Origin of the sequence: Ensifer sp. Root558, assembly GCF_001427045.1 — a bacterium.
GTDB classification, from domain to species: Bacteria; Pseudomonadota; Alphaproteobacteria; order Rhizobiales; family Rhizobiaceae; genus Ensifer; species Ensifer adhaerens.
On sequence record NZ_LMGC01000005.1, the window covers coordinates 55,942 to 111,209 of the forward strand.

Genomic DNA, 55,268 nt, shown 5'->3' on the forward strand with positions numbered 1-55,268 from the left:
CGCGCGGTGTCCTTGAAGCTGCGCGCGCCCGCCACATGATCACCGCCTTCAATCCGTCTCCCTTGCGTCCCTATTTCAGCACCCTGTGGCCCTTGGTTGACATTGCTTTCCTCAACCAGGGTGAGGCGCAGGCAATGACCGGTACCAGCGGCGAAGAGGCTGCCCGCAAGCTGCTTGCGGCCGGCGTTCGCGAAGTCGTCCTGACCTTCGGCGGCGACGGAGCCATGCTCGTCACCGCCGAAAGCAGTGTCCGGATCGGCGCCGTCGAATGCGACGTCGTCGACACGACAGGCGCCGGCGACACGTTCATGGCGGTGGCGCTCGCATCCGCCGCACTTCGTGGCACTCGCCTCGATCGCACCGCGATCGAACATGCAACGCGCGCCGCCGCCATCACTGTCAGCCGTCCCGGAACCCGTTCGGCGTTTCCGTCGATCGAGCAGTTGCAAGCGATCCTGAGCGCGCGCTGAGGCTCTCCTCAGCGCGCGCTCCTCGCTGCGGTTAGCGCTCCGTTGCCGTCATCCACCCAAGGATGTTCTTCCAGAGGCGGCCGTAGCCCTCCCACTCGCAGAATGCCGGCGACAGCCAGTGGGGGCCGATATCGGACGTCCAGGCGGCGGTGCGCCCCTTGCCGAAACCGCCAAGGACGAGCAGCGGGTGTCCGCCCTGATCTTCGGGAAGCCGGGCGACGACCTCGGCTCCATCGCGAACCTCCACTTCATTGACGCCGAGAAGCAACGGCCAACTGCCCGAAAGCCCCGCCATGGTCGGATGGTCCGGCTTGACGACGTCGGCAACCGCGCCCTCGGGAATCTCGACGCGGTCGTCATAGGGAAGGCACGTCACCGGAAGCGTGTCTTCGACAGCCGTGCGGCGCCAGCGCGCCTTACCGTCGATACCCTGGAAGGAGAAGTAGCCGCCGACCATCAACAGCGCTCCGCCCTTTTCGACCCAAGCCTTGATGAGCTTCAACCGGTTCGGAACGGTGCGCGAGTGCAGCCATACGGCCGGCGGCAGCAACAGCGAGTTGGCGCCGATATCCGACAGGATGATCGCATCGTACTGGTCGAGGCCTGCCATTTCATAGGGGAACTGGTCCACGGCGTCGTGTGCGGTCATGTAGGTCAGCTCGAACTCGCTGTCCTTGAGCACCTTGACGAGCGGTTCCGCGCCCAGATGGAAGGTCACGCTGCCGAACTGGTCGAAACCCTTGTAGTGGGTGGCGGAGCTTACCCAGCTCTCGCCGACGAGAAGCACTTTCTTTGTCATGGTCTATCCGTCTGTCTTGAATTGCGTTGGGAGCCGATATCAGGCCCCGGTTTGGAATACCGAGCGGGGGTTGTCCCGCATCATTCTGTCGAGCGCGCCGTCCTCCAGCCCGTGTCGTTTGAGACGCGGCAGGAAGTGGCGCAGGACGTAGGCATAGCCGTTGCCTCCGTAGTGGCTGAGCATCATCTTCAGGAACACATCGTGCGAGAGCAGGATGCGGTCCATGTGGCCAGCGTCCACCAGCCTGGCGATCGCTCGTGCTGCCTCTTCGTCGCTCGGGCACTGTACCTGTTGATCGGCATAGAAGAAGTCCATGCCGATCATGTCGTATTCGATGAACGCACCGCGTTCGGCGAGCTCGCTTTGATAGGCGAAATCGTCGTGGGACGGGTTCATGTGACAAAGCACGGTGTGGCGCAGATCCGCCCCTTCCTCGGCGACGACATCGAGCACCCGATGGCCGAGCCGGAACCAGCCCGGCAGGTGCACCATCAGCGGCAAACCGGTCCGGACCTGCGCCCGGGCGGCCCCACGCAGGGACTTCTCCTCGGCCGGAGTGAAATCGGAGGAGACGCCGATCTCGCCGATCAGTCCGATTTTCACGCCCGTGCCGTCGACACCGTCGATGGCCTCGCGGACGATGCCGTCGGCGATCTGGTCGACGCTCATGTCGGCGACCTCGGCCGGATGCGAGGAGGCAAGATAGTATCCGGCCCCCATCACGATATTGAGACCCGTCGCCTTGGAGATCCGCCGTAAGGCGCGCGGGTTTCGACCGATGCCATTGCAGGTAGGTTCGACGACTGTACGGCCGCCTGCGGTCGCGAAAGCCTGCAATTCGGCGATAGCCAAGGGTTCGTCGTCGAGCGTAATGTTGTGCTTGTTAACGAAGGGGTCCTGGCGCAGTTCGCCGAGGATCTCCATGCAGACGAAGCCTTCGGCGAGATACTGACGCTCCTTCGTTTGCGGTGCGTTCCACCAGCAGCGGCAATCGTTGAGGATATGCTCGTGCATCAGTGTGATGCCGAGTTGATTCGCGTCGATCGCGCCGTTCACCGTCATCACCTTGCCGGACCGCACATGTCCTTCTGACAGTTCCTTGCTCATGACGGTCATCTCTTGCCGCCGAAGCGAAAGTTGGCGGTGAAGATCCGGGTGTTGAGCCAGATCGCAACGAGAATGATCGCGCCGGTAACAATCTGCGTGAAGAACGGCGAGATATGCATGAGGATCAGGCCGTTGCCGATGACCGCAATCGTCATCGTGCCGAGCACGGTCCCGAGGATCGTGCCGCGCCCCCCCATCAGCGATGTCCCGCCCAGCACTACGGCGGCGATAACCTGAAGCTCGAAGCCGACGGCCGCATTCGAAGAGCCGGAGCCGAGGCGCGCGGCGATCAATAGGCCAGCAAGGGCGCAGGCAACGCCGGCGATCATATAGACCGAGGCGATCACCCATTTCGCCGGCATGCCGACGCGGCGAGCCGCTTCCATGTTGGACCCGACGGCGACGACCTGGCGGCCGTATTTGGTGGAGGATATGACGACATAACCGGCGACCGCGACCGCAACCGCGATAAGCGCAGGCATCGGAACGCCCAGCAATTCGCCGCGGCCGAGCATGAAGAAACCGGGAGCGTCCTTGATCGGGATCGAGTACCCTTGCGTCAGATAGAGCGCCAAGCCGCGCAGGATCGACAGGCCGGCAAGTGTGACAATGAAGGCCGGAATACCCTGATAGGCGGTGAACCATCCCTGCACGAAGCCGAGAAAGGCGCCGAAGAAGAGCATCGCGACGACGACGAGAGGCCAGGGATAGCCCATCGCTAAGACAATGGCCGCAACCGCATTGACCAGGGCGACCTGCGAGCCGACAGAGAGGTCGATGCCGCCGGTGATGATGACGAGCGTCATCGCAACGGCGACGATGAGAATCGGCGCTGCCTGGCGGATGACGTTCAGAATGTTGCCGAGCGTCATGAAGGTATCGGTCGTGGCCGCGAAAAAGACGACGCAGGCCAGGAAGAAAAAGGCGATCGACAGGACCTGGGCGTTTTCCGAAAGGAAGTCTGCCGCCGGCGAGCCTTTCGCACGTTCGGTATAGGCCGTCATTGCTTGGCTCCTTCCCCGACGATCAGCTTGACGAGGTCTTCCAGGTTGGTCTTGCCGATTTCGCGCTCGGCGACCTTGGTGCCTTCGTACATCACGGCAATGCGGTCGCAGACACGGAACAGGTCCTGGAGACGGTGGGTGATCAGGATGACCGAGACGCCCTTTGCCTTGACGCGGTTGATCAGCGCGAGCACGGCTTCGACCTCCGCCACGGCGAGCGCCGAGGTGGGCTCGTCCATGATCAGGACTTTCGGATTGAACGAAGCGGCGCGCGCGATCGCGATCGCCTGACGCTGTCCGCCCGAGAGCTGAGCGACCTTGCCGGTCAGACGCGGAATGCGGATTTCCAGCGCATCGAGCATCTTGCGTGCTTCCTCGAGCATGGTCCTCGTATCGAGGAATGGCCCTTTGCTGATTTCTCGACCGAGGAAAAGATTGCCGACCACATCGATGTGGTCGCAAAGGCTCAGGTCCTGAAAGACCATTTCGATATTGCGGTTACGGGCGTCCGCAGGTCCTGAGAACCGAACCTCTTCGCCTTCCAGCGTAATGGTCCCGCCATCGGGAATGTAGGTGCCCGAGATGACCTTGGTCAGCGTCGATTTGCCGGCGGCGTTGTCGCCGACGAGGCCAAGGCACTCGCCGGGATAGATGTCGAGGTCGACGCCACGCAGCGCCTGGTGCGATCCGAACGTCTTGACGATCCCTTTGAGGGACACGCGGGGGCTGACACCGGTGCGGGAGGGCAAAGCCCCCCCGACACCAGCGACAGCGGGAGGATGCTGTCTTTCAGTCGTCATCATTTGAAGATCGCCCGATATGGCTCGACGTTGTCCTTGGTGACGATCGTTACCGGCACGGCGATGGTCTTTTCGACGCTGCCGCCGTCGGAGACCTTCTTCAAGGCGTCGACGGCAGCGGCACCCATGGCAGCCGGATCCTGCTGGATCACGGCGGTGACGTAGCCGGCGTCGATGCCGGCGATCGCCTGGGCCGTCAGGTCCCAACCGAAGACCTTCACGCTATCCTGCTTGCTCTGGCTTTCGACCGCGGCGATGGCACCCATCAGGGCCGGCTCGCCGGTCGCGTAGATTGCGGTCAGGTCGGGATTGCCGGTAATCAGGTTCTCGGCGGCAGCGAGCGCGTTGTCCTGCACGTTCTGTCCATCGACGACGCCGGCCGAGCTGATACCGTCGACATCCTTGATGGTCTTTTCAAATCCCTCCTGCCGAACGTTCTGAATGAAGGAGTTCAGCGCGCCGACGACACCGATCTTGGCTTTGCCATCGGCGTTGGCCTTGATGTAGTCGAGGAAGAACTTGCCCATGTCGGCGCCGGCCGTGGCGTTGTCGACGCCGATCTGCGCCTTCTGCGGGCCTTCCGGAAGGATCGCATCGATGGCAACGACGGGGATCCCGGCTTCGGCTGCCTGGTTGACCGCCGGCATGATGCCGTTGACGTCGATTGCGACGACGGCGATGCCATCGACCTTCTGCTGAATGTAGGTTTCGATCGCACTGTTCTGCGCGGCCGGGTCGTTGTTGGCATTGAAGATGACGAGCTTCGCGCCGGCAGCGTCAGCCGCCTTCTGCGCGCCTTCGTTCATCTGATTGAAGAAAAGCGCCTGCTGGTTGATTTGCACGAGCGCAAAGGTCTTTTCGGCGGCAAGGGCCGGCGAGAGAGCAGCGCCGAGGGTCGTCAATGCCGTGAAACCAAGCGTGGCGACTAAAGTCCTGCGTTTCAAATTCCAGTTCATGTTCTCATCCTCTGTTGGTTCTCCATTGCGTGATTTATCGTTTCGCAGGCGGAGCAACGGATTTCCGCACGACGATTTCGACTGGCAGGAGCTCTTCGACGAGAGCCTGTTTGCCCTGCCAGTTTGTTTCGAGAAGAAGGGAGAGGGCACGCCCGCCGATCGCGCGGACCGGCTGGCGAATGGCGGTCATAGGCGGACCGAAAAGATGGAGCGGGCCGACGTCGTCAAAGCCGATGACCGAAACATCGTCCGGGATCGAAACCCCCTGGTCCCGGAAGACCTCGATCATGCCGATGGCGATTTCGTCCGAGCTGGCGAAGATCGCCGTTGCCGGGCGACCTTCCTCGATGAAGCGCTTCGCCGCCTGCCGACCGAAGGCCACGGTGTAGTCACCGGCGTATTTTGAAAGACGGATATCCTCGCCGAACGCGTCGCGCAGCGTCCGCTCAAGACCGTTGGAGCGCCGACGCGAACTGATCATCGCTTGCGGGCCGCCGACGAACAGCACATCCCTGTGCCCGAATTCCGCCAGATGCCGGCCTGCGAGCGCTCCGCCCAGCTCGTTATCGCAGAAGAGCTTGGGCGCCTGCGCGCCGGGAACGTCTTCGTCGGCGATCACGACTTTGCCGGTGCGGTTTATCAACGTGGCGAGTTGACCGTCGTCCGGGTGGTTGGTGACGAAGATCAGGCCATCGACGTGATTGCGTTCGATCAGCTGGAGATAGGCGACCTCGCGACCGGCCCGGTTCAGGGTGGCGTAAAGCGAGACGGCAAGCCCGCGGGTATCCGCCTCTTCTTCGACAGCTGCCACGAGCGTCGCGAAGAAGGGGTTGGCGATATCGGGAACGACAAGACCGATCGTATCGGAACGACCGCGGCTGAGCCGGCGGGCATGCGGGTTGGGCTGGTAATTGAGGTCGCGGATCGCATCCGAGATCCGCTTCTTCGTTTCGAAAGGCAGGTCGAGCGATCCGTTCAGCAGGCGCGAGACCGTTGTCACGGAAACACCGGCAGCTCGGGCTACATCCTTCAGACCTGTGACGCGTCGTGTGGTCACCTTGGCTCCATCCCCTGCCGTTGTAAACCGATTTACTAAAACGCTTTACAATAAGATTTCGACTTTCGTGTTCTGTCAAGAGACTTTCTCTGACACGAGGTCGGTGCGCCTATGGGGCCACGGATCGAGGCTCGGCCTGGGGCCGATTGGCGGCGGCGAAAAAAGCCGCAAGGTCAATGCCGTTTGCACCTGAGAAAGCAGCATCTTGGCGCCGCGAGGCGGGAACAAATCAGGGGCTGATCGATTGAGAGATCATGAAAAACAAGGTTCCATTGGCGGCGCTGATGCTGCTATCCCTCGCCGCGCTGGCCAATGCCCAGACGCTTCAGCCAGACGCCATCGACGGTGCATCGATTACACCCACATTGTTGGAACGGACGACCGAGACCTCGGACAAGCCAGACCCCGCCATCGTCCGGCTCCAGGTGCTTCTCGATCGGGCGGGGGCGTCGCCCGGTGTGATCGACGGTTTCGCCGGTGAGAATGTCGCCAAGGCGATCGCCGCCTTCGAGACCATGCAAGGCCTGTCCGCTGACGGAACATTGGACGCCGACGTCATCGGGCGACTGCCGGAGCAGACGACGGTGGTCGAGCCCTACGTCATCTCCGAGGACGATGCTCAAGGATTGGTCGCTGAGATCCCCGAAGACTACTCCGAGCAGGCGAAGATGGGTCAGCTCGGATACACGAGCGTCGCCGAGAAGCTGGCGGAGCGCTTCCACATGGATATCGATCTTCTCAAGGCGCTCAATCAGACTTCGGCGTTCTCGGTCGGTGACACGGTTTCCGTTGTGAACCCAGGTCCATCGACGCAGGGAACGGTCAAGCGCATTGAAGCGCACCGGCGCACCGGTCAAATCGTGGCACTTGGCGCCGACGATACGCTGATCGCAGCCTATCCGGCAACGATCGGCAGCCGGGAGACGCCATCTCCTTCGGGAACGCACAAGGTCAAAGGCGTCGCCCGAATGCCGCCCTATGTCTACAATCCCAAGATCAACTTCAAGCAGGGCGACAACCGAAAGATCTTGACCTTGCCGGGCGGTCCGAACGGTCCGGTCGGCACGGTCTGGATCGATCTCTCGAAGCCCACCTACGGAATTCACGGCACGCCGGAGCCGTCGATGATCGACAAGTCGGGATCGCACGGATGCGTTCGCCTGACCAACTGGGATGCGGAGGAGTTGGCGGGGATGGTCAAGCCTGGCGTGATTGTCGAGTTCGTCGACTAAGGTAGCGAAGACGTTTAGGAATTTCTGAACGGGCAAGAAGTCGAAACCGGCCACCGATCACGCGGTGACCGCTCGCGCAATTCCCATGTCGAAGCTTCAGCGGATACGCGTCTGAACGCGCACGATGTTCATCTGGAGCTCGTGGCTGGTTGCCTGTCTACCGAGCATCTTGATCAGGCGCTGCTCTTCGGTTTTGTGAATACCGGTCCGCCGGCAATAATCCGCGACGTCCCAGATATGTCTGATCTGGGAGTTGGCGACTGTTCGAACATCCGCGTGTTTCATTCCGTGCCTCCCCTAACCCAATACAACGTTTGGAGGCTGGTTTGGTTCCGCCAGGATGCGTTCCTGGCGGCTGTGGGTGCGTTCGTACCGATCCGTCGTGTATGGGCGCCAGCTACAAGGTGCAAAGCGATCGCGACGTCGGGGTCAGCCGAGAAACCTCGATCCTTCGCCAGCACTGGCTATCCATTCGAGGAAAGACCTCACTGGTCCATCTGACGTCCTTGTTCAGTTGCTCCCGATGCCGTGAAAGGCCGTCGTCGTCCTCATGCATTTCAAACCAGATAAACACCGTTTCGCCCTCACGGACGGGGAGCCTCGGGAAGGCGTTTGCGCTGCGTTCGGTAACGAACACCGCGTCGATGCGAGCACCGGCGTCTTCGAGGATCGGCAGTGCCTCGGCGATGAAGAATGCAGCGAAACGGTCCTCCGTGCCGGGCGCCAGCGAGCAGAGGTTCACGGTGACGACACCTCTGGTCGATTGTACATCTTGCTCCCTTGCAAGGTTGTGAGGAAACGGCTGCGTGCCAGCGACAGGCTTGACCAGCAACACATTGTCCGAGTTGAGCATCGTCTCGTTGGCGCGAGACCCATGGTCCTTCCAAACCGGGCCCGAATAAAAGGCCGCCAACGCGTCGGTTCGCGTTTGCATATCGGCAAAGGAACGTACCCAGACGAAGGCGTCGGGATCGTCGCAGTCGCGGAATTCGCCTTCAAGACGCATTCCGAGCGCTTCCTGCGGTTCAACGAATTCGCGGTCAAACAAGTCGATCAGGCGATCCCTTCCGCCGGGATGAAGTCGGTAGCGGCGAAGTTCGTAAACGGCGTGCGGTTCCATGAATCCTCCAAAACAGGTCAATTGTCCTGTTTCTAATAACAGGTTGATCGACCTGTTTTGTCAAGGCACTATGGCGAACGATTTTTCAGGCGGCGGTCATGAGCGAACACAAAAGAACCAACGATCCTCAAGCGGTGCGCCGCAGGATCGTCGATGCGGCCTACCAGGCCTTTGTCACCCAAGGATATCTCGCGACGGGAATGCAGGAATTGCGCGCGAAGGCATCCGTCTCGGGGGGCGCTATGGCCCATCACTTTCCGGCCAAACGGGAACTTGGATTGGCGGTTATCCGCGACCGCGTCGCCGAAGCGGTGCGGCAAACGTGGATCGACCCGCTGCGTATCTCGAGCGATACGCCCACAGCGATCGATCAGATCTTCACCGAGATCATCAGCGAGCTCTCCGAAAACGGCTCCGTCTCCGGCTGCCCGCTGAACAATATGGCGATCGAAGTCTCCAGGCATGATGACGAGATGCAGCAGGCGCTGGGTGCAATTTTTGAGGCTTGGGAAGAAGCGCTCGCAGCGCGATTCCAGGAAGACATCCGCCTGAAGCGCGTCGCAGGCATTCAACCCGGCAGCCTCGCCACCCTGATCATCGCCGCCTATTCCGGCGCGATGGCGATGGCAAAAGCCAATCAGCACACACGTCCGCTCGTGAACTGTCAGGCGGAGATCGCAGCACTTCTCGCGTCGAAATACGTCTAGGCTGGGTCCGCTCGGCTCCCTCGTGGGGAGGCCGCTGCTCCGGACTATCCGCAAATGTTGGGGGTGTGGGCGACAGCTTGAGATGCTAGAGGTGCTCATCGGGAAGGGGCACTCCAGTAAACAGGAGACTTCTCGATGAGCAGAACTGCCATGAACGCCCTCGGACAACCGCTCCATTATAGCGGAAGTTCGACCGCATGGTTTTCCGCAACCGGATCCGGGTCCACGCTCTACGGAACTCCCGGCAACGATTCGATCTGGGGCGACGGTTCCGTCGATGTGACCATGTTCGGCGGCACGGGCGACGACGTCTACTATCTCTATTCATCGACGAACCGGGCCGAAGAGGCACCCGGCGAAGGGATAGACACGATCGATACCTGGATGAGCTACAGCTTACCGGAGAACTTCGAAAACCTGACCGTCACCGGTGACGGTCGACACGCCTTCGGCAACAGCGCCGACAACATCATCACCGGTGGCTCCGGCAGCCAGACCATCGACGGACGCGCAGGCAATGACGTGCTGGTCGGTTCCGGAGGCGCTGATACCTTCGTGTTCGAGCACGGCAACGGCAGCGACCTTGTCACCGACTTCAGCTCCAACGATACCATTCGCCTCGACGGATACGGGATTACCTCGTTCGAAGATGTGCTGGCGAATGCAGGCCAGCAGGGAGACGATCTCCGCCTCCATCTCGGCGATGGTGAAAGCCTGGTCCTGGCCGATACGACAGCCGACCAACTGCAGGAGGGCCAGTTCCAGTTGAGCCTGGACCGATCCGCCCTGACGCAGACCTTCTCGGACGATTTCGACACGCTTCAGCTCACCGACGGTATGGGCGGCATCTGGGATGCCAAATACTGGTGGGCGCCGGAAGAGGGGGCGACGCTCTCGGAAAACGGTGAACTGCAATGGTACGTCAATCCGAGTTACGGGCCGACCGCATCGGCTAACCCGTTTTCGGTCGAGGATGGTGTACTGACGATCACCGCAGAGCGTGCACCGGACGCAATCCAGTCCGAGATCGGTGGCTATGACTACACGTCCGGGATGTTGACGACCTATTCGTCCTTTGCACAGACCTACGGCTACTTCGAGATGCGGGCCGACATGCCGGACGATCAAGGTGCCTGGCCCGCTTTCTGGCTGCTGCCCGCCGACGGCTCCTGGCCGCCGGAGCTCGACGTCGTCGAAATGCGCGGGCAGGACACCAATACCGTCATCACCACCGCCCATTCCAGTGAAAGCGGCGAGCACACGATCGTCAGAGACGGCGCGCAAGTCGCCGATACCGACGGGTTCCACGATTACGGCGTGCTTTGGACGGAAGACGAGATCGTCTGGTACTTCGACGATACCGAGATCGCCCGCGCCGATACCCCCGCGGACATGCACGAGCCGATGTACATGCTCGTCAATCTCGCGGTCGGCGGAATGGCCGGCACACCCGATGGCGATTTTGACGACGGGTCGCAAATGAAGATCGATTCCATCGAGGCCTATGCGCTGGACGCCGACTGGCTGATCTAGGCGGAGAAGCACGAAGGGGGCCGGCAGAGTCCGGGCTGCTGGTCCCGGCCTGTCGAAGCTGGAACGTTCGCCGTTCCAGCTCCGCAACAGGGCTAGTCCGCGATATGCGTGAGCCAATGGCGCGGCTTGTTGTCGGCGAGCTGAGCGACCTTATCGATCTTGTTGCTCATCACCCAAGCCATTGGCTGTTGGTGCAGCGGCAGCATGATGATCTCGTCCTTGACCATCTGCAGTGCCTTGGTCTGCAGATCGAGCCGCTTGGTCCGATCCATTTCGGTCGATGCCTGGATGATCAGCTTGTCGATATCAGGATAGCTCCAGCCGCCCCAGTTGAAGACGCCCGCCTTGTCGCTCCTCGTCTCGATCATCTGAAGCAGGATCGAGTAGCTGTCGAGCATTGGCTCGTTTGCCCAGCCGATGATGTAGACATCCGACAGACCGCCCGTGCGCTTGGGCGCCTGTGCCGCCGTCGGGCCGATGTCGAGTTGCGGCTTGAAGCCGGCGCGGCTCAGCATGTTGACAATGCTCTGGCAAAGCTCCTCTTCATTGACATAGGCCTCGTTCGTGCAGACGAGCGTGAAGGGGAGATCGCTTGCGCCGGCCTCGGCGAGCAGCTTTTTCGACAGTTCGGGATCGTACGGCACGACCTTGTCCAGTGCTTCGACATATCCCGGGATTTCCGGCGCAACGATCGCACCCGCTGTCCTCGACTTGCCGCGCATGACCCGCTTCTGGATGAGTTCTGTGTCGAGCGCATGGGCGACGGCCTGGCGGACACGCAGGTCGTTGAACTTGTTGTCGACGCCGTCGGCCAGTTTCGGTTTGCGGTTGAAGCCCATCATGATGGTGCGAAGGTCGGTGCGCTCCATGACCTTCAGGTCCGGCTGCGCGACAAGGCGCGGAAGATCCTGCGCTGGCGCATTCTCAGTGAAGTCGATCTCGCCTGACAACAGTGCCGCCACGCGTGTCGCGGCTGAGACAATCGGCGTAAACTCGATGCGATCGATGTTGGACTTCGCCGGGTCCCACCACTCGCCGTTCTTGACCAGAACGGTCTTGCTGTCGGGCGTGCGGCTCTCGAGCTTGAACGGACCCGTGCCGTTGGTGTGGTAGGTAGCGTAGCCTTCTATCTTCTTGCCGACATCCGTCGGCTTCAGCGAATTGTTGTCGGCGAGCCACGTGGCGTCGAAAATGTGGATGTTCGTCAGGTCGTTCAAGAGCAGCGGATAGGGGCCGGTCAGTTCGATATCGACAGTGCGGTCGTCGACCTTCTTCGCCGACTTGTATGCCGGGAGGTTGCCCCGCAGCGGAGATGCCGGATCGCTGACCCGCGTCAGCGAGGCGATCACGTCATCGGCCGTGAAATCAGCGCCATTGTGGAACTTGACGTCCTCGCGCAGATGGAACCGCCAGACCGTGTCCGATACCGTTTCCCAGGAGGTCGCCAGTGCCGGCTCGATCTTCAGGTCGGCGTCAAAGCGCACGAGCCCTTCATAGACGTGATTGAGAAAAGACAGCGTGTAGCTGTCGCCATACGAATAAGGGTCGAGCGAGTAGATATCGCGCGAGGAGCCCCATTTGAGCGTCTCCGCGTGAGCAGCCGCGGAAAGCGCCGTCGACATGGCGGCTGCGAGGATCAGTTTCTTGAGCATTCTGCTGTTCTCCTTTGTTGAGGTCACCGGCCCCCTTGAACGGGAAGCTTCTTTTTAAGAGGCAAGGACGGCTCACAGGCCGTCCATCTCGCCGCCCGACAGGGGCGGCCAGTGGCGTGATCTGCTGTTGCGCGGCATGACCTTCTCGGTCGTGTCGATCACCGCAAAGACCTTCGGCGGCCTATGCGGGAATCTTGATCAACTGGCGTTCTTGGACGGCGATGCACCCAAACGAAAGCCTCCTGGCGATGCTTGAAGCACCAAGTCCCGTTGTCGATCGGCGGTCATTCGATGGCCAACGCCAAGCATCAACTCGAACAGGGGCATACCTCTCCGCCGCTTCATGGAGGCGGTTCAGAAACCCGAGTCCAGTGTTGGACGCCGCAATGGCGATCGAATGAGGAGATGTCAGGCGAGCCGGCCCGGCGGTGCGGGCTCGTGCGTGCGGCATTGCGAAAAGTCGTGCGAGTACGCGGTCTTCTGGAGCCCTTGCATCAACCTGCTCCTCCCTAGCTCGTTGCTGCTAAGCGGCACCATCGCACGCCAAAAGTATTTGTCAACGCCTTTGTCGACAATCTTGAATACGCTTATGGCGACAATCCAAATGACCGATTGATCGGCTCAGGCGCGAGCAACATTCCGGGCAATGGAGAGGACGCCTTAGCCCAAGGTACGCTACGGCCAGCTCGATAGGGAAAGTCACAAGCGGTCAACCTGTCACTTCGCCACGGAGGCCTGCTCGCTGCCGCCGCAAAGACTGTCGATGCGGGCGCGAACCCGGGCGACGCCCTCGGCAATGCTTGTGCTTGGAATGGACGAATATCCCATGCGGAAGTAGCGGCAGGGCTGGTCGCTTCTGGGGAAGAAGGGCGAGCCGGATTCGACCAGCACGCCGTCCTGCCGCAATTCGCTGACCAGCCGGTCGGCATCGAGCCCTTCCGGTCCCTCCATCCAGAAGGACGTGCCGCCGAAGGTCGAGGAGCCTGCGACTTTCAGGTTCGCCCTACGCAGTGACTCGGCCATGATTACGTGGCGCTTGTGATATTCGGTCCGCATCCGGTGGAGCACGGCGTCATAATGGCCGAGCGCCAGGAAATAGGCTGCGGTGCGCTGAAGGTGTCCGGGCGGGTGGCGCAACATCAGCGAGCGAAGCGCACGCGCCTCGCGAATGAAGGGGGCTGGCGCCACGAGGTAGCCGAGCCGAAGCCCGGGAAAAAGCGATTTCGAGAAGCTGCCGATGTAGAGCACCCGGCCTGACGGATCGAGCGCCTTCAGCGCCGGGGAAGGCGGAGCGAGGTAGCTGATCTCGAACTCGTAATCGTCCTCGACGATCACGAAATCTCTTTCTTCCGCAGCCTGCAGCAGTTGCGTTCGCCGATCCACCGGCATAGTCGCGCCGGTCGGCGAGTGGTGGCTCGGGGTCACGAAGACGGCATCGACGTTTTCCGGCAAGGCATCCGGTGACAGGCCCTCGACATCGACATCGACGGTGGTGACGTCGGCGCCGCTCAACAGCAGCGAGGCGCTGATATCGGGATGGCAGGGGTTTTCGCAGACGGCGGCGGAGCCCTTCTCCAGGATCAGACGGGTCACGATCCAGAGCGCATTCTGCGCCCCGACGGTGACGAGGATTTCGTCCGGCGTGGCGTGGATGCCCCGGCGCGGCAGTGTGCGCGAGCAGATGTAGTTGACCAGCCGCACATCGTCGGCCGCGGCAAAGTCGCTCGCCATCAGCACGAAATCCTCTCGCGCCAATGCCCGCCGGGCGCAGTCGCGCCAGGCATTGAGATCGAACAGTGTCGGGTCCATCTGGCCATAGAGGAAGGGGAATGGATAGCGCCGCCAGTCCAGCGGCTTGGCGACCTGGCGCACGACGCCAAAGCTCATCTTGATCTTGCGGCTCCAGTCGATCGGATTGGAGCCGGCGGATGGGCGCTCCCCTTCCACATCCATGCCCGGCGGATTGCCGGAGATGCGATAGGAGCTGCGGTTAACCGCCTCGACATAGCCCTGATTGATCAGTTCCTGATAGGCGAGTGTCACCGTGATGCGCGATATGCGCAGATAGTCGGCGAGCTTGCGGCTGGATGGCAGATGCGCGCGCGGCTGCACCCTTCCGGCGAGCACTGCCGAAACGACCGTCTCGCGCAACTGCGCCTGCAAGCCGATCCCACTGTCGCGATCGATAAAAAAAATGGTTTCGGAAACGTTCATCTGCACGACGCCTGCTCCCCCGACGGCGTTAAACTGGATCTATTCAACTTCCAGACTGGATATAACGCAAGCCGGATCTCGGCCTTATCGTCATCAGCAAGACCGGAGAAACGGTCAGCGAATAAACAAAGAGGAGGAAGACAAATGCTACATGGACATTTCAGACGACTGGCCGCAGCCGCCAGCATTGTCGCGAGCCTGGCCGCATCCGGCGTCGCTTATGCCGAAACGAAACTCGTCGTCGGCTATCAGCAGATCGTCGGCCCGTTCGTGGCTGCGATCGCCGATGGCCGTTTCGATGCAGCCGCCAAGGAGGCCGGCTATTCGATAGACTGGCGCCAGTTCAGCTCGGCCGGCGACATCACTACGGCGCTTGCCTCCGGTGACGTGCCGATCGGCGTTCTCGGTTCGACCGGTACTGCGGCTGCCGCGACGCGCGGCGTCGAACTGCAGCTCTTCTGGATCCTCGACAATATCGGCCAGTCGGAAGCGCTGGTCGCCCGCGAGGGCTCGGGCATCGAGACGCCGGCCGATCTCAAGGGCAAGAAGGTCGCCGTGCCTTTCGTCTCGACGTCGCATTTTCACTTGCTGGTCGGTATGAACAAGGTCTGGAACGTCGATCCGCGCGAGGTGGAAATCCTCAACCTGAAGCCGCCGCAGATCGTTGCCGCCTGGCAGCGTGGCGATATCGACGCCGCCTATGTCTGGCCGCCGGCGCTCTCGGAAATCCAGAAGACCGGCAAGACGATCTCGGATTCCGAGGTGATTGGCGCGGCTAGCGTGCCGACCTTCGACGGGCTGGTGGTCGACAAGGCCTGGGCCTCGGAGAATCCGAAGCTGATGGAAGCCTTCACCAAGGTTCTGGCGGACGCTTATGCCGACTACAACGCCAACAAGGCGGCGTGGACGGAGGAGTCGCCACAAGTGGAAGGCATCGTCAAGCTGATCGGCGGCGATGGCCCGAGCACCGTCGAAGCCTTGCGCCTGCTTTCGTTCCCGAATGCGGATGAGCAGGCCTCCGAGGTCTGGCTCGGCGGCGGCGCCACGCGTGCACTGACCGAAAGCGCCAAGTTCCTCGTCGAGCAGAAGCAGATCAGCCAGTCGCTCGACGACTACGCGCCTTATGTGAACGCCGACTTTGCCAAGGCGGCCGCACAATAGGCTAATCTGTCGATTGCCCGGCCGTTGAGGAGCGGCCGGCGCACCACCATAGACCGTGACCGAGGTGCAGGGAGGCATTTCTCATGGAAACATTGAGCGTCAGAAACATCAGTCTGACCTACCCGGGCCTCTATTCGGACCAGGCAATCATCGCCTTGAAAGGCGTCAACCTTACCATCAACAGCGGAGACTTCGTCGTTGCGCTGGGCGCATCGGGCTGCGGAAAGACGACGCTGCTCAACCTGATGGCGGGCTTCATGGCCCCGTCGGAAGGCGACATCACCCTTGGCAACCACCAGGTCAACGGACCTGGCGCCGAGCGCGGCGTTGTCTTCCAGAAGCACGCGCTTCTGCCGTGGCTGAACGTCATCGAGAATACCGAGTTCGGCCTCAAGCTGCGCGGCGTCGACAAGGCGACCCGGCGGGATCTTGCCACCAAGAACCTAGCTCTGGTCGGCCTTCAGGACTTCCACCGCCACATGATCTATCACCTCTCAGGCGGCATGCAGCAACGTGTTGGCATCGCAAGGGCGCTGACCTGCGATCCCGCGATGCTCCTGATGGACGAACCGATGGCAGCACTCGACGCGCTGACACGCGAGACCATCCAGGAGCTGCTGCTCAAGGTCTGGCAGCTCACCAACAAGATGTTCTTCTTCATCACCCACAGTGTGGAAGAAGCGTTGTTCCTCGGCTCGCGGCTGATCGTCATGTCGCCGCGCCCGGGCCGCATCACCCACACCTACGAGCTCAATTTCAACAAGCGGTTCCTCGCCGAGGGCAATGCGCGCGCAATCAAATCCAGCCCGGAATTCATCCGCATGCGCGAAGAAGTGCTCGGCATCATTTATGGCGACGAACGTGCGTCCGGCAACCCGGAGGTGGCCCATGCTTGACAGAGTGACACGCGCCAAGCCCGTAAAGGCCGGCAAGATCTTCGGCGCGCCCGGTGAAGGCAGCAGCGGCCTCATCAGCTTTTCGACGACGGTCGTCATCGTCGCTCTCTGGTTCCTCGTGACCGAAGGCGGCTGGGTCAAGCCGCTGTTCCTGCCGTCGCCGCTGGCGGTCTGGGACAAGTTCATGCTGGCGATGACCGACGGTGTTTCGAACTCGACGCTGATGCAGCACACGCTTGCCAGTATCGGCCGCGTGTTCGGCGCTTTCCTGCTGGCGCTGCTGACCGCCGTGCCGATTGGCGTGCTCATGGGCGTCAATCGCTTCGTGCGCGGCCTGTTCGATCCGATCATCGAATTCTACCGGCCGTTGCCGCCGCTCGCCTACCTGCCGCTCGTCATCATCTGGCTCGGCATCGGTGAGTTCCCGAAGGTGTTCCTGATCTATCTGGCGATCTTTGCGCCGATGGCAATTGCCGCAAGGGCAGGGGTGCGTTCGGTCTCGACGGAACAGATCCACGCTGCCTATGCGATGGGCGCCACCCGCGGGCAGGTCATCAGTCAGGTGATCATGAAGGCCGCCTTGCCGGAGATCTTCACCGGCATGCGCATCGGCATCGGCGTCGGCTGGACCACCCTGGTTGCCGCCGAAATGGTGGCGGCCAACCGAGGCCTCGGCTTCATGGTTTTGAATGCCGCCGAAAACCTCGAAAGCGACACGGTGATCATGGGCATCTTCATCATCGGCATCTTCGCCTTCGCCTTCGATCTTCTGATCCGCTACCTCGAAAAGGCGCTGATCCCCTGGAAGGGCCGCCTCTAACCGGCGGCTACCTCCGACACTTCAACTGAATACGGCCTGGCGGCCTTTTGAAGACGGCCTTTCCCGTCTCCGGCGAAGCCATGCCTTACGACCAAGACAAAGGACAGGACCATGACACTGACGGCAACCGATCTCAAAACCTTGTTCGATGCCTTCAACCGGCATGACATCGACGGGGTCATGCACTTCTTCGCCGAAGATTGCGTATTCAACGCCGTCGGCGGCCCGGAGGTCTACGGCAACCGTTTCGTCGGCACCGGTCCGATCGCAGATGCCTTCAGCGGGGTCTGGAAATCGATGCCGGACGCCGAATGGGGCGACCACAGCCACTTCGTCGAAGGCGATCGCGGCGTGTCCGAGTGGACCTTCTCCGGCACGGCTGCCGACGGCAGCCGCATCGAGGCAGAAGGCTGCGACCTCTTCACCTTCCGCAACGGCAAGATCGTGCGCAAGCAGGCGTTCCGCAAGAACCGCCCGGTCCTGCAACCCCGCTACTGATGGCCTGGAGCTAGAGCCATGCAACTGCGCGCCACACCCTTGAAGCCAGAAAGAGAGCCGTTTGACCCGGCCTATGACCCCAACCATGCCCGCAGCCCCGGCACGGGCAAGGACTATGCGCCGACCTACTGGATCGGCACTGCCGGTCCCGAACCGGAGGACGACGGTCCGATCACGGGCGATATCGATGTCGATGTTGCGATCATCGGGTCCGGCTATACCGGTCTCTCCTGCGCCATTCATCTGGCGCGCGAGCACGGCATCAAGGCAACGGTTCTGGAGGCCAATGGCGTCGCCTGGGGCTGCAGCACCCGCAACGGCGGGCAGGCACAGATTTCTGCCGGCCGCCTGAAGCGCTCGCAATGGATCGCCCGCTGGGGCGTGGACGTTGCCCGCAAGATGCATGCGGAGATTTCCGAGGGATTCGACCTCTTTCGCTCTCTCGTCCGCGAGCCCGAAATCGACTGCGATCCGCAGGATGGCGGCCATCTCTATATCGCCCACCGCGACAAGATGCTGCCGGCGTTGCAAAGCGAGGTCCGCGTCCTCAACGATACCTTCAGCTATCGCGCCCGCATGGTCTCGCGCGACGAGATCCACCGCGATTTCGTTCGCGACGAGGAAGCCCGCGGGGCGATGTATGAGCCCGATGGCATGGGCATCCATGCCGCCAAGCTCGCCTTCGGTTACCTCAGGCTTGCCCGCAAGCTGGGGGCAAAGGTGCATACGTCGAGCCCGGTACTTGATTGCACCGCCAAGGGCGGCATGCATTACCTGACGACGCCTGGCGGAACGGTGCGGGCGCGTGCCGTCTGCATTGCGACGGCCGGCTACACGTCACCCGGCATGAACGCGCTCACCCGCCACCGACTGATGCCGATCCTGTCGAACTCGATCGTCACTCGGCCGCTGACGGAAAGCGAGCAGAAGGCGCTGAACTTCAAGGCGCGCATCCCGCTCACTGATACGCGGACGCTGCGTCACTACTATCGCATGCTGCCGGATGGCCGGGTGCAGATCGGCAGCCGCAGCGCCATCACCGGACGCGACGCGAGCAATCCGAAGCATCTCGAGCTTCTGCTTGCCGGTCTCTACCGCAAGTTCCCGGCACTCCGCGGCATCGACATCGACTACTCCTGGTGGGGGTGGGTGGATGTCAGCCACGACATGATGCCGCGCATCTTCCAGCCGGACCGGAGCCAGAGGCTGTTCTACGCCATGGGCTATGGCGGCAACGGCGTGATGTATTCCGCCCAGGCCGGCCGTCGCATGGCCCAGATGGTCGCCGGCAAAGGCGGCGGCCTCGACCTTCCCATCTTCACTTCGCCTCTGCCGGGCCACGGGCTTCTGACGCCGTTCCGACGGCTCGGCCAATGGGGAATGTACCGCTGGTACTACCTCCGTGACGAGATCCTCTAACTCTCTGAAATAATACCAGGAAAGGAACCACCCCATGAAAATGACCACCGAGGAAGCCTTCGTCAAAGTTCTTCAGATGCATGGCCTCGAACATGCCTTCGGCATCATCGGCTCGGCCATGATGCCGGTGTCGGACCTGTTCCCGAAGGCCGGCATCAAATTCTGGGACTGCGCCCATGAGACCAATGCCGGCATGATGGCCGACGGCTTCAGCCGCGCCACGGGCACGATGTCGGTCGCGATCGGCCAGAACGGCCCCGGCGTCACCGGCTTCATCACCGCGATCAAGACCGCCTACTGGAACCACACGCCGCTTCTGATGGTCACGCCGCAGGCGGCCAACAAGACGATCGGGCAGGGCGGTTTCCAGGAAGTCGACCAGATGGCGATGTTCGAGGAGATGGTCTGCTACCAGGAAGAAGTACGCGATCCCTCGCGTATCCCTGAAGTCCTCAACCGGGTGATCGAAAAGGCCTGGCGCGGCTGTGCGCCGGCGCAGATCAACATTCCGCGCGACTACTGGACGCAGGTGATTGACGTCGACTTGCCGGCGATCGTTCGCTTCGAGCGCCCGGCTGGTGGCCCGCAGGCGATTGCCGAAGCGGCCAAGCTTTTGTCCGAGGCAAAATTCCCGGTCATTCTCAACGGCGCCGGCGTCGTCATCGGCAATGCCATCTCCGATTCCATGAAGCTCGCCGAGCGTCTCGACGCGCCAGTCTGCTGCGGCTACCAGCACAATGACGCCTTCCCGGGGAGCCATCGCCTGTCGGTCGGCCCGCTCGGCTACAACGGCTCGAAGGCTGCGATGGAGCTGATCTCCAAGGCCGATGTTGTCTTGGCGCTCGGCACGAGGCTCAATCCGTTCTCGACGCTTCCGGGCTACGGCATCGACTACTGGCCGAAGAACGCCTCGATCATCCAGGTCGACATCAACGCCGACCGGATCGGGCTTACCAAGAAGGTGTCGGTCGGCATCTGCGGCGATGCCAAGCAGGTCGCCCGCCAGATCCTGGAGCTGCTCTCGCCGTCTGCCGGCGATGCCGGCCGCGAGGAGCGCAAGGCCGCGATCCACCAGACCCGCTCGGCCTGGCAGCAGCAACTCTCCTCGATGGATCACGAGGACGATGATCCGGGCACGGAATGGAACGAAAGCGCACGCTCGCGCGAGCCGAACCGCATGTCACCGCGCCAGGCCTGGCGTGCGATCCAGGCGGCCCTGCCGAAGGAAGCGATCATCTCCACCGACATCGGCAACAACTGCGCGATCGGCAATGCCTATCCGACCTTCGAAGCGGGCCGCAAATATCTGGCGCCGGGCATGTTCGGCCCCTGCGGCTACGGTTTCCCGTCGATCGTCGGCGCCAAGATCGGTTGCCCTGATGTGCCAGTGGTCGGTTTTGCCGGTGACGGTGCCTTCGGCATCTCGATGAACGAGATGGGCTCGATCGGCCGCGAGGGATGGCCGGCGATAACGATGGTGATCTTCCGCAACTACCAATGGGGTGCCGAAAAGCGCAACACGACGCTCTGGTACGCCAACAACTTCGTCGGCACGGAGCTCAACCCCAACCTCTCCTACGCCAAGGTGGCTGAAGGCTGCGGCCTGAAGGGTGTTGCCGTTAATACGACGGCGGCGCTGACTGAGGCGCTGTCTACTGCGATCGCCGACCAGAAGAAGGGCGTGACAACCTTCATCGAAGTCATCCTCAACCAGGAGCTCGGCGAACCCTTCCGCCGCGACGCGATGAAGAAGCCGGTGCCCGTTGCCGGTATCGATCGCGCCGACATGCGCCCCCAGAAGCGGGCCTGATCCTCGATTACGTCAAGCCCCGCCCGGTACCCCGGGCGGGGCGAAGCCACCCGCAGATGACCGGAACAGAACCATGACCTTCGTCGCCTCCGTCCACGAACGCTTCCGAAGCGTACCCTCCGGCTTTGCGGCCTACTGGCCTGGCTTTGCCGTTACCGCGGCGGTAGCCGTCGCTGCCCAATTCCTTTCCGACCACTACGGCGCGCCGGCCATGCTCATGGCGCTCCTGCTCGGCATCGCCTTTCACTTTCTGTCCGAGGAAGGGCGTTGCGTCGCCGGCATCGATTTCTGTGCCAAGAAAGTGCTGCGCATCGGTGTGGCGCTGCTCGGCATGCGCATCAGCGTCGACCTCCTCATCGGGCTTGGCGCAAGCACGATCCTGCTCCTCATCTCAGCCATCGCCGCGACCATCGGCTTCGGCCTGCTTGCCGCAAAGCTTCTCGGGCGTGGCTGGCGGCTAGCGCTTATCACCAGCGGTTCGGTCGCAATCTGCGGAGCGTCTGCAGCGATGGCGATCGCAGCCGTTCTTCCAAAGAACGAATTTTCCGAGCGCAACCTGATCTTCACCGTGCTTTCGGTCACCGTGCTCTCGACACTTGCGATGATTGCCTATCCGATCCTCGCCCAGACCATGGGGCTCGACGCGCGCGCCACGGGCATCTTCTTCGGTGGCACCATCCATGACGTCGCGCAGGTCGTCGGCGCAGGCTTCTCGGTCTCGCCGGAGGCGGGCGAAACGGCGACGCTCGTCAAGCTGATCCGCGTCACCATGCTGGCGCCGGTCGTGCTCATCTTTTCGCTGTCACTGCGCAAAGTACCGCAGCCTGAGGGAGAGACCGGTAAGCGCCCGCCGCTCTTGCCCGGCTTCGTCGTCGCCTTCCTGATCTTTGCAGCGCTGAATTCCTTCGGTTTCGTGCCGGAACTGGTGGCCAAGGCCGGCATGGAAACGTCGCGCTGGGCGCTGCTTGCCGGCATCGTCGCCGTCGGCATGCGCACGTCGCTTCGCCGCGTGCTCGATGTCGGTGGCGACGCCGTCGCGCTGATCGTCGCCGAAACCGTCTTTATCGCTCTCTTCATCCTCGTCGGCATTCACTATCTGGGGCACGCCTGATGAAACCGCTCGATCGCATTATCGAGGCCGCTAAAGCCGCCCCGCGCCATATCGTGCTCGCCGAGGGCGAAGACCCACGCATCGTCGAAGGCGCCTTGCGCGCCGTGCGCGCCGGTATCGCCAAGATCACGCTCGTCGGCGACAGGAAAATCGTCGCGGAGGAGTTGCACGCCGCCGGCGGCGCACCAGACGAAATCCGCATCGAGGATCCGACTTCGTCTGCGCTGACTGAGCACCTTGCCGTTGCCTACCACGATCTCCGTCGTAGCAAAGGTGTCGACGAAGCGGCCGCGGCAGCAGCCGTACGCTCGCCTCTTGTCTTTGCGGCCATGATGGTCCGCGAGGATCAGGCAGACGGAACGGTCGGGGGCGCTGTCGCCACCACCGCCGATACCGTGCGCGCCGCACTCCAGACCATCGGCCGGGCACCGGATGTCGGACTGGTGTCGAGCTTCTTCCTGATGATGCTCTGCGCGCCGCACCACGAAAAGAAGGGCGCCTTCGTTTTCGCCGATTGCGGGTTGGTTGTGGATCCTGACGCCACCGGCCTTGCCGATATCGCCGTGACCTCGGCACGCTCCTACGAGGCGCTCTCCGGCAAACCGGCGAAGGTGGCGATGCTCTCGTTCTCGACGGCCGGCAGTGCCGCGCATGAGCGCGTTTCGAAGGTGGTGGAGGCGACGCGCCTGGCCCATGCCTCAGCGCCGGGATTGGTGATCGACGGGGAATTGCAATTCGACACCGCTTTTGTCGAGGCCGTCAGCGCGGCAAAGGCGCCGCAATCGGCGCTGCATGGCGAGGCCAATGTCTTTGTCTTCCCCAACCTCGACGCGGCAAACATCGGCTACAAGATCGCCCAGCGCATCGGCGGCGCCACCGCCATCGGCCCGATCCTGCAGGGGCTTGCGAAGCCTGCCAACGATCTCTCGCGCGGCTGCAACGCCGACGACGTCTTCCACATGATCGCCGTCACAGTCGTTCAGGCGTCGGACAGGAAGTCGGCCGGCTAAGTAGCGCAAGTGACAGCGAACCGCCTTGCCGGTTGAGCCTTGCAAAGCTATCACCTTTGGGTCGAATTGGACCATCGGCGGTCCATCGACTGTCGACCTAAAGGAGAGACCGAACAATGACTTGGGCGTCAAGGATCATCGTCTTTCTTACCATGGCCTTCGTATCGTCGGGTATGGCAACAGCAGAGGAGGCCGCGTCGCCTGACGATGATCTCACGATCCTATTGAGGGCGGATAAGGGCGCGCTCACGCTCGAATACCGCAAGCCAGGCCAACGTCTCGTAGATGATCCCACCGTCCAATGCGCCGTTGGCGCTCGGTTCACGCTTCCCGCCGGCGCGGTGGTGAACCTCGAACTCGTCTCGACGGACATCGTCTATAGCTTCGAAGTACCGGGCTATGTCGAGCAGGTAGATCTCGTGCCCGGCCTCGTGAATTATCGGCAGATCGAGACGCCTGCCGAAACCGGCCAGGCCGACGGCGTGCTTCAAGTGCACCCTGATGGTTTGAAGAAGGCCATCGCAGTGCGCTTCAACAAAGAGCAAAGCGCTTTCGACGCCCGAATGCTGTGCGCCAACTAGGAGCACGATCTTCTCGCAGCGAAACCTTCGTGTTCGCGGCGGAGCAAAGCTCGGTTGCCGCGCAGGCTGTCGGTCACGACGTCATGATGAAGGGCCGGCATGTCTCCGGCGGCAGGCCATCAAGTACAAGTTTTCGGAACGCAGCGTCGACTTCCCGGGGAGGCATTTCCGGTCGCTCCTCCAGCCACCAGCGCAGAACGGCGTTGAACGTGGAGACCATGTGACGGATCACGAGGTCACGCGGAAGAGCGGCATGCATCGTGGCGGGGAGCGACTGGCGAAGGACCTCCGCAAGCACCCCGTCAACCGCATCGCGAACGATGCCGCCTCCGCGTCCGCCGGCAAGTGCGACCTGGATGTCCGCGTGTTCGGCGACATGCTCGAACAAGGCGCGGCTGGGATCCCACGCCTCTTCTCGCTCCCGCTCGCGTGGCGATGAGATCGTCTTGTCTTTTGCAGTCACCAGCAGATCGCGCAGACGCTCCAGACTGCGTTTCAGAAGGTCGTCTTTCGACGTGAAGTGCGCATAGAACGTCGACCGCCCGATATTCGCCTCGGTCAGGATGTCTTCGACGGTGATCAGTTCGTAGTGCTTGCGGCGTATCAAGGCGAGAAGAGCTTCACAGAGCGCCGTGCGCGTTCGGGCCACGCGTCGATCGATCGGCAAGTTTGTTCTCCTTTTTCCGAACGAGCGCGCGTTGCAGTCCCATTCGGTACACGAGGCGCCCTTCTGTTTCGCAACTTCCGAACACCGTGTTCCGGATCGTGCTAGCCGAATGTCGTCTAGTCAACATCGAGGAACAGCCATGGTTGCGCTTTCTGCAACGTCCCCTCTCTCTTCCCCATTTCGAAAAGCGGGTGCCTGCGCGCTTTTCCTGCTCACCCTGACGAGCGTGCATCACGCCTATGGCGCCTACATCTATAAAACACCGTGGCGTCTCCATATCGTCCAGTTGGCCGTGCCGGCGGCAATAGTCATTGTGGCCGCCCTGTTCGTTGGCCGGTCGAGGAGCGGGACCACAGCTGGACGTGTCGCGACCTGGCTGGCCGCCCTTGTCGTGCTCGCCTTTCCGGTCGCAATGATCGGCATCTACGAGGGAGGCTGGAACCATGTGGTCAAGAACGCCGCCTATTTCGGCTTCGGAACAGATGCAGCACGGTCCCTGTTTCCCGAGCCCGTGTACCGGTTGCCGGATAATTTGCTTTTTGAATTGACGGGGATCGCCCAATTCCCGCTCGCCGTCATCACCGCGCTGAATACGCTCGCCCTGTTGCGGCGTCCCGTCCGGTGATCGGATTTAGGTGCCGGCGGCCGCGCCGGTCGTTCGGATAAGGCAACGCTGCGAACAAGCGCCGTCAGGCGATTGTTCGTGCGCTATCCGTCATCAGCTTCAGCCCGAGTGCGCCCACCACGGCGCCGGCGGCGCGGTCGATCCAGGTCTTGGAGCGCAGGTAGACGACCCGCGGGCCGTGGGAGGAAAAGCCGAGGGCGACGATTGCGTACCACGCGAACTCGTTGATGAAGAGCAGCGGGGGCAGGGCGAGAAGCATCCAGGTAGGCGCCGGCGACGGCAACAGCGCGGCGAACATCGAGGCGTAGAAGATCGCCGTCTTCGGGTTGGAGATCTGAACGAAGAGCCCCCGCAGCAGGGATTTCCAGAGCGTGCTCGGCTGGTCGGCGGGTGTCTCGGCAATCATTATCTTCTGCGGTGCGGCCCGCCAGATGCTTATGCCGATCCAGGCGAGATAGGCGCCACCGGCGAGCCTCAGGAGGATGTTGAGCCATTCAACCTGAAGAAGGATCGCCGTCAGGCCGGCGACCGCAATACAGGCGAAGAAAAAGCCGCCAATGCCCATGCCGACCGCTGCCATCAATCCATCGGCGCGGGACCGTGCGATCGCGATCCGCGACACCACGATGAAGCTCGGCCCGGGGCTCATGGCTCCAAGCAGGAAGACGCCCAGGATGGAGGCAAGAATTGCAAGTTCATGCATGTCACTATCCTCTCTTTAGAACGCTGCTGCCGTCGACGCAGGGCGAGTATGAAACGCGTTGCGTCATCCCACAATCGGGCATGTCCGCTCCCGCTCTCTCCGTGGAGAGAGTGGGAGACGTTCGTCAAGAATGACCTTCCTCGATCTTCGGGAGGAACCACGCGAGAAGCCCCGCAAGCGGAAGGAACGAGCAGATATAATAGACCGTTTCGACGCCGTAACTATCGGCCAGTATCCCGAGAAGCGCTGCCGCAATGCCGCCGAGACCGAAGTTCAAGCCGTAGAACAGCCCGCCGATAAGCCCGATGCGGTTCGGCAACAGCTCGATGGCGTAGATCAGGATCGATGCGAAGGCGCTTGCCATGATCAGGTTGATCATCACCGTCAGCACGCCGGTCCAGAACAGATCGGCATGTGGCAGGATCAGCGTCAGGGGAAGCGGCCCCAGAACCGAGATCCAGATGATCCGGTAGCGCCCGATGCGATCGCCGACAATCCCTCCGATCAGTGCGCCTGCGGCCGAGGCGAGCAGGAAGATGAACAACATCATCTGTGCGGAAGGGATGGAGAGGCCGAACTTCTCCATGAGGTAGAAGGTGTAGAACGAGCGGAAACTTTCGCCATAGGCGTTCTTGGTGAACATCAGCAGCGTCAGGACCACCAGAGCGGCGCCAATCGTCGCCGGCGCGTGGCGGATGCTGCCCGCCCTCTTGCTGTCCGCCCGCAGCGCCATGAATGCGGCGCTGATCTCCCGCTGCTTGCCGCCGATCCACGCGAGAAGCACCATCGCCAGCAACGCCAGGGCGGCGAACCAGGCGAGGCTCGGCTGCCCCCAGGGAACGATGATCACCGCGGCAAAAACCGGACCGAGTGCGCCGCCTGCCTGGCCGCCGACCTGAAACAGTCCCTGCGCCAATCCCTGCCGGCCGCCGGCGGCATAGCGCGCCATGCGCGTGGCTTCCGGGTGGAAAATGGACGACCCGATGCCGATCAGCGCGACAGAGACAAGGATCATGGCATAGCTATCGGCAAGGGCGAGGCTGACCAGGCCCGAGAGCGTGAACATCATCCCGACGACTGGCGAATAGGGGGCGGGGTGTTTGTCCGTGACCATGCCGATCGCCGGCTGCAGCAGAGACCCGGCAATCTGGAAGGTCATGGTGATCATGCCGATCTGCACGAAGTCGAGCGCATAGGCGTCCTTCAGGATCGGATAGGCGGCCGGGATCAGCGACTGCATGAGGTCGTTGAGGAGATGGGTGACCCCGAGAACGACCAGGACGGCCAGATGCGTCTTCGGGCGTGTCACGGCAGGGATGGCGACTGTCATGGTTGATTTCTTGACTCCAGGATGCCGTGAAACGGCCTGCGGCGATGCCGCGCGGCGGGGAGCTTATGCATCCTCCGATAGGCGGGCAACCACCGGATGACGCTGCGCGCGAAAAAATGAGCTGTCGGGGCGGGAGGTTAGGCTCGCACGGGCACTTTCTTGGCCAACCTTCCTCTGAGGACGCCCCGGAGCTTGCCGGCAAGGCGCGGTTCTTGCTCCGCCGCCTCGTTCGCCCCGACTCAGGCCTCCCCCCGCGAGACAGGTCTCACGGCGCTGTCGGCTTTCGGGTGGCAAGGTCCGCGATCGCGAGGAAAACACCGATCGCGAGGAATACGGCAAGGACCAGCGCCGCTCCAGTTGCACCCGTCACGTCGAGCTGCATCGCAGCAAGCGGCAGCACGGCCAGGATCGTCAGGTTGTTGAGGCTTTCCGAAAGCGAAAGCACCTGACCTTTTTCCTCTCCGGCGAGGCTCGCAAGAATGGCGGTGCTCGTCGGTGCGGCGAGCCCCAAGGCAAAGCCCCATGCCGTCAGGAAAACGAGGTCTCCCGTGAACGACAGGGGGTTGAGCATGAAGCCGCCGACCGCCGCACTCAGGAGGAACAGCGCAACGATCAGCGTGCGATTGTCACCGCGAAACAGCCGTGCGGCTCGGCCGACGCCGAGGTTGCCAAGCAAGAGTCCCAGACCGAAAGCCGAGATGGAGACGCCGGTGGCCCCAACGCCGAAGTCATAACGAAGCCGCAGGACCTCGCCGGCAAGAAGGAAACCGCCGACAGCCGTTCCGTTCCAAAGGCCTTTCGCGGCCAGGGGGCGGATCAAATTGCCACGGCCGAGCCAGACAGGACGCCCCATCTTCGGCACTGGGGGATTTCCCGCCCGGGCGGGAATCGCACTCCGGGCTATGGCAACTGTCGAGGCAGCCGGCGGCAGTCACCAGGAAAGGCGCACGCCAATCGAATGCCTCCGTCAGGACGCCGGCGATGACCGGCCCCGAGACGATGCCTGATGTCATGCCTATCATCGCGGCGGATTGTCGGTGCGCGGGGATGATGTCTGCCACCAGGGCAAAGGCCGTCGGAATCAGAGCCGCCGACGCCAGGCCGCCGAAGACCCGCAGGACGATCGCTGCCCCGAAGCTCGGCGCGATCGTCAGCGCGAGGCCGTCAATCGAGAACAGAACCAGCGACACGAGCAGAAGTCGGCGACGGTCTATGCGATCGGAAAGGTAGCCGAAGATCGGCGCGGCCACGGCATAGGAAAGCGCGTAGCTGCTGACGAGCCATGCGGCGTGCGCCGGCGTCGTCTCGAAGGCCACGGCCAGGGGCGAAAGCATCGCCGACAGCATGAACTCGGTCGCGCCGACAAAGAAAACGGCAAGCGCGAGGGTGGGCAAAATGAAGCGTGAGGGCACGGATTATCGTCCTTGAGCTTGAGAAGCAGGAGAGAACCGGCGCGCGAAGACGTCTAGCCCGTTCGTGGCGCCGGAAGGATCGAAGCGTTTTTTTTGGGGGGGGAGAGTGTCGGCGCTGCGGACCCCGATGGTTCGGGTCATGGCGATGCGAATGAATGCTCGCCTAAGCTGAATACGACAAGGAACCTCTAGCAAAGAGGTTTAGGGAACACAACAGTTCTTCCCGATCGGTATCCGAAACGAACCGCTGGGTGGCCAGCCGCGCTATCGCGCGACCGGCCCATTCAGGCGCTCGTGGTCAAGGCAGACCCTGGCCTCACATGATCTGCGGTGGAACGCTCAGACCTGCCGGTCAATCGGCCGGTCCAGCGCCCAGCGTCCGATCCCATGGGCGCTGAGATAGGCAAAGACGCCGATCCATACCGTCGAAAGCTGAAAGCCCGTGCCGCGTGGGATCATCACCACAACCAGAATGACGATCATCTGGATGAAGAGCATGAAGGCGAGGGGGCGGGTCAGAAGCCCGAGCGCAATTGCGATACCGCCGAAAAGCTCCAAGGCGATAGTCAGATAGGCGAGCGGCCGGATCGAGGCCCCGACTCTGGAAAAGCTCGATGTCACGGGGCATGTCGCCGTTGAAGAGCTTTTCCCAGCCGAACCAGCTCATGACTTCACCCGTCGTGATCCTCAGCATCAAGTAATGCGACAAAGGCCGCGGTGAGGTTGAAGATCAGATAAAGTCCGGTGCTGCTCCCAGATCCGGCAGAACCATGGCATGCGTGGTAGCCTGTGTCACGGGAAGTTCCTTCCATGAATGAGCATTCGTTGTGAGGAGATGCGTGCGGCTCAGCACATGCCGCCGTTTGCCCGGATGACCTGGCCATTGATCCACGCGCCTTCCGGTCCGGCGAGGAACGAGACGACACGGGCGATATCCTCGGGGTCAGCGAGCCGTTCGAGGGGGTTCATCTTTGCCATGCGCTCCAGCAGTTCAGGGCTCTTTCCGCTCAGGAACAGCTCCGTCGCGACAGGCCCGGGGGCGATCGCGTTCACGCGAATTCCGCGGCCACGCATCTCTTGCGCCAGCACCTGGGTCAGTCCTTCGACCGCCGCCTTGGTGGCAATGTAGATGCCATAGGTCGGCAGGCGCATTCCAATCACGCTCGACGAGACGTTGATGATCCGGCCGTCGTTGCGCAGTCGTTTCGCCGCCTCGCGGCAGACGTTGAACGCGCCCTTCAGGTTTATCGCGATGGTATCGTCGACGACGTCGTCGGTGACGTCGGCAATCGGTGCAAGCTTCATGATGCCGGCGCTGTTGACGACGACGTCCACCCCGCCGAAGGCTTGCGTGGCCGTGTCGAACATCGCGGCAACCGCGCCGGCGTCGCTGACATCCGCTTGAATGACGCGTGCGTCGCCACCGCCGCCGATGATTTCGTCCGCGACCGCCTTGGCCGCCTCAGTGCGTCCCGCATAGTTCACGACAATCTTGAAGCCGTCACCGGCGAGGCGCCTGGCGATTTCCGCCCCAATGCCCCGCGACGCTCCGGTAACCAGCGCGACCTTGTTGCTGTTGCTCATGTGCCAAGCCTTTCAGGTGTTCCGTCTATTGATCGCGAGGAGGATACGCCTAGCATGAGAGAAGAAAAAATGCATAATTTGCAGGAGATAAATTACTGAAAGTATGAGTTGTCATGACGTTTGATGCGCGCTTGCTCAGCGGGATCGGAGTGCTTTCAGCAGTCGTCGAGGCCGGCAGCTTTGCACGGGCCGGTGAAGCAATGGGGTTGACTCAGCCTGCGGTCAGCCGCGCAGTGGCCCGATTGGAGGAGCGCGTCGGCATACGTATTTTCAATCGAAGCGCCCGGGCAATCTCGCTGACGGACGAGGGGCGGCGCTTTTATGAACTCGTCGCGCCACTTCTTTCGGCAATCGAGGAGGCCGCGATCATGGCCGGCGGCACCAAAACGCACGTGCGTGGCAAGCTGCGGATCAATGTCGATGGGACCTTCGGGCACTTCGTGCTCGCCCCGAGGATCAATGACTTTCTCGAACGCTATCCGGAACTGTCGGTCGAGATCTTCGTGCGTGACTCGATCGGCGATTTTGTCGGCGAGGGGACGGACGTTGCCGTACGCTTCGGCGAGCCTGGCGCCCATTCGATGCATACGGAGCTGCTGCTGGAAACGCGTGTGTTCACCTGCGCGTCGGCGCAATACCTAAAGAAATATGGCAGGCCGCAAGTGCCAGCCGATCTTTCGCACGGGCACCAATGCGTCCTCATCCGCGACCCGGCGACCGGGCGCCCCTTCGCCTGGGAGTTTCAGAGCCGTGGCGAAGCCATACCGTTCGCGGCGACCGGCCGGGTCATGGTCAATGACACGGGCTCACTGATTGCCGCCTGCCGCAGCGGCGCGGGGATCGCGCAATTGCTCGAGATCTATGTCAGGGACGAATTGTCGGACGGCGATCTGATCCAGATCCTGCCGGACTGGTCAGAAGAAACCTTTCCGCTCCATGCCTATTATCGCCGCTCGGACCTGATGCCTGCAAAACTCCGCGCCTTTCTCGACTTCGTACGCGAGATCGTCGCTTAGCCGCTTCGGATCGCTCTATCCCGCGTTGGGCCGCCACCGCACATGCTCGATGAGCGCGCGCAGCTTCGGCGCAAGGTTCCGTCGATTGGGAAAGTAGAGATAAAAGCCCGCGAACGGCGGGAAATAGTCCTCGAGAAGCGGCACCAGCTGTCCCGCAGAAACATAGGGTCTGAAGGTTTCCTCCATGCCGAAGGTGATGCCGCCTCCGGCGCAGGCGGTCCGGATCATCAGCGACATGTCGTTGGTGGTGATCTGCGGGTTCACCGCCACGTCGAACTCGCGCCCATCCTTGCCGAACTCCCAGCGATAAGGTGCAGTTTGAGGCGCCGGACGCCAGCCGATGCATCGGTGCTGGGCGAGGTCCGACGGTTGCATGGGCTTGCCGAAGCGTTCGATATAGGATGGCGCCGCGACAGCGGTCTGGCGTTGCTCGGCCGATACCGGGACTGCGATCATGTCCTGCTCGATGACTTCGCCGAGCCGCACCCCGGCATCATAGCCTTGGGCCACGATGTCGAACTCCTCGTCCGTGACGGTCACATCGATCTGGATCGTGGGGTAGGCCTCGGCAAAGCTTGCGAGCAGCGCCCCTGATATAAACCTTTCGGCGATCGAGGACACCGCCAGCCGCAACAGCCCGGTTGGGGCCATGTCCCGGTCGGCTGTGGCGTCCAGGGCCAGGCCGACCTCCGCGAGGGCTGGGGCAACGCGCAAGTAAAGTTGCGCGCCAGCCTCCGTAAGGCTGACGCTGCGTGTCGTCCGCTGCACGAGTGCAACGCCGAGCCGATCTTCCAGCCGCCGCAGAGACTGGCTTACGGCCGATCGGGTAACGCCCAGATGCTCGGCAGCCGCGCGAAAACTCCGCGCCTCGGCGACGGCCATGAAGACGGAGATGGCATTAAGATCGACGGCCATTGGACGGCTCAACTTACCAGTGTCGGTGTGATTGGGCAGAGTGATGATGCAATCTTGGCCCGCCGATCGACAACCTTCAAGGCATCAAAGAATGTCGCCGCGAGTTCTACCGCGCCTGTGATCGCCTCCAGAAGGCCTGCCGCGATCGCAAGAGCCCGGCAGAGCCTTCACTTCTTCCCCACCTCCCGCGCGAGAAACGGCGCAATGGACATGCGGCCGCAGAGGCGGGGCGGGAGACACGCGGCAACCATCATTGGCACCAAAGGATCGGGGCGATCCCGGTAACGACGGTCTTCACGTGCTCCCCTTCCGCAATCACCTTTCGCGGTAAAACACCATGCCGCCATGGTGCAGCACGTCATCGATGAACTCGCCATCGGCCGTGAAGCCGGTGTCATCCCAGTAGTCGATCTGGTTGCCGGTCACTTCGTAGCGCCCCTGATAGGCGCTCTTTCGGTTTCCGCGCGCCTCGTCATAACGGCCGTTCGGCAACAGTTCCTGGCGGATCCGCCCGTCCTCGGTCACCCACATGCCGACATAGGGATGATCTGCTTGCTTGCTTTGAGCCTCGCTGCTCATGACGTCCTCCGCGACGGCTTGACGGGAGATCGGCGCGTCGGCAGATGCCAGACCGGCAACAAGGGTGGCGGCGGCAAGCTTGGGGAGATTGTTCATGGCTGCTCTCCCGCAGACTTGTCCTTGCCCGCTTCGGCCCGTTCGGCAAAGAGCTGCGACAAGGATTGCGAGGCAGCAATGGCGCGGGGAAATCCGGCCGGAACGGTTACCATGTAGATGATTTCCTTGAGTTCATCCTCGGAAACACCGATGTTGAGCGCGTATCCGGCATGGACATTCATCAGCTCCGTCAGGCCCATCGCAGCGAAGGCGGCGACCGCTGCCAGTTGCCGCGTCCGGTTGTCGAGACCCGGGCGAGCCCAGACGTCGCCAAGGGCATAGGCCTCGGTCGCATCGGCAAGGAAGGGAAACTCCTGCCGCATCCGTTCCAGGTTGGGCTGCGTCACGCCATTGTTGAGGGTCCGGATGACGGCGGCGCCGCGTTCGCGACGCTCCTCCAGGGATTGGGCGAAGGCGACCTCCGGCGAAAGGCCCAGGAAAACCGCCGTACCTGCGGCTGCGAATTGCGATTGAATGCGATCAAGCACGTTTCTCTCCTCGATAGATTGTCTGTTGGGACATCCGACGATCGCGAACGTCGCCGTTCCTCCGGCTATTCGATGCCGGGGAGGGCGCGACAAGCGCGCGTCCTATCCGCGTCTGCTGAATTTGGGGGAGGCGCTGTCATTCGGAGCGCCGAAAGTCAGCGGGCCCTGTCCAGTTCCTCCTCCGTCTTGCGTTGCAGTGTCGACGCAAAAGGTAGGCGGGGAAGATTGGAACGATAAGACGCCGATTTCGATCCATACTGGTAAATCTGACTAACCAGTCGGAATACTGTTCGGTGGCACGCTCATCGCGACCATGTCAGTTATGACAGGCCAATTTTGTTCTCTCGGGTACGGGCCCTTGGCGTGATTGCGGCGGCACCACCGTTTGACTTCGAAATCACTTACAAGAACGCGCCAGCCTCGCGGCTCAGCGTGTCGATCAGCAGGCAGACACCGGGCAGCATGCCGCGGCTCGCAGGATGTATCAGCGAAATATCCAGTCCGGGGCCGGCTCAGCCAGGCAATATCTGTATGGCGGTTCCCTCGGCGACCATCCTGCGGCCGATGACGGTTGGCAGGCGGCCGATGCCGATCCCGGCCTCGATAGCCTCCGAGATGGCGCGGACGCTGTTGGCACACATGCGCGGCTTGAACTCAACCTTCACCGGGTCTTGCGCCGCATGGTGGAGTGTCCAGGTCTGGCTTTCGCCCGGTGCGATCTGCTCGCCGATCAACGGATAGGTTGTTAGGTCGGAAGGCAGCAGTGACATGCCGTGCGCCGCGATCAGCGCCGGTGCTGCAAAGATAGACGCTTCGGTGCGTCCGATCTTGCGGGCGATCAGGGACGAATCCTCGAGATTGCCGATCCTCGGGAACGTTCCGCCTCTCGACCTCGGCATGGACAATCTCCAGATGATCCGCAACGCCCAATTCCCGCCGGCGCTATCGCCGCCGGCCGTGCAGCCACAGGAACGCTTCATCGCGGGCGGCGAGGGAAATCCGAAGCTGCGGGCCGTCGTTCTCGATCCGGCGCCGGAGCGCCCGAACAAGCCGGCAATCCTGCATCTGCACGGTGGTGGACTGGTCGTTGGCAAGCCCGAAGTCGCCGTTCCCGAACTGCAGCAATTGTCCGCGGAACTGGGCGCGCTTATCGTTTCGATCGACTACCGCCTTGCACCCGAGCATCCGTTCCCGGCTGGGTTCGAGGACGCATACGCGGCGCTCGGCTGGCTGCATCAGGCTGCGGTCGAGCTTGGCGTTGATAGGAAGCGGATCGCCGTGATGGGCGAGAGTGCCGGCGCCGGACTTGCCGCTGCCGTCTCGCTCCGGGCACGTGACCGCGGCGAGTGGCCGATCCGCTTCCAGTTGTTGCGTTATCCAATGCTCGACGACCGCACTGTGTTGCGCTTGCCACCGGCTCACGTCGGAACCTTCATCTGGAACGCGCAGTCGAATGCTTTTGGCTGGACTTCCCTGCTCGGTCGCAAGCCGCTGACGGCGGAACCACCGGCGGAGGCGGTTCCGGCACGCGCCGTCGATCTTGCCGGCCTGCCATCCACCTGGATCGGCGTTGGCACACTCGACCTGTTCGCACAGGAATCGATACATTTCGCATCCCGTTTCGTTGTGGCCGGCGTGCCGGTCGAAATGTCCGTGGTTCCCGGCGCCTATCACGGCTTCGACACGATGGTACCGCAGGCGCGCATCTCGGCGGATTTCATCGCCGGCTGGAAATCGGCGCTGAGCCGATCTTTGGAAGTCGACTAAGGGGCAGGCGCACTGCACGGTTCGCGCCGCATGACTGCCAGGGCGCAAGAGGCTTTCCGCCCGAAGGCGGCATCTCGCTTGACGACCGCCGCCATTTCTTCCGATAGGGTCAATCTACGAGCAGGTGTGCGGGGAGGTGGCGACTGTGGCAATGCTCTTTGTTCCGGGCTTCATGCTCGACGCCGATCTCTGGCGCGATGTGGTTCCCGCACTCGGCGAGTACGGTCCCGCGACCTATGCCGACCTGTCGCAAGACGGCTCGATCGAAGCCATGGCCCGTCGCACGCTGATGGATGCCCCGGATCGCTTCATACTCACCGGTTTCTCCATGGGAGGCTACGTCGCCCGGGAAATCGTCCGGCAGGCGCCCGACCGGGTGACCGCACTGATCCTCATTGCCACGTCCGCGCGCGGCGACAGCGACGTCGAGCGCCAGCGAAAGGCTGTCGTCGCCGGGCAGGCCGCTGGCACGGCATTCAAGGGGCTCAGCCGATCGGCTATCCTCTCGTCCCTGCACCCCGACAATGCGGGGCGGACCGATATCCTCGATCGCATCCAGGTGGCAGGCCATCGAATGGGAGGCGACGCCTTTCGCCGACAAGCTCTCATCGAGCGGAGGGACGAACGGGACGCTCTGGCGTCGATCCAGTGCCCAAGCCTGGTCATTGCCGGCGAAGAGGATCGGTTGAGGTCGCGCGCCGAAACGCTGGAGCTTCACAATGGGCTCGTCGGCTCAAGCTTCGAGGTCGTCGCCGACACTGGCCACATGGTCCCGATGGAAGCGCCGCAACGCCTCGCCACCATCATTCGGGAATGGCTCGCTCAACAGAAGGCCGAAGCGTAACGCGCCCGAGCCAAACTCCACCGTTCGCCTCCCGTTGTCACCCAATTCTTGCCGTTTGCAGCCCTGGCCGTTCCAAATCCGGCGGGTGTCACGCTTGGGCTGAGGACGCTTTGGCAGTCTCGCCAAGCAGGACGTTCCACGGAGGAGAAGGATAGCAACCCGGCATTTCCGCTCACCCTCCACTTCGGTTACAGGACAGCTAGAAGAACGCTGTTGACAAAACACACCGATGACTGGCAAATGTCAGAAATGTACAGAGGACGCGGGTTGTCGGTTGGTTTCAGGGGAGACAGGAGCCTGGAGCCGAAGAACCGGGAAGCATTTCCGTCTGCACAGATGCCAGCATGGGAGGGGACATCGTGGCTTTTCAGATGGATCGGCAGCTCGGCTTTCTCGCCACTGTGAACGTTGCCGCCATTGTCGCCGGTGCGATACTCGTCGGCGCGAGTTTCGTCGAGCTCTATAACTTCCAGTCCATGGCGTCGCAGGTCCCCGAACTGGGGTTCCTCGCCCTTGGCGTCATGCTGGCCATGATGTCCGGCAACGGCGGCATCGACCTTTCCGGCATCGCGCTTGCCAATCTCTCGGGCGTTGCCGCCTACTACTTTCTGCGCGACGTGATTCCCGCCGACGAGGCTCCGCTTCTCTTCACCTGGAGCCTGATCGGCTTAGCGCTTGGCGTCGGCCTTGTCGGCGGCATGCTGAACGGTTTCCTGATCGCGAAGGTTGGATTGACGCCGATCATCGCCACGCTCGGCACGCAATTGCTCTTTACCGGCCTGGCGATCGTTCTCACCAATGGTTCGGCGCTCAGCATCGGCTATGTCGAGCCGCTCGACGATTTCGGTAATGCCACGATCCTGAGCGTGCCCCAATGCTTCGCTCTGTTCCTGGTCGTCGCGCTCGCGATCGGCGCCATCCTGCGTTTCACGCCCTTCGGCCAACGTCTGCTTCTGCTCGGCAACAATGCCAAGGCCGCGCGCTACGCGGGCATCCCGGAAAAGCGCATCCTGTTCCTGACCTATACGGTTTGCGGGCTATTGGCGTCGGTTGCCGGCATCGTCATTGCCGCGCGCACCTCGAGCGTGAAGTGGGACTACGGCACCTCCTATGTCCTCATCGCTATCCTGATCGCCGTCATGGCCGGGGTTCGCCCCGAGGGCGGCTATGGGCGAGTCATCTGCGTCGTGCTTTCGGCAACGTCGCTGCAGATGCTCTCCAGCCTCTTCAACTTCATGAACATCTCGAACTTCTTCCGAGACCTCGCCTGGGGCGTTCTTCTGCTCGTTTTCATCGCCACCTCCGGCTTCGACTTCAAAGCCTGGTTCAGGGCGGCCCGCAGCTAACCCCGTTTCCGCCAGGGCCGGGCGCGAGCCTTCGCGCGTCACAGCTCTTTCCTTTCGAAGGCGCAATGGGAGGAACTATGCCTGATTTTCGTAAAATTGCCGCCTGCACCGTGGCTCTCAGCACCATCTGGAGTGCCGCGGCTGCCATGGCCGAGGAGAAGCCGAGCATCGTGACCGTCGTCAAGGTCACCGGCGAGAATTGGTTCACCCGCATGGCCGAGGGCGTCGCCGCCTATGGCAACGACAACGATACGGTTGCCACGAGCCAGATCGGCCCGGGCAAGGCGGATGCCGCCCAGCAGGCACGCCTGATTGAGGACCTTGTCGCCAAGAAGGTCAGCGCGATTGCCGTCGTGCCGATGGATGCGTCGTCGCTCGAAGGCGTGCTGAAGCGCGCCGCCCAGCGCGGCATCAAGGTGGTGACCCACGAGGCCGACAGCATGAAGAACACGCTCGTCGACATCGAAGCCTTCGAGAACAAGGCCTTCGGCGCCCGCTTCAACGAGAAGATCGCCGAGTGCATGGGCAAATCAGGAAAATGGACGTCCTTCGTCGGTTCGCTCGGCAGCCTGACGCATGTCCAGTGGGCTGACGGCGGCGCTGAAAACGCCAAGAAGTACCCAGAAATGGAGCTGGTCTCGGAGAAGAACGAATCCTTCAACGACGCCAACCGCGCCTATGAGAAGGCCCGCGAGATCCTGCGCAAGCACCCCGACATCAAGGGCTTCCAGGGCGGCTCCGCCATCGACGTCATCGGCATCGGCCGCGCCGTCGAAGAGGCCGGCCTGCAGGACAAGACCTGCGTCTTCGGCATCGGCCTGCCGAAGGATACCGGATCCTATCTTGAATCCGGCGCCGTCGATGGCATCAGCTTCTGGGATCCGAAGGATGCCGGCTACGTCATGAACAAGGTGGCCGACATGGTCATCAAGGGCGAAGAGATCAAGGACGGCATGGATCTCGGCGTGCCCGGCTACGAAAAGGTGACGGTCAAGAAGGGTGCCGGTGACGGTATCATCGTCGTCGGCGAAGCCTGGGTCGACGTCGACAAGTCGAACTACGGCAAATACCCGTTCTGATTGGTTCTGCCGACTAATACCGTCGCGCCATAAACCGGCGCGGCGGCGTGTCCCTCGAACGCCCTCATGCACCATCAGGACAAAGCCATGCAGCCCCAGCCCACTGGCGGTGAACCGCATCTCAAGCCCGCGCCCCCTTTTCTGGAGGTGCGCAACATCGAGAAGCACTTCGGTGGCGTGCGCGCGCTCAAGGGCGTGAGCCTTTCGATCGAGGCCGGCAACATCTATCACCTGATGGGTGAGAATGGCTGCGGCAAGAGCACGCTCATCAAGATCATTTCCGGGGCTCAAGGGGCTGATGCAGGCGAACTCTTGATCGACGGCAAGACGGTCACCGGACTGACACCGGTCGCAGCCCTCGCTGCCGGCATCGAAACGGTCTATCAGGATTTTTCGCTGCTCCCCAATCTCTCGGTCGCCGAGAACATCGGGCTGACTCAGCAGTTGGTGTCCTCGTCGGGCAAGCTTGCGCGGCGGCTCGACATACCGAATATGCGGGCGACGGCCGAGCGCGCCCTTGCGGCCGTTGGCCTGCCGGCGAGCAGGGCCTTTCTTTCAACGCGGACGGACGAGTTGCCGATGGCGACGCGGCAGCTGATTGCCATTGCCCGCGCAATCGCCTCCGACGCCCGCCTCGTCATCATGGACGAGCCGACGACCGCGCTGACCAAACACGAGGTCGACAATCTCATCGGCGTAGTCGATCGCCTGCGCGCCAAGGGCGTGGCCGTGCTGTTCGTCACCCACAAGCTCGACGAGTGCAAGTCGCTCGGCGGGCGGGCGATCATCATGCGCGATGGCCAGAAAGTCGCCGAATGCGACGTCGAGGGCCATTCGAAGGCCGATCTGGCCTTCTGGATGACAGGCAAAGTGCTGGACGACACCCGCCAGCGGTCCGCCGTCACGCTCGGCGAGAAGCTGCTCAATGTCGAAAAGCTCTCACGAACCGGATTTTTTGCAGACGTGTCCTTGTCGCTGCACAAGGGCGAGATCATCGGCATTACCGGCCTGCTCGATTCCGGGCGCAACGAACTGGCGCTTGCGCTCGCCGGCGTTTCGCCGGCCGACGGCGGCGGTGTATTTCTCGAAGGCAACGAGATCCGCCTTGGCAAACCCGCCGATGCGATCGCTTCCGGGATTGGCTACGTTCCCGAGGACCGGCTCTCGGAGGGATTGTTCCTTTCGCAATCGATCAAGGACAATATCGTGGTTCCGGTCCTCGACCGGCTGCGCAATGCCTTCGGCATCGTCGACGGGCGCCGCAGCCGAGCGCTGGCCGAGCGCACGGTCGACGACCTTCAGGTCGTCTCGGCCGGCGTCGACAAGCCGGTGCAGTCGTTGTCCGGCGGCAACCAGCAGCGCGTGCTCATCGGGCGCTGGCTGACGATCGAACCAAAACTGCTCATCCTGCACGGCCCGACGGTCGGCGTCGACGTCGGCTCCAAGGACACGATCTATCGGATCATCCAGCGGCTCGCCGGCGACGGCATGGGCGTCATCATCATCAGCGACGACCTGCCCGAACTGCTGCAGAACTGCGACCGCATCATGGTCATGCGCAAGGGTCGAGTCGTCAAAACCTTTGCCGCCGAGGGGCTGGCGGAAGACGTTCTCTCCCGCGCGCTGACCGACGATACCATTGCGAGGCTTCAATGAGCGAAACCACCTTCTCCCCGGCAGAACCCCGGTCTGAAAGCGCGGGCGCTGTTGCCGGCATCTGGACGTGGCTCATGCGCCACCCACCGGCCTTCACGCTGATCCTGATCGTCGCGGTTTCGCTCGTCGTCGGTGCGATCAACACGGACTTCTGGCAGGTGTCGAACCTTTTCGACATCCTGCGTGCGTCCGTCGTCCGCGGCCTCTTCGCGCTCGGCGTGCTCGTCGTCCTTGCCTCCGGTGGCATCGACGTCTCGTTCACGGCGATTGCCGCCTTCGTCATGTACGCCGTCACCATGCTGGTCGTGAATGTCGTGCCCGACATGCCGATCGTCGCGATCCTCGCGCTCGGCGCAATCGGCGGCGCCTGTTTCGGCGCGCTCAACGGCGTTCTGGTTCACGCGCTCAAGGCGCCGTCTCTGATCGTGACGATCGGCACGCAATATGTCATCCGCAGCTTCTTGCTCACCTTTGTCGGCACGGCGCTGTTCATGAACATTCCGGCGGCAATGGACGCGTTCGGAAAGCTTGCGCTCTTCACCCATCACAGCGCCAACGGTTCGACCTCGACGCTGCCGGCCTTCGTGCTCATCCTCGCCATCGCTTCGCTCGTCACCTGGTGGATCCTTGAGCGCACCCTCATCGGCCGTGCAGTCTACGCCGTCGGCGGAAACGCCGGTGTGGCCGAGCGGCTCGGCTACAACCTGCGCACGGTACGTATCTTTGTCTTTGCCTATGCGGGGCTTCTCGCCGGCGTCGCCGGGATCATTCACGTCTCCAGCAACCGGCTGGCGAACCCGTTCGATCTCGCCGGCGCCGAGCTCGAAATCATCGCCGCGGTGGTCCTCGGCGGCGCGCGTATCACCGGCGGCTCCGGCAGCGTCATCGGCACGCTTCTGGGCGTCGTGCTGATCACGCTCGTCAGTAACGTCCTCATTCTCGTCGGCATTCCGAGCACCTGGCAGCTCGTCATCGTCGGTATTTTTATCATTCTCGCCGGCGCGATCTTCTCGATCCGCGGCAGACAATCCTGACGGCTGGCCCCGGGGCCGCCAAGCGCGGTCAGGGCCGGCGTCATTCGACAACCCTGTTTCCTTGAGAAAGGTTTGAGTGCATGGCGCACGATGTTTCGGTCATCGGACTTTACATTCTCGACATCCTCGGTCGCCCGGTCGATCGCATTCCCGAGGGCGGCAATGTCGAGTTTATCGATGAGATCCGCTTGACGGTTGCCGGTACCGCCGGGGGCACCGTCGTCGACCTTGCAAAGCTCGGTCTCAACTGCCTCGCGGTTGGCGCCGTCGGTGACGACGAGAAGGCCGATTTCGTACTTTCGACCTTGCAGCGCTTCGGCGTCGATACGGCCGAGATGCAGCGGATCCCCGGCGTTCCGACGTCTGCCACGATCCTCAACATCCGCCGCAACGGCGAAAGGCCTGCTCTTCACGTCCGCGGCGCGTCCGGTCATTTCGAGATCGCAGCCGAAGCGCTCGATCGCGTGACGGCGGCGCCGATTGTCCACCTTGGCGGCACGGGCCTGCTCGACCGCCTCGACGGTGAGCCGAGCCGCGTGCTTCTCGAAGCGGCCAAGACCAAGGACCGGATCGTCACCTTCGATCTGCTCGGCGCCAGTGAGAAGACGCTTTCCCTCATCCGCCCGCTCTTCCCCTATATCGACTACTTCATGCCGTCGGTGGAGGAGGCCATGCTGATTTCCGGGCGGAAAACCGCCGAGGATGCAGCGCTCTTCTTCTGCGATCTCGGTGTGAAGCATTGCGTTTTCACACTCGGCGGCGACGGCGTCTATTTCATGGATCCGGACCGAAAGACCGTGAAACTGCCGGCCTTCGAGATCGACGTCGTCGATACGACCGGCTGCGGCGACGCCTTCAATGCCGGTTTCATCACCGGCCTGCACCACAAAATGGACACGGAGACATCACTGAAGTTCGCGCAGGCCTCGGCCGCGCTGGTGGCGACCGGTCTCGGTTCTGATGCCGGCATCGCCTCCTTCGAGGGGACGCAGGCATTCATGCGCACCGCGCGCGTGAAGGCAAACTGACGGGCTGGCAGGGCGCTCCTGACGGAGCGCCTCAGACCCCTTCGGCCAGCAGCATCTCGGCGGTTTCGATGTCGGTGACAAGGTGAGTGGCGTAGCCGCCATTCATCGTCGCGCGGATTGCCGTTACCTTGTTCGCGCCGCCGGCGACACAGACGCGGCTCGGGATGCGCACGAGTTCGTCGAGCTCGATGCCCACCATGCGATCGTCGAGTTCGCCGCTCACCTGTCGGCCCGCCTCGTCGATGAACCGGCAGATCAGCACCGCGACTGCGCCGTGCGCCTGGTAGGAGTCGAAGTCCTCCTGGCTTGCGACATTGGCCGACCGGATCAGCGTGTCAGGACCGATATCGCCGACGCCGAAAACCAGGATGTTGGTCGAATGGATAAGCTCGAACTGCTTGACGAGCACCGGTTCGGAGAGAAGCCAGCGTTTCAGTTCCGGCGTCGACAGCAGCGCCGGCGCCAAAAGGTTGACGCAGCGCGCGTGAATGCGCTGGGACATCAGCGAGGTACAGAACTCCGGCGAGAATTCGGGATTGGCGATGGAACTACCCGAGACCTGGACGACAGTCAGCCCATCGAGTGCTTCGGCCAGCGAGATCTGATCGGCGACTGCAAGTACGGTCCGTCCCCAGGCCACACCGATCGTGTCGCCTTGCTTGATCATGTCGGCAAGCAGGCGGGCGCCCGCCTCACCGAGCCGCGTCACCAGCGACGCAGGCTCTCCCGCGGGAATGACCAGCGCTCCTTCGAGCCCGAACTTCTCCTTGAGCTTGCGAGCCACGGCGACGCGTCCGCCGACATCGGTGTTGACGCGGATGGTGACGAGGCCGCGCTCGCGGGCCTCCTGAAGGTAGTTGACGATGGTCGCGCGCGACATGCCGAGGATCTTGGCGATGTCGCTCTGGGTCAGTTGATCGACGTAGTAGAGCCAGGCGGCCCAAACGACCCCGTCATCGAACTCGGGCGGCAACGACTTGCCTTCGCCGATCATCCAACTTGCCCGCGCGCTCTCCGTCATCCGTCACTCCGCTTGATACCGTTTGCGCCACCTCAAACCGGAAAAGCGGCTGCCGTCAAACAAATTCGAACGCTCAATTGACATTTGACACACTATGCTGTCATTTGTTTATGTTCCGTTGTGACGGACGATCGAGAACGGAATCGCGCTTGAACACGCGGCCGCGGATGTGGCCGCATGGGCAGGCGAGACCGCGGCAGACAGGATCGGACCCGCGCCTCTTCGACGCGGCCCGCGCCAGACGCCGATCCCAAATTTCCCAAGCGGCCTTTCCCGTCAGCCTCCTGTGGCTCGGTGGGCATGGTCCCGCCATGTCATTTTTGTCCGGAGCCGTCGCAGGTGATGTCTGCCGGAAGCTGAGGAGCCTTTGCATGAAATCGAGATGGTCTGAAACCGAATATGCCAGTGTCGTCGACGCCTACGTCCGCAACGGCGTCAACCGCGACCTGGCGATCCGCACCTACACCACGCGCCTGCTCGGATCGGATCCGGAACTGGTGCTGCACGGCGGCGGAAACACGTCGGTGAAGACCACCTTTACCGATCTCGACGGTTCGGAAATTCCGGTTCTTTGCGTCAAGGGAAGCGGCTGGGACATGGGCACGATCGAACCGGCAGGACTGCCGGCCGTCCGCCTGCAGCCCCTGCAGGCGATGGTCGCTTTCCAGACGCTTAGCGACGACGACATGGTCATGCTGCAGCGCCGGTTGCTGCTCGATCCAGCGGCGCCCAATCCTTCTGTCGAAGCGATCCTGCACGCCAACCTGCCGTTCAAGCACATCGACCACACCCATGCCAACGCGATCGTGTCGCTGACCAACCAGCCGCACGGGGAAGATATCGTTCGCGAACTCTTCCCCAAGGCGATCATCGTTCCCTATGTCATGCCCGGCTTCGATCTCGCAAAAGCCTGCGACGAGGCCTTCCGCGCCGATCCGACCGCCGACGGCATGATCCTCTTGAAGCACGGCATCTTCACCTGGTCGGAGGATCCGCGCGAAGCCTATGAAAAGATGATCGTGGCGATCGACATGGCCGAGCGCCGCATCGCCAAAGGCAATCCGCGCCCGTTCGTTCAGGCAAAGCAACCGGCAGCGATTGCGTCGGCCGCCGAAATCGCCCCGATCCTGCGGGGCGCCGTCGCCATCGACACCGGTGTCGAAGGCTCTCCGAAGCGCTTCGTGCTCGAACACCGCGCGAGCGAGACCGTGCTCGAGTTCTGCAACGCAGAAAACGCTGCCGATCTCGCGCGCCGCGGCAATGCGACGCCGGAACATGTCATTCACATCAAGCGCTTCGGACTGGCCCTGCCGGCGCCGGTTACCGGAGAAATGGCCACCTGGGCAGAGACGGTGCGCACGGCGGTGGCGGATTACATCGCCGAATACCGCGCCTACTTCGAGCGCAACAACGCGCGTGTTGGCGGCAACAAGAAGATGCTCGACCCGATGCCCCGCGTCTTCTACGTCGCCGGCGTCGGCCTCTTCGCAGCAGGTCCCAGCAAGAAGGCGGCACGCGTCGGCGCCGATGTCGCGGAAGCCACGATCAACGTCATCCGCAACGCCGAGGGCATCGAGAGCTTCGAGGCGCTGTCGGAACAGGATCTCTTCGACATCGAATACTGGTCGCTTGAGCAGGTGAAACTGGCGAAGCAGGTGGAAAAGCCGCTCAGCCGACAGGTCGCGGTGGTGACCGGTGGCGCCGGCGGCCTTGGCCTTGCGATTGCCGAGGCGCTGCGTGCGGAAGGCGCCGAAATCGCCCTCGTCGATCTTGCCGAAGCGGCGGTCACGAAGGAGGCCGCCCGGCTTGGCGGCCTTGGCGTCGCCTGCGACGTGACCAACCCCAAGGCCGTTGAAGCCGCTCTCGCCGGCGTTACCGAACATTTCGGCGGTGTCGACATCGTCATTTCGAACGCCGGCGCTGCCTTCCAGGGCGCCATGATCGAGGTCTCCGACGAACTCTTCGAGAAAGCCTTCGCGCTCAATTTCTGGGGGCATCACTACATTGCCCGGACTGCGACCAGGATCATGAAGGCGCAACGCACCGGCGGCGCGCTGGTGTTCAACGTCTCCAAGCAGGCGGTCAATCCCGGCCCCAACTTCGGTCCCTATGGCACCTCGAAGGCGGCGCTGATGGCGCTGATGCGGCAATACGCCGTCGAGCATGGCGCGGACGGCATCACTTCGAACGCCGTCAACGCCGATCGCATCCGCACCGGTCTCATGACCGACCAGATGGTCGAGGAGCGCAGCCGCGCCCGCGGCATCACACCGGAAGCCTACATGCGCGGCAATCTCGTTCATCGCGAAGTCGCAGCCAAGGATGTGGCCGAAGCCTTCGTGCATCTTGCCAAGGCACGCACGAGCACAGGCGCGGTCATCACCGTCGACGGCGGCAATGTCGCGGCGATGATGCGATAGCCAGATTGTGCGGCCGCGGTGAGCACCACCGCGGCCGTGCCCTGCGATATGAAGAGCATCGGCTCGACCTGCCGATTGTGTCGCCGTGGCGAAGAAAGTTCGACAACGCGACGGCCTAAGCCAACGGACAGCGAAGGTCTACCTGACGAGCTGGCGCCTGGGCTCCTAGATCCCGGAGCCGTCCAGTTCCTGTTCGTCCTCGCCTTCCCAGGGCAGGGGCATCGCGGCGCGATCGAGATTTGCCATGGGCATCGGCATCCAACACTTCAGCTCAGGCTCGGCATACTCGATGATGCGACCGGGCGAGGAATCGGAGGCGCGCCAGCCTTCGGACCCAAACTGATCACCCTTCGACCAATAGGCGAGATCGACTTCCGCGGCGCCTTGTTCGGACGGGCGGATCGTGACGAGGATCCGGCTCCCGTTTTTCGGCGCGCTTGCCATATGACGCCAGTGGTCCGCCTCAGCCATCATTACCCTCCTGCCTTGCTGCACCTCACAAGTGTCGCCTCGGCGCTTAAAACGGTCAACTCATTGTTTGCGTGGGCGAGGGGAGGAGGCAAGGCCAAGCGACAGACCTAGGCAAGCGCGGAACCGGGCTGGGTAATAGATGAGCGGATGATCAGGTCTTCCTCGTCGTCCAAATGACGAATCCGAACTCGGACGCGGAAACCTGGCCGGCGAGGCTGTCGACCGCCGGCCGGCTTCGCCCGCAGTTCCCGAAATAGCGTCGGCGCCAGCAAACTTTACGGGATGGCGATGACCGCTTCGATCTCCACCTTCGCGCCCTTCGGCAGAGCGCTGACCTCGTAGCAGGCGCGTGCCGGGAACGGCTTGGTGAAGAAGCCCGCATAAACCTTGTTGATCTCCGCGAACTGTCCGAGGTCGGTGAGCAGAACCGTGGTCTTGACGGTGTTGGAAAGGGTCGTGCCCGCTGCGGTCGCAATAGCCCCAAGGTTCTTGAGGCACTGCTCGGCCTGCGCGATCGCGTCGTCCGAGTTGAACTCTCCGGTGGCCGGATCGATCGGAAGCTGACCGGAAACGAACAGGAGGTTGCCGACCTTGATTGCCTGTGAGAAGGGACCGACGGCACCCGGCGCGTCGGTGGTGTGGATTTCCTGGATCATGATCCGTCTCCGAGATTGGTGGTTGATTGGAACACGCTTATGCGTAGCGGGCGATCGCGAGATCGGTGGCGTCGATTTCCGGCTGGCGTCCGCTGACGAGATCGGCGATGACGCGGGCCGAACCGGAACTCATCGTCCAGCCGAGCGTACCGTGACCGGTGTTGAGATAAAGGCCGGCGACCTTCGTCGGGCCGATCACAGGCGTGCCATCCGGCGTCATTGGGCGAAGCCCCGACCAGAAGCTTGCCTTCGACACGTCGCCACCCGGGAAGAGATCGGTGACGGAGTGCTGGAGCGTCAGGCGGCGAGGCTCGCCGAGATCGTTGGTATAACCCGAGATTTCCGCCATGCCGCCGACGCGGATGCGATCGCCAAGCCTGGTGATGGCGATCTTGAAGGTTTCGTCCATAACGGTCGATTCCGGCGCGCGCGAAGCGTCGGTGATCGGGATCGTCAATGAGTAGCCCTTGACCGGATAGACCGGCAGACGGATGTCATGCGGCCTGACGAGGAGAGGGGAGAAGCTGCCGAGCGCCACGACGACGGCGTCGGCCTTGAGCGTGCCATGCGCCGTGACGACGCCCTTGATCCGGCCGCCTTCCACGTCGAGGCTGCGGATGATGCTGCCGTAGTTGAAGCGCACGCCGAGCGCTTCCGCCTTTTTCGCAAGTTCGTTGCTGAACTTGAAGCAGTCGCCGGTCTCGTCCTTCGGCGTCAGCAGGCCGCCGACGATCTTCTCGCGCACATGTTTTAGCGCCGGCTCGACGCGAATGCAGCCGTCGCGGTCCAGAACTTCGTAGGGAATACCGTCGGCGGCGAGCGCCTTGACGTCTTTGCCGGAGGCGTCGAGCTGGGCTTGGGTGCGGAAGAGCTGCAGCGTTCCCTGCATGCGCTCGTCATAGGCGATGCCGGTTTCAGCGCGCAGCGCAGCGAGCGAGATGCGGCTGTAGTCGGCAAGCCTGAGCATGCGGCTCTTGTTGATCGCGTAGCGCCCGGACGTGCAGTTCGAGAGCATCTTGATCATCCAGGAGATCATGGCGGCATCGACCTTGGGTCGAAGGATGAGCGGCGCGTGCTCCATGAACAGCCATTTCATCGCCTTCATCGGAATCCCGGGTGCTGCCCAGGGCGAGCAGTAGCCGAAGGAAACCTCGCCGGCATTGGCAAAGCTCGTCTCCAGCGCCGGTCCGGGCTGGCGATCGATGACGGTGACCTCATGTCCGCTCTTGGCAAGCTGGTAGGCCGAGGTGACGCCGACGATGCCGGCGCCGAGAACGATAACTTTCATGATGTCCTCAAAAGGAAAGGAAGCTCAGCGATACTGCCGTTCGTAGCGATGCCCGAGACCGGTCAGGATTTCGTAGGAGATGGTGCCGGCATCGCGTGCGATGTCTTCGAGTGTCTGGTTGGGCCCGAGGACCTCCACCAGGCTGCCGAGTTGCAGGCGCCCCTCCGGCAAGGCGGAGATGTCGATGGTGATGCTGTCCATCGACACCCGGCCGACGATCGGCAAGCGAACACCGTCGCAATAGACCGCACCGCGATCGCTCAAGCTGCGCGGCAGGCCGTCGGCATAGCCGGCAGCAATGGTGGCAAGCCGGGTCGGGCTTGCGGCGACATGGCTGCCGCCATAACCGACGCGCGCTCCGGTCGGCACTTCACGCGTCTGTACCACCGCAACATCGAGCTTGATGACCGGCTCCATCGGGTTTGGATGACCATCCGTCGGAGCACCGCCATAGAGTGCAATCCCTGGCCGAACGAGCACGCCGTGATAGGCTTCGCCGAGGAAAATGCCGCCCGAGTTGGCGAAGCACAGTTCGTATTCCGGAAACTCCGTGGCGATGCGTCGGAGTTCGGCAAGCTGGTTGCCGTTCTGCTCGCTCAAGACATCGTCGGCAGAGGCCAGGTGGCTCATGACAAACTGGATGTCGATCATGCCGCAGGTCCGCAGCATCGATGCGATCGCCGGTCGTTCCTGCGGCGGGACACCGAGCCGCGACATGCCTGTGTCGAACTGCAGCGCCGCGGGAAGGCGACGGTTGAGGTTTACAGCCGCACCGGCCCATTGCCGCAATTGTTCGAGGGAATTGATGACTGGAACGATGCCATCGTCGGCGCAGGCGAGCTCATTGCCCGGCTGCAGGCCATTCAGAACGAAGATCATCGCATCGCGGGCAAGCTGAGGTCGCAGGCGCCGAGCTTCCACGAACTGGGCCACGAAGAAGTGCCGGCAGCCGTGGTCATAGAGGCGCGCCGCGACCCGGTCCGCGCCAAGCCCATAGGCATCCGCCTTGACGACTGCTGCGGCCCGCGCCGGCGCAATTTCAGACACAAGCCGGTCGTAATTGCGAACGAGCGCCGCAAGATCGATCGTGAGGTAGCCTGAGGCGCCGCCCTTGATCGCTTTCTGCTGCGTATTTTCCCTGACTGCGCCGTCCATGGCCGAGCCTCCCAACTTGTCCGGAGGGTAGTGAAACGATCGCAGAATTGTCGACGAATTGTCGATTGATCGTTGCGCGGATTCGTGATCTTTGAATGAAACAGCGAAGAATTGGTATAATCTGCAATGCCCGCGCTCGACACCATAGACCGCAATATCCTTCGGCTGCTGCGCCTGGACGCGCGCCGGAGCAATGCCAGCCTCGCGACCGAGGTCGGGCTCTCGCCATCCGCTTGTCTAAGGCGGATAAAATTGATGGAACAGTCCGGCGTCATCCGCGGCTATACCGCCCTGGTGGACACCTCGAACGTCGAGGCCAGCATTGCCGTTATCATCAACATCACGCTGGACCGCCAGACGGAGGACTATCTCGACCGGTTCGAGGCGGCTGTACGAAGACATCCCGAGTTGCGGGAGTGTTTTTTGATGACCGGTGGATCGGACTATCTCCTGCGCGTCGAAGTCGCCAATGCCGGCGAGTTCGAACGCATCCACAAGGAGATTCTCTCGGCTTTACCGGGGGTCTCCCGGATCCATTCGAGCTTTGCGATCCGCAACGTGCTCGCGACACGTCCCAAGGCGCGTCGATAGGCTGCAGTGTCAGAACCCCGGCGGCCGCCCCTAGCAGAGCAGGAGGGCGACAGGCATCAAGGCGATGAGGCGGGCAAGTCCATCGGCCGCAAGTCGGTCGCGCAGGCTGTGGGTGGTTGGCGATTTGTATCTCGCCCGGGACAATTGTGCCTCCAGCGTTCATATATGAAACAGAACGAATATTCCGAAGGCGGAAATTTGCGAATTCTGCATTCTATTTTCTCTTGCAGGTTCGTTATCGTTCGTTTTTAATCAGCGCACTTTCGCTGCGAAAGTCAGGCGCGACTGATTGAGGAGGATCAACGCGACTGAGCACCGAGACTTGTCGTCTCAATATTGGGAGGAACCGCCATGAGAGTTTTGAAATGGACGCTTGCGGCCACATCTGCAATCTCGATCTTCGCCGCCTCGAACGCCTTCGCGGCAACGGAGCTTGCCTGGTGGCACGCGATGACGGGCGCCAACAACGAAACCGTTGAAAGGCTTGCCAAGGAATTCAATGAAAGCCAGTCGGAGTACAAGATTGTCCCCGTGTTCAAGGGCACCTATGGCGAGACCCTGAACGCGGGTATCGCCGCGTTCCGCTCCAAGCAGGCTCCCGCCATCCTGCAGGTGTTCGACGCCGGCAGTGGCGTGATGCTGGGCGCGGAAGGTGCCGTGGTCCCCGTGGCGGAGGTGCTTAAGAAGGGCGGCTACGAGTTTAATAAGGACCAGTATCTGCCGGGCATCGTCGCCTACTATTCCAAGGCTGACGGGACCATGTTGTCCTTCCCCTTCAACTCGTCGTCCCCGATTCTCTATTTCAACAAGGACGCCTTTACGAAGGCTGGTATCGATACGGCCAAGCCGCCGGCCACCTGGCCCGAGGTCTTCGAAGCGGCAAAGAAGATCAAGGCGAGCGGCGCGGCAAATTGCGGCTTCACCTCGACCTGGCTGACCTGGATCCAGACCGAAAACTTCTCGGCCTGGAACAATGTGCCCTACGGCACGAACGAAAACGGGCTTGCCGGGCTCGAAGTGGAACTGAAGATCGACGCGCCGCTCTTCGTCGACCACTTCCAGTCGATCGCCGACCTCGCCAAGGACGGCACCTTCCGTTACGGCGGTCGCACCTCGGAAGCCAAGCAGCTGTTCATGTCGGGCGAGTGCGCTATCCTGACGGAATCCTCCGGTGGCCTCGGCGACATCGTCAAGTCGGGCATCAACTACGGTGTCGGCGAGCTTCCCTACTATGAGGGCCATGGCCCGCAGAACACTATCCCGGGTGGCGCAAGCCTCTGGGTCTTCGCCGGCAAGAGCGATGGCGAATACAAGGGCGTGGCCGAGTTCTTCCATTTCCTCTCGAAAACGGAAACCCAGGCCCAGCTTCACCAGGTTTCGGGCTACCTGCCGGTCACGCTTGCAGCCTATGAGGAAACCAAGAAGTCCGGCTTCTATGAAAAGAACCCGGGCCGCGAGACGCCGATCAAGCAGATGATGGGCAAGGCGCCGACCGAAAACTCCAAGGGCGTTCGCCTCGTCAACCTTCCGCAGGTTCGCGACATCCTCAACGAAGAGTTCGAAGCGATGCTTGCCGGCCAGAAGGATGCCAAGACCGCGCTCAGCGAAGGTGTCGTGAAAGCAAACGCAGCGATCAAGACTGCAGTCGGAAACTGACCCCCAAAACGAAATGTCCGCATCGCCGAAAGGCGGTGCGGACCGGTCTTTGATGGGGAGGGGAGTCCATGCAGTCCGTCGTGTTTCCAAACAAGGTGCTGCCGTATCTTCTGCTGGCACCTCAGATCGTCTTGACGGTCATCTTCTTTTTTTGGCCCGCCAGCCAGGCGCTCTACCAGTCGGTGCTTCGCGAGGATCCGTTCGGCCTTAAATCCGGCTTCGTCGGTCTCGCCAACTTCCGGGCAATCCTTGCCAACCCGGACTATCTGCATTCGCTAAAGGTCACCGTGGCCTTCAGCCTTGCGACCGCGCTGTTGTCGATGGCGCTCGCGCTGCTGCTCGCCACGGCGGCCGACCGGGTGGTGCGCGGGCGCAACGTCTATCGCACGCTGCTAATCTGGCCCTATGCGGTTGCCCCGGCTGTTGCCGGCATGCTGTGGCTGTTCATGTTCAACCCGGCAATGGGCACCTTCTCTTACATTCTGCGCCGCAATGGCTTCGCTTGGGATCCGCTGCTCAACGGCAATCAGGCGATGTTTCTGGTGATCGTGGCGGCAGCCTGGAAGCAGATCAGCTACAACTTCCTCTTCTTCGTCGCCGGCCTGCAGGCGATCCCGAAGTCGCTGATCGAAGCGGCAGCCATCGATGGTGCCCGCGGCACTAAACGGTTCTGGACCATCGTCTTCCCGTTGCTTGCGCCGACGACGTTCTTCCTGCTCGTCGTCAACACCGTCTACGCCTTCTTCGACACCTTCGGCATCATTCACGCGGTCACAGGCGGAGGCCCCGCCAAGGCCACCGAGACGCTCGTTTACAAGGTCTATAACGACGGCTTCGTCAATCTCGACCTCGGCAGTTCGGCAGCCCAGTCGGTGATCCTGATGATCATCGTCATTGCGCTGACGGCGTTCCAGTTCCGCTTCGTCGAGAAGCGGGTCCACTATTCGTGAGGCGCAGATGATCGAGAACCGTCCCATATCAACTGCGATAAGCCACCTGATACTCGTCATCGGGATCATCATCGTAGCGCTGCCGATCTACTATACCTTCGTCGCCTCAAGCCACAGTTCGATCGAAATCGTGCGGCCGCCCATGTCGCTGGTGGTCGGAGATCACCTTGTCGAGAACTATCGGGAGGCGATCGGCGGCGGCGTCGAGCGTGTCGTCGGCGTCAGCCTCGAGCGGCTGTTGTTTAATTCGACGGTCGTGGCGATCGCGATCGCTGTCGGCAAGATCGTCATCTCCTTCCTGTCAGCCTTTGCGATCGTCTTCTTCCGCTTTCCGCTGAAAATGCTGTTCTTCTGGATGATCTTCATCACCCTGATGCTGCCGGTCGAGGTGCGCATCCTGCCGACCTACAAGGTGATCGTCGATCTCGGCTTGATCGACACCTATGCGGGGCTGACGCTGCCGCTGATGGCGTCGGCAACGGCGACGTTCCTCTTTCGCCAGTTCTTCCTGACGATACCAGGGGAGCTGGTGGAGGCCGCGCGCATCGACAATGCCGGTCCGTTTCGCTTCATGAAGGATATCCTGCTGCCGCTCTCGGCAACGAACATCGCGGCGCTCTTCGTTATCCTCTTCATCTATGGATGGACCCAGTATCTCTGGCCGCTGCTCGTCACCAATGACGCGAAGATGAACACGATCATCATCGGGCTCCGGCGGATGATCGATTTTACCGACGCCTCGACGCCTTGGAACTATGTGATGGTGACGGCGATCCTTGCAATCATCCCGCCGATCGTCGTGGTCGTGCTGATGCAGCGCTGGTTTGTCAAAGGTCTTGTGGAGACAGAAAAGTAATGGCTGAAATTACCCTGAATGACGTCCGCAAGACCTATGGCACGGTGGAAGCGATCAAGGGCGTTTCGCTCGAGATCAAGGACGGAGAGTTTGTCGTTCTTGTCGGGCCGTCCGGCTGCGGCAAGTCCACGCTGTTGCGCATGATCGCCGGGCTCGAGAACATCAGCGGCGGAGATATCCTGATTGGCGGGCGTCGGGTCAACGACGTCGAGCCGGCAGAGCGCGACATCGCGATGGTCTTCCAGAACTACGCGCTCTATCCGCACATGACGGTGCGCCAGAATCTTGCCTATGGGCTCAAGAACCGGAAGACACCGCCGGCCGAGATCGACCAGCGCATTGCCACGGCCGCAAGGACGCTTGAAATCGAGCCCTATCTCGACCGCAAACCACGGCAGCTTTCGGGCGGCCAGCGCCAGCGCGTTGCCATGGGGCGGGCAATCGTTCGCCAACCCGCCGCGTTTCTGTTCGACGAACCGCTCTCGAACCTCGATGCCAAGCTGCGCGGGCAGATGCGCATCGAAATCAAGCGGTTGCAGCGCTCGCTCGCAACGACGAGCGTCTATGTCACGCATGATCAGATGGAAGCGATGACGCTTGCCGACCGGCTTGTCGTCGTCAGCGCCGGCCGCATAGAGCAGGTCGGCACGCCACTGGAGCTTTACGAGAAGCCCGCGACCACCTTCGTCGCCACCTTTATCGGCTCGCCCTCGATGAACCTGCTGCAAGGCAAGGACATGTCGGCGGGATGGTCGCTCGCATCGGATGTGGCACGCCCGAATGGCGATTACACGCTTGGCGTCCGTCCGGAAGATATTTCGCCGATGCCAGGCGATGCTCCGGCGCGAGCCTTCGAAGCAACGGTCCACATCGATGGCATCGAGTTGGTCGGCGCCGAAAGCCTCATACACGGTCGCCTCCAAAACGGCGACGAGCTGGTTTTTCGCGTTTCCGGGCGCGCGCGCAACGAGATCGGTGACGAGCTGAAGGTCGGGGCAAACACCGAAGCGCTCCACATGTTTGATGGCAATGGGAACCGGCATGGATGATGGCCGAAAGGTCAGGGAAGGCCGGCAGCACCCTCTTGTGCAGCCGTAAGTACTGACGAGAACTATCCGGCCCTGAGTAGGGAAGGCTGATTTGCGGCTACCTCGTCGGTAAGGAGTCTTCCAAAATACGATCAACGTGATCAGCGCCAGTCCTTCGGAGTTCGAGCGCGGCAGGTTTAGTTTGCCGCGCTGGGATCAAGAAACCGAAGATGTCATTCACTGGCCTCGGGGCCCCTTGCAAAGCGCGGCAAGACGAGCGTGTGCCAACCAGTCGGCATGTTGTCGCAGGCGAAGCGATGCGGGTTTTCAAGGTCGAAGCCCCGGTGTTCCAGCCAAAGAGTGAAGCCGTGACCGTCCGGCTGGATTGTCCAGTGCTATGTAGATCAGCGTCGTGCCGGGATCGACCTCGATGACACGGCACGGAACCGCTAACGGGCCCGAATGGATGCTCGCAATTAAGTTCCAAAGAGTGCAGTTTCGGCTGCTGTAGCTGAGTGAGTGAGTGGCTGAATGTCGGCAGGGCAGGGGCTGAACGCGTCACGCCCTCTATCTCGGTGTTGCGGTACCGATTTTGGGACGTTTGTTGCTCTTATTGTGGAGACCTTCGCAACAACGAACGGCACTGTAGCGCCGCCTGCTGAGGCCGTTGTTGCTATTTATTGCGTTTTGAAGTTCAGGGCACTGTTCCGTTGCAGGCTCCTCGGTGCCATGGAGATGACCTCGTTGAGGAGGTTCGGATCCCCGACCAAGACCACGGTCTCGACGGCCCGAGTGACGGCGGTGTGAGGCAAGGTCCTGTCCAAGAGCCTGGATCGGACCAGGGGCATGATGATCGGGCGGCGGCCGATCGCGGTTCGCGCCCGAGGCGGTTTCCTCGAAGATGCGGGACAGCTCGACCCTGCGTAGCGCGTCGAGCTGTCCCGCGACGGTTTGTTCGCGGGTGGAAACGCGCATAGCCGATCAGCGCCAACACTTCCTCATCACGCTGCGGCGCTCACATCGTACTCGAAATGAATGCGATCATAGGGA

Annotated in this window: 55 protein-coding genes and 1 pseudogene (2 of these 56 only partly in view); 28 read left to right on the top strand and 28 right to left on the bottom strand. The window is 62.2% G+C overall.

Going from position 1 to position 55,268, the window contains the following annotated elements; translation table 11 throughout:
• Nucleotides 1-470, top strand: partial view of a ribokinase gene (locus ASD63_RS09000; protein ID WP_060529095.1) — the 3' portion only. Its footprint begins 430 nt before the window's first position; the window shows 470 of its 900 coding nt (coding positions 431-900); its start codon lies off the left edge, out of view; the stop codon is at nt 468-470.
• Between the two features lie 31 nt (nt 471-501).
• Here ASD63_RS09000 and ASD63_RS09005 read toward each other — a convergent pair whose 3' ends face one another.
• The 6 genes from ASD63_RS09005 to ASD63_RS09030 are packed head-to-tail and all read right to left on the bottom strand — an operon-like array spanning nt 502 to nt 6,193.
• The gene (locus tag ASD63_RS09005; RefSeq protein ID WP_060521153.1) at nt 502-1,269 is read right to left on the bottom strand and encodes a glutamine amidotransferase; all 768 of its coding nucleotides are present in this window, start codon (nt 1,267-1,269) and stop codon (nt 502-504) included.
• 39 nt (nt 1,270-1,308) lie between these two features.
• Nucleotides 1,309-2,376 (bottom strand): phosphotriesterase, encoded by a 1,068-nt coding sequence (locus ASD63_RS09010; protein WP_060529097.1) that lies wholly within the window; start codon nt 2,374-2,376, stop codon nt 1,309-1,311.
• A 5-nt stretch (nt 2,377-2,381) separates the two neighbouring features.
• Nucleotides 2,382-3,380: an ABC transporter permease gene (locus ASD63_RS09015; protein ID WP_034790450.1), complete on the bottom strand. Its 999-nt coding sequence runs from the start codon at nt 3,378-3,380 to the stop codon at nt 2,382-2,384.
• Complete coding sequence (locus ASD63_RS09020; protein WP_034790756.1) at nt 3,377-4,180, bottom strand: ATP-binding cassette domain-containing protein; 804 nt, start codon at nt 4,178-4,180, stop codon at nt 3,377-3,379. The genes ASD63_RS09015 and ASD63_RS09020 overlap by 4 nt, the downstream gene beginning before the upstream one ends.
• Nucleotides 4,180-5,136, bottom strand: a complete 957-nt coding sequence (locus ASD63_RS09025) for a substrate-binding domain-containing protein (protein ID WP_060521156.1) — start codon at nt 5,134-5,136, stop codon at nt 4,180-4,182. Before ASD63_RS09025 ends, ASD63_RS09020 begins: the two co-directional genes overlap by 1 nt.
• A gap of 34 nt (nt 5,137-5,170) precedes the next feature.
• Nucleotides 5,171-6,193, bottom strand: a complete 1,023-nt coding sequence (locus ASD63_RS09030; protein WP_156623675.1) for a LacI family DNA-binding transcriptional regulator — start codon at nt 6,191-6,193, stop codon at nt 5,171-5,173.
• A gap of 254 nt (nt 6,194-6,447) precedes the next feature.
• Here ASD63_RS09030 and ASD63_RS09035 point away from each other — a divergent pair, with 254 nt between their 5' ends.
• A complete protein-coding gene (locus ASD63_RS09035; RefSeq protein WP_060529063.1) occupies nt 6,448-7,425 on the top strand; it encodes a L,D-transpeptidase in 978 nt (325 codons plus the stop codon).
• A 96-nt stretch (nt 7,426-7,521) separates the two neighbouring features.
• Here ASD63_RS09035 and ASD63_RS09040 read toward each other — a convergent pair whose 3' ends face one another.
• Together ASD63_RS09040 and ASD63_RS09045 are read right to left on the bottom strand one after the other, a co-directional pair.
• Entirely contained in the window at nt 7,522-7,710 is a 189-nt protein-coding gene (locus tag ASD63_RS09040) for a hypothetical protein (protein ID WP_034790447.1), read from the bottom strand.
• Between the two features lie 112 nt (nt 7,711-7,822).
• Entirely contained in the window at nt 7,823-8,545 is a 723-nt protein-coding gene (locus tag ASD63_RS09045; RefSeq protein ID WP_060529064.1) for an NIPSNAP family protein, read from the bottom strand.
• Nucleotides 8,546-8,643: 98 nt separating this feature from the next.
• Here ASD63_RS09045 and ASD63_RS09050 point away from each other — a divergent pair, with 98 nt between their 5' ends.
• Both ASD63_RS09050 and ASD63_RS09055 read left to right on the top strand, forming a co-directional pair.
• Complete coding sequence (locus tag ASD63_RS09050; RefSeq protein WP_060529065.1) at nt 8,644-9,252, top strand: TetR/AcrR family transcriptional regulator; 609 nt, start codon at nt 8,644-8,646, stop codon at nt 9,250-9,252.
• 135 nt (nt 9,253-9,387) lie between these two features.
• Nucleotides 9,388-10,785, top strand: coding sequence for a family 16 glycosylhydrolase (locus tag ASD63_RS09055; RefSeq protein ID WP_060529066.1), 1,398 nt, complete (start codon nt 9,388-9,390; stop codon nt 10,783-10,785).
• A gap of 92 nt (nt 10,786-10,877) precedes the next feature.
• On the opposite strand, the gene ASD63_RS09060 is transcribed toward ASD63_RS09055, so the two are convergent.
• Both ASD63_RS09060 and ASD63_RS09065 read right to left on the bottom strand, forming a co-directional pair.
• The gene (locus ASD63_RS09060) at nt 10,878-12,437 is read right to left on the bottom strand and encodes an ABC transporter substrate-binding protein (RefSeq protein ID WP_034790432.1); all 1,560 of its coding nucleotides are present in this window, start codon (nt 12,435-12,437) and stop codon (nt 10,878-10,880) included.
• A gap of 717 nt (nt 12,438-13,154) precedes the next feature.
• Nucleotides 13,155-14,651 (bottom strand): PLP-dependent aminotransferase family protein, encoded by a 1,497-nt coding sequence (locus tag ASD63_RS09065; RefSeq protein WP_060521160.1) that lies wholly within the window; start codon nt 14,649-14,651, stop codon nt 13,155-13,157.
• A 144-nt stretch (nt 14,652-14,795) separates the two neighbouring features.
• On the opposite strand from ASD63_RS09065, the gene tauA reads away from it, so the two are divergent.
• From tauA to ASD63_RS09110, 9 genes are all read left to right on the top strand, one after another.
• Nucleotides 14,796-15,812, top strand: a complete 1,017-nt coding sequence (tauA, locus tag ASD63_RS09070; RefSeq protein WP_034790430.1) for a taurine ABC transporter substrate-binding protein — start codon at nt 14,796-14,798, stop codon at nt 15,810-15,812.
• 83 nt (nt 15,813-15,895) lie between these two features.
• Nucleotides 15,896-16,708 carry a taurine ABC transporter ATP-binding protein gene (locus ASD63_RS09075; protein ID WP_034790429.1) on the top strand — a complete coding sequence of 271 codons (813 nt, stop codon included), beginning with the start codon at nt 15,896-15,898 and terminating at the stop codon, nt 16,706-16,708.
• The gene (locus tag ASD63_RS09080; protein ID WP_034790428.1) at nt 16,701-17,528 is read left to right on the top strand and encodes an ABC transporter permease subunit; all 828 of its coding nucleotides are present in this window, start codon (nt 16,701-16,703) and stop codon (nt 17,526-17,528) included. The genes ASD63_RS09075 and ASD63_RS09080 overlap by 8 nt, the downstream gene beginning before the upstream one ends.
• 117 nt (nt 17,529-17,645) lie before the next feature.
• Nucleotides 17,646-18,026, top strand: coding sequence for a nuclear transport factor 2 family protein (locus ASD63_RS09085; protein ID WP_156623684.1), 381 nt, complete (start codon nt 17,646-17,648; stop codon nt 18,024-18,026).
• Nucleotides 18,027-18,044: 18 nt separating this feature from the next.
• The gene (locus tag ASD63_RS09090) at nt 18,045-19,445 is read left to right on the top strand and encodes an FAD-binding oxidoreductase (protein ID WP_060529068.1); all 1,401 of its coding nucleotides are present in this window, start codon (nt 18,045-18,047) and stop codon (nt 19,443-19,445) included.
• A 34-nt stretch (nt 19,446-19,479) separates the two neighbouring features.
• A complete protein-coding gene (gene xsc / locus ASD63_RS09095; protein WP_034790425.1) occupies nt 19,480-21,255 on the top strand; it encodes a sulfoacetaldehyde acetyltransferase in 1,776 nt (591 codons plus the stop codon).
• A 73-nt stretch (nt 21,256-21,328) separates the two neighbouring features.
• Nucleotides 21,329-22,366, top strand: coding sequence for a YeiH family protein (locus tag ASD63_RS09100; RefSeq protein WP_034790424.1), 1,038 nt, complete (start codon nt 21,329-21,331; stop codon nt 22,364-22,366).
• On the top strand, nt 22,366-23,376 hold the full coding sequence (pta, locus tag ASD63_RS09105; protein ID WP_060529069.1) for a phosphate acetyltransferase: 1,011 nt from the start codon (nt 22,366-22,368) through the stop codon (nt 23,374-23,376). Before ASD63_RS09100 ends, pta begins: the two co-directional genes overlap by 1 nt.
• 116 nt (nt 23,377-23,492) lie before the next feature.
• Nucleotides 23,493-23,957: a hypothetical protein gene (locus tag ASD63_RS09110; protein WP_060529070.1), complete on the top strand. Its 465-nt coding sequence runs from the start codon at nt 23,493-23,495 to the stop codon at nt 23,955-23,957.
• A gap of 73 nt (nt 23,958-24,030) precedes the next feature.
• Here ASD63_RS09110 and ASD63_RS09115 read toward each other — a convergent pair whose 3' ends face one another.
• A complete protein-coding gene (locus ASD63_RS09115; RefSeq protein WP_051659196.1) occupies nt 24,031-24,624 on the bottom strand; it encodes a TetR/AcrR family transcriptional regulator in 594 nt (197 codons plus the stop codon).
• 139 nt (nt 24,625-24,763) lie between these two features.
• Here ASD63_RS09115 and ASD63_RS09120 point away from each other — a divergent pair, with 139 nt between their 5' ends.
• Nucleotides 24,764-25,249 (top strand): hypothetical protein, encoded by a 486-nt coding sequence (locus ASD63_RS09120; protein WP_060529071.1) that lies wholly within the window; start codon nt 24,764-24,766, stop codon nt 25,247-25,249.
• Nucleotides 25,250-25,313: 64 nt separating this feature from the next.
• Here ASD63_RS09120 and ASD63_RS09125 read toward each other — a convergent pair whose 3' ends face one another.
• From ASD63_RS09125 to ASD63_RS09145, 6 genes are all read right to left on the bottom strand, one after another.
• Entirely contained in the window at nt 25,314-25,952 is a 639-nt protein-coding gene (locus ASD63_RS09125) for a LysE family transporter (protein WP_060529072.1), read from the bottom strand.
• Nucleotides 25,953-26,076: 124 nt separating this feature from the next.
• On the bottom strand, nt 26,077-27,282 hold the full coding sequence (locus tag ASD63_RS09130) for an MFS transporter (protein ID WP_113187759.1): 1,206 nt from the start codon (nt 27,280-27,282) through the stop codon (nt 26,077-26,079).
• Nucleotides 27,283-27,547: 265 nt separating this feature from the next.
• Nucleotides 27,548-27,958 carry an MFS transporter gene (locus ASD63_RS35625; protein WP_200953457.1) on the bottom strand — a complete coding sequence of 137 codons (411 nt, stop codon included), beginning with the start codon at nt 27,956-27,958 and terminating at the stop codon, nt 27,548-27,550.
• 52 nt (nt 27,959-28,010) lie between these two features.
• On the bottom strand, nt 28,011-28,694 hold the full coding sequence (locus ASD63_RS35630) for an MFS transporter (RefSeq protein ID WP_200953459.1): 684 nt from the start codon (nt 28,692-28,694) through the stop codon (nt 28,011-28,013).
• Between the two features lie 339 nt (nt 28,695-29,033).
• Entirely contained in the window at nt 29,034-29,315 is a 282-nt protein-coding gene (locus tag ASD63_RS09140; protein ID WP_060529073.1) for a DoxX family protein, read from the bottom strand.
• Between the two features lie 225 nt (nt 29,316-29,540).
• A complete protein-coding gene (locus ASD63_RS09145) occupies nt 29,541-30,278 on the bottom strand; it encodes an SDR family oxidoreductase (protein ID WP_060529074.1) in 738 nt (245 codons plus the stop codon).
• 113 nt (nt 30,279-30,391) lie between these two features.
• Between ASD63_RS09145 and ASD63_RS09150 the strand changes: the two genes are divergently transcribed.
• Nucleotides 30,392-31,294 carry a LysR family transcriptional regulator gene (locus ASD63_RS09150; protein WP_034790410.1) on the top strand — a complete coding sequence of 301 codons (903 nt, stop codon included), beginning with the start codon at nt 30,392-30,394 and terminating at the stop codon, nt 31,292-31,294.
• A 15-nt stretch (nt 31,295-31,309) separates the two neighbouring features.
• On the opposite strand, the gene ASD63_RS09155 is transcribed toward ASD63_RS09150, so the two are convergent.
• The 4 genes from ASD63_RS09155 to ASD63_RS09170 form a co-directional block, all read right to left on the bottom strand.
• The gene (locus tag ASD63_RS09155; RefSeq protein ID WP_034790409.1) at nt 31,310-32,209 is read right to left on the bottom strand and encodes a LysR family transcriptional regulator; all 900 of its coding nucleotides are present in this window, start codon (nt 32,207-32,209) and stop codon (nt 31,310-31,312) included.
• A 315-nt stretch (nt 32,210-32,524) separates the two neighbouring features.
• A complete protein-coding gene (locus ASD63_RS09160; RefSeq protein ID WP_060529075.1) occupies nt 32,525-32,884 on the bottom strand; it encodes an Atu4866 domain-containing protein in 360 nt (119 codons plus the stop codon).
• A complete protein-coding gene (locus tag ASD63_RS09165; RefSeq protein WP_060529099.1) occupies nt 32,881-33,360 on the bottom strand; it encodes a carboxymuconolactone decarboxylase family protein in 480 nt (159 codons plus the stop codon). Before ASD63_RS09165 ends, ASD63_RS09160 begins: the two co-directional genes overlap by 4 nt.
• Nucleotides 33,361-33,884: 524 nt before the next feature.
• Nucleotides 33,885-34,271 carry a LysR substrate-binding domain-containing protein gene (locus tag ASD63_RS09170; RefSeq protein WP_060529076.1) on the bottom strand — a complete coding sequence of 129 codons (387 nt, stop codon included), beginning with the start codon at nt 34,269-34,271 and terminating at the stop codon, nt 33,885-33,887.
• Between ASD63_RS09170 and ASD63_RS09175 the strand changes: the two genes are divergently transcribed.
• From ASD63_RS09175 to ASD63_RS09205, 7 genes are all read left to right on the top strand, one after another.
• Nucleotides 34,270-35,139: an alpha/beta hydrolase gene (locus ASD63_RS09175; RefSeq protein ID WP_060529077.1), complete on the top strand. Its 870-nt coding sequence runs from the start codon at nt 34,270-34,272 to the stop codon at nt 35,137-35,139. The two genes, ASD63_RS09170 and ASD63_RS09175, sit on opposite strands and share 2 nt — an antisense overlap.
• Nucleotides 35,140-35,290: 151 nt before the next feature.
• Nucleotides 35,291-35,983, top strand: a complete 693-nt coding sequence (locus ASD63_RS09180) for an alpha/beta hydrolase (RefSeq protein WP_210337640.1) — start codon at nt 35,291-35,293, stop codon at nt 35,981-35,983.
• A gap of 356 nt (nt 35,984-36,339) precedes the next feature.
• Nucleotides 36,340-37,329, top strand: a complete 990-nt coding sequence (locus ASD63_RS09185; RefSeq protein WP_226020792.1) for an ABC transporter permease — start codon at nt 36,340-36,342, stop codon at nt 37,327-37,329.
• Between the two features lie 77 nt (nt 37,330-37,406).
• On the top strand, nt 37,407-38,408 hold the full coding sequence (locus tag ASD63_RS09190) for a substrate-binding domain-containing protein (RefSeq protein WP_034790392.1): 1,002 nt from the start codon (nt 37,407-37,409) through the stop codon (nt 38,406-38,408).
• An 87-nt stretch (nt 38,409-38,495) separates the two neighbouring features.
• A complete protein-coding gene (locus ASD63_RS09195) occupies nt 38,496-40,064 on the top strand; it encodes a sugar ABC transporter ATP-binding protein (protein WP_060529100.1) in 1,569 nt (522 codons plus the stop codon).
• Complete coding sequence (locus ASD63_RS09200) at nt 40,061-41,098, top strand: ABC transporter permease (RefSeq protein ID WP_060529079.1); 1,038 nt, start codon at nt 40,061-40,063, stop codon at nt 41,096-41,098. The genes ASD63_RS09195 and ASD63_RS09200 overlap by 4 nt, the downstream gene beginning before the upstream one ends.
• An 80-nt stretch (nt 41,099-41,178) precedes the next feature.
• Entirely contained in the window at nt 41,179-42,126 is a 948-nt protein-coding gene (locus ASD63_RS09205) for a sugar kinase (protein ID WP_060529080.1), read from the top strand.
• Nucleotides 42,127-42,157: 31 nt separating this feature from the next.
• On the opposite strand, the gene ASD63_RS09210 is transcribed toward ASD63_RS09205, so the two are convergent.
• Nucleotides 42,158-43,147, bottom strand: a complete 990-nt coding sequence (locus ASD63_RS09210; RefSeq protein WP_226020752.1) for a sugar-binding transcriptional regulator — start codon at nt 43,145-43,147, stop codon at nt 42,158-42,160.
• 371 nt (nt 43,148-43,518) lie between these two features.
• Between ASD63_RS09210 and ASD63_RS09215 the strand changes: the two genes are divergently transcribed.
• Nucleotides 43,519-45,567, top strand: a complete 2,049-nt coding sequence (locus ASD63_RS09215; RefSeq protein WP_060529081.1) for a bifunctional aldolase/short-chain dehydrogenase — start codon at nt 43,519-43,521, stop codon at nt 45,565-45,567.
• A 165-nt stretch (nt 45,568-45,732) separates the two neighbouring features.
• On the opposite strand, the gene ASD63_RS09220 is transcribed toward ASD63_RS09215, so the two are convergent.
• From ASD63_RS09220 to alr, 4 genes are all read right to left on the bottom strand, one after another.
• Nucleotides 45,733-46,038 carry a hypothetical protein gene (locus tag ASD63_RS09220; RefSeq protein ID WP_034790383.1) on the bottom strand — a complete coding sequence of 102 codons (306 nt, stop codon included), beginning with the start codon at nt 46,036-46,038 and terminating at the stop codon, nt 45,733-45,735.
• A gap of 275 nt (nt 46,039-46,313) precedes the next feature.
• Nucleotides 46,314-46,694 (bottom strand): RidA family protein, encoded by a 381-nt coding sequence (locus ASD63_RS09225; RefSeq protein WP_034790381.1) that lies wholly within the window; start codon nt 46,692-46,694, stop codon nt 46,314-46,316.
• A 37-nt stretch (nt 46,695-46,731) separates the two neighbouring features.
• Nucleotides 46,732-47,982: a D-amino acid dehydrogenase gene (locus ASD63_RS09230; protein WP_034790377.1), complete on the bottom strand. Its 1,251-nt coding sequence runs from the start codon at nt 47,980-47,982 to the stop codon at nt 46,732-46,734.
• 24 nt (nt 47,983-48,006) lie between these two features.
• Entirely contained in the window at nt 48,007-49,137 is a 1,131-nt protein-coding gene (gene alr, locus ASD63_RS09235) for an alanine racemase (RefSeq protein ID WP_060529082.1), read from the bottom strand.
• Nucleotides 49,138-49,263: 126 nt separating this feature from the next.
• On the opposite strand from alr, the gene ASD63_RS09240 reads away from it, so the two are divergent.
• The 5 genes from ASD63_RS09240 (at nt 49,264) to ASD63_RS09260 (ending at nt 54,239) form a co-directional block, all read left to right on the top strand.
• Nucleotides 49,264-49,728: an Lrp/AsnC ligand binding domain-containing protein gene (locus ASD63_RS09240; RefSeq protein ID WP_034790372.1), complete on the top strand. Its 465-nt coding sequence runs from the start codon at nt 49,264-49,266 to the stop codon at nt 49,726-49,728.
• 351 nt (nt 49,729-50,079) lie between these two features.
• Entirely contained in the window at nt 50,080-51,384 is a 1,305-nt protein-coding gene (ugpB, locus tag ASD63_RS09245; protein ID WP_060521180.1) for a sn-glycerol-3-phosphate ABC transporter substrate-binding protein UgpB, read from the top strand.
• Nucleotides 51,385-51,452: 68 nt separating this feature from the next.
• Nucleotides 51,453-52,334: a sn-glycerol-3-phosphate ABC transporter permease UgpA gene (ugpA, locus tag ASD63_RS09250; RefSeq protein ID WP_034790369.1), complete on the top strand. Its 882-nt coding sequence runs from the start codon at nt 51,453-51,455 to the stop codon at nt 52,332-52,334.
• Nucleotides 52,335-52,341: 7 nt separating this feature from the next.
• Nucleotides 52,342-53,190, top strand: coding sequence for a sn-glycerol-3-phosphate ABC transporter permease UgpE (ugpE, locus tag ASD63_RS09255; protein ID WP_034790368.1), 849 nt, complete (start codon nt 52,342-52,344; stop codon nt 53,188-53,190).
• Nucleotides 53,190-54,239, top strand: a complete 1,050-nt coding sequence (locus tag ASD63_RS09260) for a sn-glycerol-3-phosphate import ATP-binding protein UgpC (protein WP_060529083.1) — start codon at nt 53,190-53,192, stop codon at nt 54,237-54,239. The genes ugpE and ASD63_RS09260 overlap by 1 nt, the downstream gene beginning before the upstream one ends.
• Nucleotides 54,240-55,082: 843 nt before the next feature.
• On the opposite strand, the pseudogene ASD63_RS36710 reads toward ASD63_RS09260, so the two are convergent.
• A pseudogene (locus ASD63_RS36710) lies at nt 55,083-55,209 on the bottom strand (recombinase family protein); the annotation flags it as partial.
• A 10-nt stretch (nt 55,210-55,219) separates the two neighbouring features.
• Nucleotides 55,220-55,268 carry the final stretch of a helix-turn-helix domain-containing protein gene (locus ASD63_RS09265; protein ID WP_060529084.1) on the bottom strand. 311 nt of this gene lie beyond the right edge of the window, so the window shows 49 of its 360 coding nt (coding positions 312-360); its start codon lies beyond the right edge, outside the window; it ends in the stop codon at nt 55,220-55,222.

What these genes read in the sequence shown, in the direction of transcription:
- ASD63_RS09145 (WP_060529074.1), bottom strand. Translation starts at nt 30,278, where the DNA reads ATGAGCAACAGCAACAAGGTCGCGCTGGTTACCGGAGCGTCGCGGGGC.
- ASD63_RS09180 (WP_210337640.1), top strand. Translation starts at nt 35,291, where the DNA reads ATGCTCTTTGTTCCGGGCTTCATGCTCGACGCCGATCTCTGGCGCGAT.
- ASD63_RS09025 (WP_060521156.1), bottom strand. Translation starts at nt 5,136, where the DNA reads ATGAACTGGAATTTGAAACGCAGGACTTTAGTCGCCACGCTTGGTTTC.
- ugpE (WP_034790368.1), top strand. Translation starts at nt 52,342, where the DNA reads ATGATCGAGAACCGTCCCATATCAACTGCGATAAGCCACCTGATACTC.
- ASD63_RS09230 (WP_034790377.1), bottom strand. Translation starts at nt 47,982, where the DNA reads ATGAAAGTTATCGTTCTCGGCGCCGGCATCGTCGGCGTCACCTCGGCC.
- xsc (WP_034790425.1), top strand. Translation starts at nt 19,480, where the DNA reads ATGAAAATGACCACCGAGGAAGCCTTCGTCAAAGTTCTTCAGATGCAT.
- ASD63_RS09220 (WP_034790383.1), bottom strand. Translation starts at nt 46,038, where the DNA reads ATGGCTGAGGCGGACCACTGGCGTCATATGGCAAGCGCGCCGAAAAAC.
- ASD63_RS09060 (WP_034790432.1), bottom strand. Translation starts at nt 12,437, where the DNA reads ATGCTCAAGAAACTGATCCTCGCAGCCGCCATGTCGACGGCGCTTTCC.
- ASD63_RS09125 (WP_060529072.1), bottom strand. Translation starts at nt 25,952, where the DNA reads ATGCATGAACTTGCAATTCTTGCCTCCATCCTGGGCGTCTTCCTGCTT.
- ASD63_RS09160 (WP_060529075.1), bottom strand. Translation starts at nt 32,884, where the DNA reads ATGAACAATCTCCCCAAGCTTGCCGCCGCCACCCTTGTTGCCGGTCTG.
- ASD63_RS09035 (WP_060529063.1), top strand. Translation starts at nt 6,448, where the DNA reads ATGAAAAACAAGGTTCCATTGGCGGCGCTGATGCTGCTATCCCTCGCC.
- ASD63_RS09045 (WP_060529064.1), bottom strand. Translation starts at nt 8,545, where the DNA reads ATGGAACCGCACGCCGTTTACGAACTTCGCCGCTACCGACTTCATCCC.
- pta (WP_060529069.1), top strand. Translation starts at nt 22,366, where the DNA reads ATGAAACCGCTCGATCGCATTATCGAGGCCGCTAAAGCCGCCCCGCGC.
- ASD63_RS09080 (WP_034790428.1), top strand. Translation starts at nt 16,701, where the DNA reads ATGCTTGACAGAGTGACACGCGCCAAGCCCGTAAAGGCCGGCAAGATC.
- tauA (WP_034790430.1), top strand. Translation starts at nt 14,796, where the DNA reads ATGCTACATGGACATTTCAGACGACTGGCCGCAGCCGCCAGCATTGTC.
- ASD63_RS09225 (WP_034790381.1), bottom strand. Translation starts at nt 46,694, where the DNA reads ATGATCCAGGAAATCCACACCACCGACGCGCCGGGTGCCGTCGGTCCC.
- ASD63_RS09050 (WP_060529065.1), top strand. Translation starts at nt 8,644, where the DNA reads ATGAGCGAACACAAAAGAACCAACGATCCTCAAGCGGTGCGCCGCAGG.
- ASD63_RS09155 (WP_034790409.1), bottom strand. Translation starts at nt 32,209, where the DNA reads ATGGCCGTCGATCTTAATGCCATCTCCGTCTTCATGGCCGTCGCCGAG.
- ASD63_RS09260 (WP_060529083.1), top strand. Translation starts at nt 53,190, where the DNA reads ATGGCTGAAATTACCCTGAATGACGTCCGCAAGACCTATGGCACGGTG.
- ASD63_RS09175 (WP_060529077.1), top strand. Translation starts at nt 34,270, where the DNA reads ATGGACAATCTCCAGATGATCCGCAACGCCCAATTCCCGCCGGCGCTA.
- ASD63_RS09190 (WP_034790392.1), top strand. Translation starts at nt 37,407, where the DNA reads ATGCCTGATTTTCGTAAAATTGCCGCCTGCACCGTGGCTCTCAGCACC.
- ugpB (WP_060521180.1), top strand. Translation starts at nt 50,080, where the DNA reads ATGAGAGTTTTGAAATGGACGCTTGCGGCCACATCTGCAATCTCGATC.
- ASD63_RS09215 (WP_060529081.1), top strand. Translation starts at nt 43,519, where the DNA reads ATGAAATCGAGATGGTCTGAAACCGAATATGCCAGTGTCGTCGACGCC.
- ASD63_RS09015 (WP_034790450.1), bottom strand. Translation starts at nt 3,380, where the DNA reads ATGACGGCCTATACCGAACGTGCGAAAGGCTCGCCGGCGGCAGACTTC.
- ASD63_RS09010 (WP_060529097.1), bottom strand. Translation starts at nt 2,376, where the DNA reads ATGAGCAAGGAACTGTCAGAAGGACATGTGCGGTCCGGCAAGGTGATG.
- ASD63_RS09120 (WP_060529071.1), top strand. Translation starts at nt 24,764, where the DNA reads ATGGTTGCGCTTTCTGCAACGTCCCCTCTCTCTTCCCCATTTCGAAAA.
- ugpA (WP_034790369.1), top strand. Translation starts at nt 51,453, where the DNA reads ATGCAGTCCGTCGTGTTTCCAAACAAGGTGCTGCCGTATCTTCTGCTG.
- ASD63_RS09170 (WP_060529076.1), bottom strand. Translation starts at nt 34,271, where the DNA reads ATGCCGAGGTCGAGAGGCGGAACGTTCCCGAGGATCGGCAATCTCGAG.
- alr (WP_060529082.1), bottom strand. Translation starts at nt 49,137, where the DNA reads ATGGACGGCGCAGTCAGGGAAAATACGCAGCAGAAAGCGATCAAGGGC.
- ASD63_RS09200 (WP_060529079.1), top strand. Translation starts at nt 40,061, where the DNA reads ATGAGCGAAACCACCTTCTCCCCGGCAGAACCCCGGTCTGAAAGCGCG.
- ASD63_RS09240 (WP_034790372.1), top strand. Translation starts at nt 49,264, where the DNA reads ATGCCCGCGCTCGACACCATAGACCGCAATATCCTTCGGCTGCTGCGC.
- ASD63_RS09055 (WP_060529066.1), top strand. Translation starts at nt 9,388, where the DNA reads ATGAGCAGAACTGCCATGAACGCCCTCGGACAACCGCTCCATTATAGC.
- ASD63_RS09065 (WP_060521160.1), bottom strand. Translation starts at nt 14,651, where the DNA reads ATGAACGTTTCCGAAACCATTTTTTTTATCGATCGCGACAGTGGGATC.
- ASD63_RS09040 (WP_034790447.1), bottom strand. Translation starts at nt 7,710, where the DNA reads ATGAAACACGCGGATGTTCGAACAGTCGCCAACTCCCAGATCAGACAT.
- ASD63_RS09090 (WP_060529068.1), top strand. Translation starts at nt 18,045, where the DNA reads ATGCAACTGCGCGCCACACCCTTGAAGCCAGAAAGAGAGCCGTTTGAC.
- ASD63_RS09210 (WP_226020752.1), bottom strand. Translation starts at nt 43,147, where the DNA reads ATGACGGAGAGCGCGCGGGCAAGTTGGATGATCGGCGAAGGCAAGTCG.
- ASD63_RS09100 (WP_034790424.1), top strand. Translation starts at nt 21,329, where the DNA reads ATGACCTTCGTCGCCTCCGTCCACGAACGCTTCCGAAGCGTACCCTCC.
- ASD63_RS09130 (WP_113187759.1), bottom strand. Translation starts at nt 27,282, where the DNA reads ATGACAGTCGCCATCCCTGCCGTGACACGCCCGAAGACGCATCTGGCC.
- ASD63_RS09110 (WP_060529070.1), top strand. Translation starts at nt 23,493, where the DNA reads ATGACTTGGGCGTCAAGGATCATCGTCTTTCTTACCATGGCCTTCGTA.
- ASD63_RS09005 (WP_060521153.1), bottom strand. Translation starts at nt 1,269, where the DNA reads ATGACAAAGAAAGTGCTTCTCGTCGGCGAGAGCTGGGTAAGCTCCGCC.
- ASD63_RS09195 (WP_060529100.1), top strand. Translation starts at nt 38,496, where the DNA reads ATGCAGCCCCAGCCCACTGGCGGTGAACCGCATCTCAAGCCCGCGCCC.
- ASD63_RS09075 (WP_034790429.1), top strand. Translation starts at nt 15,896, where the DNA reads ATGGAAACATTGAGCGTCAGAAACATCAGTCTGACCTACCCGGGCCTC.
- ASD63_RS09150 (WP_034790410.1), top strand. Translation starts at nt 30,392, where the DNA reads ATGACGTTTGATGCGCGCTTGCTCAGCGGGATCGGAGTGCTTTCAGCA.
- ASD63_RS09020 (WP_034790756.1), bottom strand. Translation starts at nt 4,180, where the DNA reads ATGACGACTGAAAGACAGCATCCTCCCGCTGTCGCTGGTGTCGGGGGG.
- ASD63_RS09205 (WP_060529080.1), top strand. Translation starts at nt 41,179, where the DNA reads ATGGCGCACGATGTTTCGGTCATCGGACTTTACATTCTCGACATCCTC.